General features: G+C 57.1%; 49 protein-coding genes and 1 pseudogene. 20 read left to right on the forward strand and 30 right to left on the reverse strand.

Annotation, left to right across the window (positions count from 1 at the left end; translation table 11 throughout):
• Nucleotides 1-59: 59 nt before the first annotated feature.
• Both H6F75_RS06305 and H6F75_RS06310 read right to left on the reverse strand, forming a co-directional pair.
• A complete protein-coding gene (locus H6F75_RS06305) occupies nucleotides 60-614 on the reverse strand; it encodes a pentapeptide repeat-containing protein (protein ID WP_190750309.1) in 555 nt (184 codons plus the stop codon).
• Nucleotides 615-703: 89 nt separating this feature from the next.
• Nucleotides 704-1447: a hypothetical protein gene (locus H6F75_RS06310; RefSeq protein WP_190750311.1), complete on the reverse strand. Its 744-nt coding sequence runs from the start codon at nucleotides 1445-1447 to the stop codon at nucleotides 704-706.
• Nucleotides 1448-1725: 278 nt separating this feature from the next.
• On the opposite strand from H6F75_RS06310, the gene H6F75_RS06315 reads away from it, so the two are divergent.
• Entirely contained in the window at nucleotides 1726-2463 is a 738-nt protein-coding gene (locus H6F75_RS06315; RefSeq protein ID WP_190750313.1) for a PHP domain-containing protein, read from the forward strand.
• Nucleotides 2464-2660: 197 nt separating this feature from the next.
• Here the strand turns inward: H6F75_RS06315 and H6F75_RS06320 are convergent, their stop codons facing one another.
• The 3 genes from H6F75_RS06320 to H6F75_RS06330 form a co-directional block, all read right to left on the reverse strand.
• Entirely contained in the window at nucleotides 2661-3272 is a 612-nt protein-coding gene (locus H6F75_RS06320) for a PAP/fibrillin family protein (protein WP_190750315.1), read from the reverse strand.
• Nucleotides 3273-3338: 66 nt separating this feature from the next.
• Complete coding sequence (locus H6F75_RS06325; protein ID WP_190750317.1) at nucleotides 3339-4712, reverse strand: heterodisulfide reductase-related iron-sulfur binding cluster; 1374 nt, start codon at nucleotides 4710-4712, stop codon at nucleotides 3339-3341.
• A gap of 264 nt (nucleotides 4713-4976) precedes the next feature.
• Nucleotides 4977-5522 (reverse strand): NAD(P)H-dependent oxidoreductase, encoded by a 546-nt coding sequence (locus H6F75_RS06330; protein WP_190750319.1) that lies wholly within the window; start codon nucleotides 5520-5522, stop codon nucleotides 4977-4979.
• 285 nt (nucleotides 5523-5807) lie between these two features.
• Here H6F75_RS06330 and H6F75_RS06335 point away from each other — a divergent pair, with 285 nt between their 5' ends.
• Both H6F75_RS06335 and H6F75_RS06340 read left to right on the forward strand, forming a co-directional pair.
• Complete coding sequence (locus H6F75_RS06335; protein ID WP_190750418.1) at nucleotides 5808-6758, forward strand: succinylglutamate desuccinylase/aspartoacylase family protein; 951 nt, start codon at nucleotides 5808-5810, stop codon at nucleotides 6756-6758.
• A 36-nt stretch (nucleotides 6759-6794) separates the two neighbouring features.
• Nucleotides 6795-8510: an ATP-dependent DNA ligase gene (locus H6F75_RS06340; protein ID WP_190750321.1), complete on the forward strand. Its 1716-nt coding sequence runs from the start codon at nucleotides 6795-6797 to the stop codon at nucleotides 8508-8510.
• A 40-nt stretch (nucleotides 8511-8550) separates the two neighbouring features.
• Here the strand turns inward: H6F75_RS06340 and H6F75_RS06345 are convergent, their stop codons facing one another.
• A complete protein-coding gene (locus H6F75_RS06345; protein ID WP_190750323.1) occupies nucleotides 8551-8814 on the reverse strand; it encodes a UPF0175 family protein in 264 nt (87 codons plus the stop codon).
• A 134-nt stretch (nucleotides 8815-8948) separates the two neighbouring features.
• The gene (locus tag H6F75_RS06350; protein ID WP_190750325.1) at nucleotides 8949-9689 is read right to left on the reverse strand and encodes a hypothetical protein; all 741 of its coding nucleotides are present in this window, start codon (nucleotides 9687-9689) and stop codon (nucleotides 8949-8951) included.
• 565 nt (nucleotides 9690-10254) lie between these two features.
• Here H6F75_RS06350 and H6F75_RS06355 point away from each other — a divergent pair.
• Nucleotides 10255-10533: a hypothetical protein gene (locus H6F75_RS06355; RefSeq protein WP_242019740.1), complete on the forward strand. Its 279-nt coding sequence runs from the start codon at nucleotides 10255-10257 to the stop codon at nucleotides 10531-10533.
• Between the two features lie 440 nt (nucleotides 10534-10973).
• On the opposite strand, the gene H6F75_RS06360 is transcribed toward H6F75_RS06355, so the two are convergent.
• The 4 genes from H6F75_RS06360 to H6F75_RS06375 form a co-directional block, all read right to left on the reverse strand.
• Nucleotides 10974-13193 carry an AAA family ATPase gene (locus H6F75_RS06360; protein ID WP_190750327.1) on the reverse strand — a complete coding sequence of 740 codons (2220 nt, stop codon included), beginning with the start codon at nucleotides 13191-13193 and terminating at the stop codon, nucleotides 10974-10976.
• A gap of 356 nt (nucleotides 13194-13549) precedes the next feature.
• The gene (locus H6F75_RS06365; RefSeq protein ID WP_190750329.1) at nucleotides 13550-14134 is read right to left on the reverse strand and encodes a hypothetical protein; all 585 of its coding nucleotides are present in this window, start codon (nucleotides 14132-14134) and stop codon (nucleotides 13550-13552) included.
• Nucleotides 14135-14358: 224 nt separating this feature from the next.
• Entirely contained in the window at nucleotides 14359-15321 is a 963-nt protein-coding gene (locus H6F75_RS06370; RefSeq protein WP_199303775.1) for an RpoD/SigA family RNA polymerase sigma factor, read from the reverse strand.
• A 93-nt stretch (nucleotides 15322-15414) separates the two neighbouring features.
• A complete protein-coding gene (locus H6F75_RS06375) occupies nucleotides 15415-16275 on the reverse strand; it encodes a hypothetical protein (RefSeq protein ID WP_190750330.1) in 861 nt (286 codons plus the stop codon).
• Nucleotides 16276-16435: 160 nt separating this feature from the next.
• On the opposite strand from H6F75_RS06375, the gene H6F75_RS06380 reads away from it, so the two are divergent.
• A complete protein-coding gene (locus tag H6F75_RS06380) occupies nucleotides 16436-18304 on the forward strand; it encodes a metallophosphoesterase (protein ID WP_190750332.1) in 1869 nt (622 codons plus the stop codon).
• Nucleotides 18305-18369: 65 nt separating this feature from the next.
• On the opposite strand, the gene H6F75_RS06385 is transcribed toward H6F75_RS06380, so the two are convergent.
• From H6F75_RS06385 to H6F75_RS06410, 6 genes are all read right to left on the reverse strand, one after another.
• Nucleotides 18370-19707 carry a folylpolyglutamate synthase/dihydrofolate synthase family protein gene (locus tag H6F75_RS06385; RefSeq protein ID WP_190750422.1) on the reverse strand — a complete coding sequence of 446 codons (1338 nt, stop codon included), beginning with the start codon at nucleotides 19705-19707 and terminating at the stop codon, nucleotides 18370-18372.
• 274 nt (nucleotides 19708-19981) lie between these two features.
• Nucleotides 19982-20320: a P-II family nitrogen regulator gene (locus H6F75_RS06390; protein WP_073609484.1), complete on the reverse strand. Its 339-nt coding sequence runs from the start codon at nucleotides 20318-20320 to the stop codon at nucleotides 19982-19984.
• A gap of 153 nt (nucleotides 20321-20473) precedes the next feature.
• Entirely contained in the window at nucleotides 20474-21145 is a 672-nt protein-coding gene (locus H6F75_RS06395; protein ID WP_190750334.1) for a hypothetical protein, read from the reverse strand.
• 372 nt (nucleotides 21146-21517) lie between these two features.
• Nucleotides 21518-22303 carry an isochorismatase family cysteine hydrolase gene (locus H6F75_RS06400; protein ID WP_190750336.1) on the reverse strand — a complete coding sequence of 262 codons (786 nt, stop codon included), beginning with the start codon at nucleotides 22301-22303 and terminating at the stop codon, nucleotides 21518-21520.
• A gap of 27 nt (nucleotides 22304-22330) precedes the next feature.
• On the reverse strand, nucleotides 22331-23425 hold the full coding sequence (gene mraY, locus H6F75_RS06405; RefSeq protein WP_190750338.1) for a phospho-N-acetylmuramoyl-pentapeptide-transferase: 1095 nt from the start codon (nucleotides 23423-23425) through the stop codon (nucleotides 22331-22333).
• A gap of 277 nt (nucleotides 23426-23702) precedes the next feature.
• Complete coding sequence (locus tag H6F75_RS06410) at nucleotides 23703-23954, reverse strand: DUF3134 domain-containing protein (RefSeq protein ID WP_073609481.1); 252 nt, start codon at nucleotides 23952-23954, stop codon at nucleotides 23703-23705.
• 123 nt (nucleotides 23955-24077) lie between these two features.
• On the opposite strand from H6F75_RS06410, the gene H6F75_RS06415 reads away from it, so the two are divergent.
• Nucleotides 24078-24671 carry a PAP/fibrillin family protein gene (locus tag H6F75_RS06415; protein ID WP_190750340.1) on the forward strand — a complete coding sequence of 198 codons (594 nt, stop codon included), beginning with the start codon at nucleotides 24078-24080 and terminating at the stop codon, nucleotides 24669-24671.
• A gap of 6 nt (nucleotides 24672-24677) precedes the next feature.
• Here H6F75_RS06415 and H6F75_RS06420 read toward each other — a convergent pair whose 3' ends face one another.
• The 3 genes from H6F75_RS06420 to H6F75_RS06430 form a co-directional block, all read right to left on the reverse strand.
• Nucleotides 24678-25367, reverse strand: coding sequence for an ATP-dependent Zn protease (locus tag H6F75_RS06420; protein WP_190750342.1), 690 nt, complete (start codon nucleotides 25365-25367; stop codon nucleotides 24678-24680).
• An 80-nt stretch (nucleotides 25368-25447) separates the two neighbouring features.
• Complete coding sequence (locus H6F75_RS06425; protein ID WP_190750344.1) at nucleotides 25448-28744, reverse strand: DUF748 domain-containing protein; 3297 nt, start codon at nucleotides 28742-28744, stop codon at nucleotides 25448-25450.
• Between the two features lie 38 nt (nucleotides 28745-28782).
• The gene (locus H6F75_RS06430; RefSeq protein ID WP_242019742.1) at nucleotides 28783-29577 is read right to left on the reverse strand and encodes a M15 family metallopeptidase; all 795 of its coding nucleotides are present in this window, start codon (nucleotides 29575-29577) and stop codon (nucleotides 28783-28785) included.
• 154 nt (nucleotides 29578-29731) lie between these two features.
• On the opposite strand from H6F75_RS06430, the gene H6F75_RS06435 reads away from it, so the two are divergent.
• The 3 genes from H6F75_RS06435 (at nucleotide 29732) to H6F75_RS06445 (ending at nucleotide 31920) form a co-directional block, all read left to right on the forward strand.
• Entirely contained in the window at nucleotides 29732-30703 is a 972-nt protein-coding gene (locus H6F75_RS06435) for an AEC family transporter (protein ID WP_190750424.1), read from the forward strand.
• A 6-nt stretch (nucleotides 30704-30709) separates the two neighbouring features.
• On the forward strand, nucleotides 30710-31258 hold the full coding sequence (locus tag H6F75_RS06440) for a peptidoglycan-binding domain-containing protein (protein WP_190750348.1): 549 nt from the start codon (nucleotides 30710-30712) through the stop codon (nucleotides 31256-31258).
• A gap of 263 nt (nucleotides 31259-31521) precedes the next feature.
• Nucleotides 31522-31920, forward strand: coding sequence for a CBS domain-containing protein (locus H6F75_RS06445; protein WP_190750353.1), 399 nt, complete (start codon nucleotides 31522-31524; stop codon nucleotides 31918-31920).
• A gap of 144 nt (nucleotides 31921-32064) precedes the next feature.
• On the opposite strand, the gene malQ is transcribed toward H6F75_RS06445, so the two are convergent.
• Nucleotides 32065-33576: a 4-alpha-glucanotransferase gene (gene malQ / locus H6F75_RS06450; RefSeq protein ID WP_190750355.1), complete on the reverse strand. Its 1512-nt coding sequence runs from the start codon at nucleotides 33574-33576 to the stop codon at nucleotides 32065-32067.
• Between the two features lie 106 nt (nucleotides 33577-33682).
• Between malQ and H6F75_RS06455 the strand changes: the two genes are divergently transcribed.
• The 5 genes from H6F75_RS06455 (at nucleotide 33683) to H6F75_RS06475 (ending at nucleotide 36447) form a co-directional block, all read left to right on the forward strand.
• On the forward strand, nucleotides 33683-34126 hold the full coding sequence (locus H6F75_RS06455; protein WP_190750357.1) for an NUDIX hydrolase: 444 nt from the start codon (nucleotides 33683-33685) through the stop codon (nucleotides 34124-34126).
• A gap of 126 nt (nucleotides 34127-34252) precedes the next feature.
• A complete protein-coding gene (locus H6F75_RS06460) occupies nucleotides 34253-34642 on the forward strand; it encodes a RidA family protein (RefSeq protein ID WP_190750359.1) in 390 nt (129 codons plus the stop codon).
• Between the two features lie 75 nt (nucleotides 34643-34717).
• Complete coding sequence (gshB, locus tag H6F75_RS06465) at nucleotides 34718-35680, forward strand: glutathione synthase (protein ID WP_190750361.1); 963 nt, start codon at nucleotides 34718-34720, stop codon at nucleotides 35678-35680.
• Between the two features lie 9 nt (nucleotides 35681-35689).
• On the forward strand, nucleotides 35690-36046 hold the full coding sequence (locus H6F75_RS06470; RefSeq protein WP_190750363.1) for a DUF6883 domain-containing protein: 357 nt from the start codon (nucleotides 35690-35692) through the stop codon (nucleotides 36044-36046).
• Nucleotides 36043-36447, forward strand: coding sequence for a DUF2281 domain-containing protein (locus H6F75_RS06475; protein WP_190750365.1), 405 nt, complete (start codon nucleotides 36043-36045; stop codon nucleotides 36445-36447). Before H6F75_RS06470 ends, H6F75_RS06475 begins: the two co-directional genes overlap by 4 nt.
• A 17-nt stretch (nucleotides 36448-36464) precedes the next feature.
• On the opposite strand, the gene msrA is transcribed toward H6F75_RS06475, so the two are convergent.
• From msrA to H6F75_RS06495, 4 genes are all read right to left on the reverse strand, one after another.
• Nucleotides 36465-36920, reverse strand: coding sequence for a peptide-methionine (S)-S-oxide reductase MsrA (gene msrA / locus H6F75_RS06480; RefSeq protein WP_190750367.1), 456 nt, complete (start codon nucleotides 36918-36920; stop codon nucleotides 36465-36467).
• Nucleotides 36921-37143: 223 nt separating this feature from the next.
• Complete coding sequence (locus tag H6F75_RS06485) at nucleotides 37144-37863, reverse strand: hypothetical protein (RefSeq protein WP_190750368.1); 720 nt, start codon at nucleotides 37861-37863, stop codon at nucleotides 37144-37146.
• An 8-nt stretch (nucleotides 37864-37871) separates the two neighbouring features.
• The gene (locus H6F75_RS06490; protein ID WP_190750370.1) at nucleotides 37872-38549 is read right to left on the reverse strand and encodes a hypothetical protein; all 678 of its coding nucleotides are present in this window, start codon (nucleotides 38547-38549) and stop codon (nucleotides 37872-37874) included.
• 92 nt (nucleotides 38550-38641) lie between these two features.
• Entirely contained in the window at nucleotides 38642-38860 is a 219-nt protein-coding gene (locus tag H6F75_RS06495) for a helix-turn-helix transcriptional regulator (protein ID WP_190750372.1), read from the reverse strand.
• 213 nt (nucleotides 38861-39073) lie between these two features.
• Here H6F75_RS06495 and H6F75_RS06500 point away from each other — a divergent pair, with 213 nt between their 5' ends.
• A complete protein-coding gene (locus tag H6F75_RS06500; RefSeq protein ID WP_190750374.1) occupies nucleotides 39074-39322 on the forward strand; it encodes a hypothetical protein in 249 nt (82 codons plus the stop codon).
• Between the two features lie 13 nt (nucleotides 39323-39335).
• On the opposite strand, the gene H6F75_RS06505 is transcribed toward H6F75_RS06500, so the two are convergent.
• Nucleotides 39336-40052, reverse strand: coding sequence for an SDR family oxidoreductase (locus tag H6F75_RS06505; RefSeq protein WP_190750376.1), 717 nt, complete (start codon nucleotides 40050-40052; stop codon nucleotides 39336-39338).
• A 211-nt stretch (nucleotides 40053-40263) separates the two neighbouring features.
• Between H6F75_RS06505 and ilvC the strand changes: the two genes are divergently transcribed.
• Nucleotides 40264-41259, forward strand: coding sequence for a ketol-acid reductoisomerase (gene ilvC, locus H6F75_RS06510; RefSeq protein ID WP_190694940.1), 996 nt, complete (start codon nucleotides 40264-40266; stop codon nucleotides 41257-41259).
• Nucleotides 41260-41376: 117 nt separating this feature from the next.
• Here ilvC and H6F75_RS06515 read toward each other — a convergent pair whose 3' ends face one another.
• The gene (locus H6F75_RS06515) at nucleotides 41377-41664 is read right to left on the reverse strand and encodes a DUF427 domain-containing protein (protein ID WP_190631525.1); all 288 of its coding nucleotides are present in this window, start codon (nucleotides 41662-41664) and stop codon (nucleotides 41377-41379) included.
• 144 nt (nucleotides 41665-41808) lie between these two features.
• On the opposite strand from H6F75_RS06515, the gene H6F75_RS06520 reads away from it, so the two are divergent.
• From H6F75_RS06520 to H6F75_RS06530, 3 genes are all read left to right on the forward strand, one after another.
• Nucleotides 41809-43278 (forward strand): aminotransferase class I/II-fold pyridoxal phosphate-dependent enzyme, encoded by a 1470-nt coding sequence (locus H6F75_RS06520; protein ID WP_190750378.1) that lies wholly within the window; start codon nucleotides 41809-41811, stop codon nucleotides 43276-43278.
• Between the two features lie 86 nt (nucleotides 43279-43364).
• The gene (locus tag H6F75_RS06525; RefSeq protein ID WP_190750380.1) at nucleotides 43365-43607 is read left to right on the forward strand and encodes a hypothetical protein; all 243 of its coding nucleotides are present in this window, start codon (nucleotides 43365-43367) and stop codon (nucleotides 43605-43607) included.
• A gap of 134 nt (nucleotides 43608-43741) precedes the next feature.
• Nucleotides 43742-45649: a leucine-rich repeat domain-containing protein gene (locus tag H6F75_RS06530; RefSeq protein ID WP_190750382.1), complete on the forward strand. Its 1908-nt coding sequence runs from the start codon at nucleotides 43742-43744 to the stop codon at nucleotides 45647-45649.
• Between the two features lie 87 nt (nucleotides 45650-45736).
• Here H6F75_RS06530 and H6F75_RS06535 read toward each other — a convergent pair whose 3' ends face one another.
• From H6F75_RS06535 to H6F75_RS06545, 3 genes are all read right to left on the reverse strand, one after another.
• Entirely contained in the window at nucleotides 45737-46915 is a 1179-nt protein-coding gene (locus tag H6F75_RS06535) for a beta-ketoacyl-ACP synthase (RefSeq protein ID WP_277874238.1), read from the reverse strand.
• Nucleotides 46908-47651, reverse strand: a complete 744-nt coding sequence (locus H6F75_RS06540; RefSeq protein WP_190750386.1) for a peptidylprolyl isomerase — start codon at nucleotides 47649-47651, stop codon at nucleotides 46908-46910. The genes H6F75_RS06535 and H6F75_RS06540 overlap by 8 nt, the downstream gene beginning before the upstream one ends.
• Before the next feature lie 94 nt (nucleotides 47652-47745).
• Complete coding sequence (locus H6F75_RS06545) at nucleotides 47746-48312, reverse strand: photosystem I assembly protein Ycf4 (RefSeq protein ID WP_190750388.1); 567 nt, start codon at nucleotides 48310-48312, stop codon at nucleotides 47746-47748.
• A 506-nt stretch (nucleotides 48313-48818) separates the two neighbouring features.
• Between H6F75_RS06545 and H6F75_RS06550 the strand changes: the two are divergent.
• A pseudogene (locus tag H6F75_RS06550) lies at nucleotides 48819-48931 on the forward strand (photosystem II D2 protein (photosystem q(a) protein)); the annotation flags it as partial.

The raw sequence follows: 48931 nt of genomic DNA on the forward strand, positions 1-48931 counted from the left end.
AACCCTGTACCTTCGGCCTTAAACCCTATACCCCACCTACCCTTGCCTAAAGCCACCATTTAACAGTCGCGGTTCTCGATCGCGCCATCGGGCATGGTGGTATTGCAAAACCGCACCATGCTGCGGTTGACACCGCGTAGATTAGCGCCCTTGAGGTTGGCTCCTTTCATATTGGCGGACCCCAAGGTGACGCTGAGCATGACTGCACCACTCAGATTGGCATCGGTGAGGTTGGCGTCGGTGAGGTTGGCCTGGGTCATCTCCACGTTGGAGAGGTCAGCCCCAGAGAGATTTGCATCGGGCAAGTTAGCGCCGTTCATTTGAGCCCCGGCTAGGTTAGCACCGCTGAGGTTGGCCCCTTCCATATCGCTGAGCATGAGGTTAGCTTTCCCCAGGTCAGCTCCGGCCAAATTGGCCCTAGTGAGCACCGCAATTTTGAGGTTGGCCCCAGTTAGATCGGCGTTGCTGAGCTCGGCCTCATTGAGAATGCACACCTGGCACTTTTTGGTTTCGAGCAGCTTTTGCACATCGTCGGGAATGGCGGCTTCGGCGGGGGCAAAGCTCAGGCTCCAGAGCATGAGGGCAAGGGCCAGCATGGCCAGTAGGCGTTTCATAGTCAGCAACAATCCTGTAAGGCGGGTCTTGGTTATTCTCCCATTCAATGGGATACATAGGGGGCAACCGGAGCGGCTAAGCGACCTGGCTAAAAAGCCGATCGCCCCAACCAAAACAGCTCGGGCTGAGGGTTGTGGCGACAGGGGGGCCAGTAGCGCAGCGCCTCTGCATCGAGCTGGGGCGACGGCATCGGCAGATCTTGGGCCAGGCACAGATGGGCGATCGCCCGACCAAACTCGGCCCCGTGCCCTGGAATTCTCGCTATAGCGTGGGCTAGCTCATGGGCCACCAGCCCCGGCCAGTCAGCGGGCACAATGCGGCCCGCATCAACCATCAGCGTAATGGGGGCAGAGCGATCGCCCATCAGGGCCGGTCTTTGACCAACACGAAGCGTCCCGTTTGGAAAATTGCTCTCTATTGGGCTCGGCCCATCACAGCAAAACCCATCTACCCCGGCCTGGGGCGCGATCGGGGCCGCAAAGATTTGCATGTCGGGGGATGAGACCGTCTCAAAACACTCCAGCAGGTCGCGCAAAATGACGTTGAGCTGCTGGTTTACCCGGTGAATGTGCTGACCAATCCAGCTTAGGGCTTCCCCCGGGGGGTCGGCTACGTGGGCCAGAGCAATCCAGCGGGGTTCGACCGACAGGTCGCGCAGCAGGCCTAAATACTGTGTAGCCCGCACCACGGGGTCAGCGCCGCTAGCAGGGGCCTGCTGCCAATAGGCAGCCTGGTAAACCTGCTGATCAAAGCTAGAGGCATCGTTGGAACCTGGCTGGAACGGAGGCTCGTTCCGATTCGGTTCCCGTTCGTGCTGCAAATCGCTGACCATGGGTGAATAACTGAAAACCGGAGCAATAGGCAAAATTTTCCCACAGGATCTCTGCGATCGGTAAGCGACGAACACTTTAAAACCGCTATTTTCGTTAGTCTAAATAGGAACTCAAGGCAATAGTTTGGGCATTGCCACCCCTCTGGCATACCAAATCTAGACCAAAAATCTATCCGAATAACAGTATCCAAAGCACAAAAATTTCCTCCGTCAACGGGGCAAAGTTATATATTTAATAAAGAACCTTTGGTAAAACGCAGCACTCCTCCCCACGATTCATGGTTGCCACTCCTAGTCTCAGCACCTTTAGCCAGCGCCCCCGCAACGGGGACGCGGAAACGCTGAGAAAAATTTTCGCCGCTGTAGATGCAACCAGCTGCCCCTATACCTACAACTTTCACATGCACACCGCTTGCTCCGACGGCAAGCTCACCCCCGCTGGCCTCATGGAGCAGGTGGTCGATATTGGCCTCAGCGCCTTTGCTATCACTGACCACCACACCGTTAAGGGTTACCAGCAGGCCAAAGCCTGGCTGGAAGATTGGCAGTGGCGCCACCCTACTTCCCTCCGCAGCCGCCAGCGCGGCAAGGGTGGGGCTGTGCCGCGGCTATTTACCGGTGTAGAAATCACCGCTATTCTGGTTGAAACCGAGGTGCACATTTTGGGCTATGGCTTTGCGCCCGGCCACGATGCGATCGAGCCCTACCTGCGGGGTTACGCGCCCCGAGGCGAGGCCAAGCTCGCGGTTGCTGTCATCGCAGCAATTCAAGCGGCAGGGGGCATTGCCGTGCTGGCTCACCCCGCCCGCTACCGCACCTCCGCTAAAACTCTGGTGCCCATCGCGGCGGCCCTCGGCATTGACGGGGTCGAAACCTACTACGCCTATGCCAACCCTGAACACTGGGCTCCCTGCCCCCGCCACACGCCCACCATTGAGCAATTGGCCCAAGACCACGGCCTGCTGACGACCTGCGGCACTGACACCCATGGGCCAAATCTGCTGCGGCGACTGTAGGTAGCTAGGGGCAACTACGCTGTGCTCAAATATGCAATCGAGCGTAACATTGAGCGGCAAGCAGCCCGTTACGTCCTGGTGCAGCAAACTACCTAAAAGGCCTGCCCGCACCACGATCGGGGAACAGGTAGTCGATCGCAGCGCGGCGAAAGCTGAGCAGGTCATAGCCTGAGGAATGCGCCCTGGGCGATCGCCAACTACCGCCGAAACACGAACAAGTTGCCTGTAGCACCGCGCCCAAACCGTAGATCTTCATCCAGATAGGACGTGATCCACAGCGCCTCTTGGCGAAGGAATTCGAGCACCGGCACGGTAATTTGGGGCAGGTGCAGTCCAGCAATCCCCAACAGACGAGTGGCCTGCACCGTGAAGGCCCCAAAGCTAACGCGGGCGCTTTCGCCTTCTTCGTAGGGCTTCCAAATGCCCTGGGCCGTGGCGGTGAGTTCGCCAAAGAAGGGTAGGGACAGCACAGCGCCATTTTCGGTGGCAATGCCAGCCCCGCTGCCCTCGGAGTCGGTCAGCCGTTGCCACACGCGCTGAATGCTTACCGGCAAAGGAAACTGCCGCCCTATCCGCCGCGTGACTACCGTGCCCCGCGAGGCATAGACCAGGGCCCAGGAGCCCAGCAGCATGGGCCAGTGCTCAGGCCGTAGGGGCTGGTCAATGGGGTTCAGGGCTTCCAGTTCGCAGATGATTTGGTCGATGGCAGGATGCTCTACAGGCAAAATAGCATCTTCGATTTCTAAAGCGTCAATGCTCTGGAGCAGCTGAGTTTTAAGCTGATGGCGGCGAGTCTGAAGAGGAGTCATTGCAGCAGGAAAATGAGGGGAGTGGGGAGCCTATGTAGGCTGAGAATCTTAGGATACCCGGCAAAGTCAAACAGACTTCTCCAACGGCAGCGGCAGATTGCGAATTGAAAAATCGAGCAGCTCCATGGGGTGAAAGAGCGGCACCGATCGCGCCTGCCCAGCCATGTGCTGCTGAATTTGCAGCGAGCAGCCGGGGTTTGGGGAGGCGACCAGGGCCGCGCCGGTATTCAGCAGATTTTTTACCTTCATCTGGCCTAGCTCTGCCGCCACGTCAGGGTGCAGCATGTTGTAGACTCCGGCGCTGCCGCAGCAGAGGGCGGCATCAATGGGTTCTCGCAGGGTGACGCCGGGAATTTGTTTGAGTAGTTGGCGGGGCTGAAGACTGATTTTTTGGCCGTGGAGCAGGTGGCAGGCGTCTTGATAGACGATGGGCAGAGCGCCTGAGGTGATGGGGTGCAGTGGCGTTGTCAGCCCCACCTGGGCGAGAAATTCTTGCACATCGCGGACTTTGGCCACAAAGGCTTTGGCGCGATCGCGATACTCCGGGTCATCCTGCAAGATATGGTGGTACTCCTTCAGGGTATGGCCGCAGCCAGCCGCGTTGATCACCACGTAATCGACCTCGGCCGCCTCGAAGCAGTCGATCATGCGGCGGGCCAGGGTTTGGGCCTGAGCCGCTTGCCCCTGGTGGGCGGGTAGCGCCGCGCAGCACCCCTGCTCGTGGGGAATCACCACCTCGCAACCGTTGGCGCTGAGCACCCGCGCCGTCGCCGCATTCACATCTGAGAAAAATACGCGCTGCACACAGCCCAGCACCATGCCCACCCGGTAGCGCTGTTCGCCCACTGCCGGAATCAGTTCGGGCAGGTCATCTTGAAAGCTCTCGGCGGTGATTGGGGGCAGCAGCGATTCCATGGCCGCCAGGCTGGGGGATAGTTTGGCTAGCAGCCCGGTTTTCTGCACCAGCTGAGAAATCCCCAGCTTTTGGTAAAGGTACAGGGGACCGGCCATTGCCCGCAGCCGGGTGGGATAGGGGAACAGGCTGAAGATCAGCGATCGCACCAATCGTTCTGGCAGCGATCGCTCATGGTTGCGCTCCACCTGGGGTCGCACCGCTGCAATTAGCTGGTCGTACTGCACTCCGGAAGGGCAGGCGGTGGTGCAGGCCAGGCAGCCCAGGCAGGAGTCAAAATGCTTTGCCGAAGTAGCCGACAGGGGCGCTTCGCCCGTGTTGATGGCGTCCATCAAATAAATGCGGCCCCGAGGTGAGTCCATTTCGGTGCCGAGCACGCGGTAGCTGGGGCAGGTGGTGAGGCAAAACCCGCAGTGCACACAGGCATCAATCAGCTTGGGGTCGGGGGGATGTTGGGCATCAAACCCGTCAGCAACACTGGCAGCGGTGGGCCAAGCGGCGGGCGCTGAAGACTCTGAGGTCGTCATGGAAACGTGGGTAAGGGCTGCTTTCAGCCTAGCGCGATTGCCCACCGAATAACCTTAGGGCAGCGAAGATCCCGCAATGATGAGCGTAGGGATAGGCTTAGGAGATCGGGTGGGAGATCTCTCAAATTTCTTCTGGGAAAATTGCCTTAAAAAGCTCTCTTAGAAAGGGGTAGGCCTTTGAAGATCCACTGGGTTTCTGCTAAAGGAATTGCCTTAAAAAGCCCCCTTAGAGCGGGGGCAGGCATGGTAACTAGAAGACTAGGTTTAATCCACCCCGCGCAGCTTGCGGGTGTTGTCGTAAAGACTTTGGGCGAGACCATCGAGGCGTTGAGAAAGCCTTTCATCTACGATCTTGCCCTGATCGTCGAAGGCTTGCCAAGCCTGGCCGATCGCCACCTGTTCGGGCACCACCCAGGTGTGCACCCAGCGCAGAATGGTGCGCAGATCGTTGAGGGCGTTATTGTTGGACTGACCACCGAGAATGCTGACTGCCCCAGCTACTTTGCCGTCGAGCTGGTCAAAGCTCATTAGGTCTAGGGCGTTCTTCAGCACGCCGCTGACGCTGCCGTGGTACTCGGGGGTAACCAGCACAAAGCCGTCAGCTTCAAGAAACGCCTGGCGCAAACGCTCTACGTCAGGGTGATCAGGATAATCTTTGCCGCCGTGACAGAGGGGCAGGTTCATCTCGCGTAGGTCGAGTTGCTCAACGTCAGCTCCGAGGGCGCCAAGGCGATCGCATACCAGCCCCAGCGCCAGCTGACTATAGGAATTGGGCCGCAAACTACCAGCGATACCGACAAACTTCACCACTGCATACCTCCTGCTCGCTTAAGCATAATCGTAATGACTTCAGGTTAATAAGGATTGTCACGATTTGTCAACTAGCCCACGCTCTCTCGATCAGCTTTGCTAAGGCTCTTCTCAATAAAACGTCCTCCAACAAAACGGCCATGCCCCACGGTTAATCGGCTATAGTGACGGCAAATTACCCCGCCGGTTGCCTTGGGCAAACCCTCACCAAATTCCCTCGAATGCGTTCGAGCCGTTGGCCCGCCGCTGGCGACCCCGGCTGCCGTTCCCTTGAGCCCGCTCACCATTGGGGGCGAAATAATTCCATTGGGTAAGCGGGTGCGGCTCGACCTGCCAGTGGCTCGCCTGACTACCGGCACCATGATGTCGCTGCCGGTGACGGTGATCAGCGGCAAAAAGCCGGGGCCGCGCCTCTGGCTCAGTGCCGCCATTCACGGCGACGAGCTCAACGGGGTCGACGTCATTCGCCGGATTGCTAAGTCGCTTAGGCCCAATCGCCTAGCTGGATCAGTGATTGCGGTGCCGGTGGTGAACATTTTTGGCCTGCTAGAACAGTCCCGCTACCTGCCCGATCGCCGCGATCTCAACCGCTCGTTTCCCGGCTCTAGCCGAGGGTCGATGGCCAGCCGGCTAGCGGCCCTGTTTATGCGGGAGGTGGTCAGTCAGTGCACCCATGGCATTGACCTGCACACGGCTGCAATTCACCGAGTTAACCTGCCCCAGGTGCGGGCCGACCTCAACGATCCGGCCACCTACGATTTTGCCAAAGCCTTTGGGGCTCCAGTTATCATCCACGCCTCCCACCGCGATGGCTCCTTGCGCCAAGCCGCCGCTAAACGCCACATTCCCACGCTGCTCTACGAAGCGGGCGAGGCGCTGCGATTCGACGAATCGGCAATTCAAACCGGGGTTAATGGCATTTACCGGGTGATGGCCTACCTAGGCATGTATACGCCGCCAGCCATGGACCAGCCATCGACGTTAGAAGTGCGAGAGACTCGCTGGGTCCGTGCCTCTCGCGGCGGCATCTGGCACCGATCGGTTTCCCTGGGCGATGAAGTCAAGCAGCGCCAGCCCCTGGGCTTTATCAGCGATACCTTTGGCGACAAGCCGGTGCAGGTGCGTAGCCCCATGGCAGGTATTGTGATTGGCCACAGCCAAAACCCGTTGGTCAACCAGGGCGATGCTCTGGTTCACGTCGCCAGCGTCAAGGCAGCGATCGAGCAAGAACAGTAGGATGAGCACAGCGACGCCCGCCCATCCCGCTAGACCATGCAGCGATTTACCCAGCTTTTTTCGGATATAGATGCGACCACCTCGACCAATGAGAAGGTGCGATCGCTGCAAGCCTACTTTCAAGAGGCCGAACCCGCCGACAAAGTCTGGGCGCTCTACCTGCTGCTGGGCAAAACCCGCCGCCGCCTGGTGACCTCGCGGACGCTGCGGGACGTATTCTTGCAGATTTCCGATATTCCCGAGTGGTTGTTTAAGGACTGCTACGCCCAGGTGGGCGACTCAGCGGAGGTGATTGCGCTGCTGCTGCGGGATGTGGATCTGCCCGGCCAGTCCTTGGCGGCTGGGGTTTCTAAAGCAGAGGGCAGCCAAACTAGCAATGTTTCCGCTAGGGGCGCCCAGCCCTCCCAGGTTGATGCCGATCGCCAACCCCAGGCCGGTCGACCCCCCTCTGTTTCGCTGCACCAGTGGATGGAGGACATTATTCCCATGTATAAAGCCATGGAGACCGACGATGAACGGCGCGATTTGATCGTCTCCTGGTGGGCGGCGCTAGACAATACCGGGATCTTTGTACTCAACAAGATTCTCACTGGAGCCTTTCGGGTCGGTGCATCGGCAAAGCTGGTGATCAAGGGCCTCGCTGCTGCCACGGGTGTTTCTGAAGCCGTGCTGGCCCACCGGCTAATGGGCGACTTTAGCCCCACGGTCGAGTTCTACACCAGCCTGACCAGTGAAGCAGCCACGCAAAATGCTCCCAGCCAGCCCTACCCGTTCTTTTTGGCCACCTCTCTGGACGAAGAAAAATTTCAGGGCGAGGACTGCTCCCGCTGGCGGGCGGAGTGGAAGTGGGATGGCATTCGCGCCCAGGTGATTAAGCGGGCCGACCAGGTATTTGTCTGGTCGCGGGGCGAAGACCTGGTCACAGACCAGTTTCCGGAAGTGGAGGCGATGATGGCCACCTTCCCCAACGGCATTGTGATGGATGGGGAAATTCTCTGTTGGCAAGACGGCATGCCGCTGTCGTTTAACCACCTGCAAAAGCGCCTAGGCCGCAAGAAAGTCAGCAAAAAGGTAATGGAAGATAGCCCTGTCCACTTCATCGCCTACGACCTGCTGGAGTACGGCGGCATCGATATTCGGGAGAAAAGCTGGAGCGATCGCACCCAGTCGCTCTCCACTCTGCTGGCTGTGCACACCGCCCCCAACCTGCATCAGTCTGTGCCCCTTGAGTTTCAGTCCTTTACCGAACTGGCGACCCTGCGCCAAAACTCGCGCCAGCAGGGGGCCGAGGGGCTGGTGGTGAAGGCAATCGACAGCCCCTACCTGGTGGGCCGCAAGCGCGGCTACTGGTGGAAGTATAAGGTTGAGCCGATGAGCCTGGATGCGGTGCTGATCTACGCCCAGGCGGGCAGTGGCAAGCGGGCCAACCTCTTCACCGACTATACCTTTGCCCTCTGGCAGGGCGATACGCTGGTGCCCTTCGCCAAAGCCTACAGCGGGCTGGATAATGCCGAGATTGACGCGCTGGATAAATGGATTCGTCGCCACACGACGGAGCGGTTTGGACCGGTGCGATCGGTGGAGCCGATTCACGTATTCGAGATTGGCTTTGAGGGCATTGCCGCATCGACCCGCCACAAGTCGGGTATTTCGGTGCGTTTTCCCCGCATTCTGCGCTGGCGAAAGGATAAACCTGCCGCCGAAGCCGATACCCTAGAGTCGGCTAGGGAGTTGTTAGCGACCTTTGGATGAGCAACCTCGGGCCGAATCGGTGACGTGTCGCAAACAACCATCAGGATTTGGCCAGGGCGCGATCGACAGCCTCTAAATCTTGCTCTATGTCGGCTTCTGCATAGTGCAAGTAGGCTTTGTGCTCTTTAAGGAAGGCATCAGTAGTTAACTTGGACGGCAGTTGAAGCATGCGTTGAACTTCGGCTGCACTGATGAGCTTTGAACGGTACGCCTCAACGGCTACGGCTTCTAAAGCTTTTTGCGATAGGCTACCCACGTGTGCTTGCAGGCGCTGCTCAATGTCACTAGGGAGGGTGATATTCATAGCTCAGCTCCGTTGGCCGTGGAGGATACGGGAGTCATTATTTAGCATAACTTTCAGATCAGCACCCTATCGGGTAAACAAAGAGGTGTATCTCTATCCTTCGCTGATCAGTAATGTCAGACTAATGAGCTAATTCAACCCCTTTTAGGGCCTAAAATTCGATAGCGTTGCGTGATAATGTTAACCAACTTCTCTGCTTCCGCACCGTTGATTATGCCCATGCCAAATTCGTAACGCTTTGTGTTGTACTCAAACAGAATGCCGCTACAAAACCCACGAGAAAATCGAAACGGTTCTAACGGATCTTTAGACGTTCTCAGATCGTCAAACCGAAGTTTGTGAAGCTTCGTCAAATCAATTTTCATTAAACGATCAAAAAAGGTTTCACTAACCATTGAGGTAATAGAATAATTGTCAAGTGAAGCAATGAATGTTTTGTCATCCATGCGCTCGGCATCACTTCCAGGTAATTGAACCTCCTTAAGGTTTCTAACCCGTAGATTGTGAATCTTTTCTAGGTCAAACTTCCGTTCACGAGAAAAACCTAAGATTTTGTATTGTAAGATCATGCGGATGCTGTTAACGTGGATAATCCTTCTTCCAGTTAAATTCCAAAAGATTAACCCGGCCATTAAAATATCAGCTGCGATAAAAACTATTAGAAAAATTATAAATAACCAAAAGGGTTTGCTTGGATCGCCAAGTACATCCGGGATTGCAAACAACATTGCCAGAGTAACTATTCCAGATAGAAGAAGAGTAAGTGCACACAATATAACCATGCCCCATTCTTTGCGCACGGAAATGACAATATGCAGTCCTCTATCACTATCGGTAATAACTGTGCCGCTATTTGGCAATTGAATTGCTTCCACAATGACTAAATCGATTGAAAGTATAGGTTAAAAATGAGGTTGTTTTGTACTCTGACGGTTCCCTTAAATAGAATAAGTGAACTTATAGCAGCTAACTCGTTATCAGAGAGAGATTTTTTTATCTAATATGTCGCACAAGCATATTCGATAGAAAATTGTCAGTCTAATAACTCTACAGGGGTAATCAGATGGAAATACGTCAGCCTAATACTCTACAGGGTATGTTATGTAGAAAAATTCAGTATAACTGCCCTCTTTAAGCAACAGAGGTCTCTCAAACTACCTTTATGCCTTTGTTGGACCCTACGGTTGACGGGGAGCGATCGCACCACTATCATCATCCATTAAGCCGTTCAGCAGAGCGGTTACTACACAGAACTCGAAAACTTTGGCGCTGTCTGCCGGTGGTGGAACACCGACAAACAGCTAACCCCGCAAATCTCTTGCGCAGATTGCCGGGCTAAGGTCGATCGTACCCTAGCTCTCCCAGTTTGCACCTCAGCTGCGGTTAGCTAGGGTTTTCGCGTTCTGTCTTCCTCAAACCCATAGAAGGAACACAGAACCGATGTTTGAATATCTCGAACCCGACGCCTCTGGCGCGTCGTATCTTCCGCCTGCCCAGCCCGCCCAGCCCCATCCTCGCCCAGAGCGCGTGCGTCACCTGCTCTACGGCAGCCGATTAGGCATAGACCGCACCATCAAAATCCTTCACGCCTACGGCTACGCCAACCCCAACGACTGGAGCGACCCCATCCCTGTGCCGTCCAATAGCATTGAGCCAGGGCACCCAGGTGAACCCCAAACGTGGATGGCTATTCTCACCAAAACCGTGCTGATCGAGTAAATTTCTTAGTCGTAGGTATCGGGTTCCTGGTGCTGCTGCCCAGACTAGGCTACAGGCAAAGGAACCCGGTACCCTATCGCCCCTAGTCGTAATCAGTGCCCTGCGATCGCCAATGTGGCAGAGCTGTTTAGCATGTTGCACTCGCTGATCGTTAAAGTGGCACAGCTGTTTAACGTGTTGCGCCCGCTGATCGTTAAACACAGCCCGATGATCGTTAAAGTGGCATAGCTGATCGTTAAAGTGGCACAGCTGTTTAACGTATTGCGCCTGCTGATCGTCAAACACGGCCCGCTGATCGTCAAAGTGGCACAGCTGTTTAGCAATCTCACCCCGCATTTGACTCTTGGGTAGGCTACAGCAGTCCTTTTAGACGTTGCCCAAGATGAAATTGGCGATCGCCTTAAGCAAGCGGTAGTCGCACTAACTCAGGCTTAACATTATTAGGAAGTTGCCCTGGCCACCAGGTAGACCAGGGGCGATCGCCACTGCACCGTCTGCCCCTGCAACTGCCGTTGACAAGTCTGTTGAACTGTCGCTACATCTTTGTCAGACAGGTGCTCGGCCAGCTGATCGCGGTAGCTAGGTGGGGTGCCACCCACCGCAAACCAGCACTGCAACAGTGCTGACGACACATAGATGCTGCTGTGCAAAACATCCTCTGTGAGCTGAACAGTAAAGCCCGCTTTGAGAAAGAGGGTTTGTAGGGTATCGGCTTGCCAGTTGAAGCGGGGGTCGGTGGCGGAGTGGGCGATCGCATCTTCCGCTTGGTGCCAGCGCTTGACCAGGGCCTTGCTCAATCCCGCGACATCTATCAAGGCCGAGATGCGCTGGCTGTGGCGGGGGATGGTTTCGGCCAGTACCACCACGCCACTGGGAGATAGCAGGTGCTGCACAATCTCGATAAATCGGTCTCGATTCACCACCTGCCCAAAGGCATTGCGCCCCACAATGCGCTCAAAGCGAACGCCTGGCGTGTGGGCAGCGAGGTAAGCGGCCAGAGCTTCGTAGTCAGCATGCACAAACACGGGACGAATTAGTTCGGGTAGCTGGGCCGCTTGTTCTTCGAGCGCTGCCTGATCTTGGGCGGTGTGCACGCGGGCGTAAACGCCGCCCTCGGGCACCTGGCGCAGAGCCTCCCAGGTAAGCAGCCCCGTGCGGGCGTTGAGGTCGAGAATGCGGTGGTGGCGCTGAGGTGAGGCCAGGGCAAAGATGCGATCGCGCACTGCCCCCAGCTGCTCGCCCGCCTGACTGAGGGTGCGCTGTAACCAGCGATCGCGGGCTGGGTCGTCGGGGCTATAGGTGAGCGCTTCGGGCAGCGCACCACCGCCGTCAACCATTGCCGCTAGCTGGGCCTCGCGCCGCTGGGCCACCTGGGTCTGAATCGAAGCCTCGTAGCCCTGAGCCGACGGCTGGTAAAACACCTGCCCCTGCAAGCCGCTGGGCAAATACTGCTGCTCGACCCAGTGGTCGCGGTAGGCGTGGGGGTACAGGTAACCTTTGCCGTGGCCAAAGCCTTTGCTGTCGCGATTGCCGTCTCGCATAGGGTTGGGCACCTCGCGCTCACGCTCCTGCTCGATGGCGGATAGGGCGTCGAAAAAGCCCATGGTGCTGTTGGACTTGGGAGCGGTGGCCAAATACAGCGTTGCCTGAGCTAGAGGATAGCGGCCCTCGGGCATGCCCACTCGGTCAAAGGCGGCGGCGCAGCTGGTCACAACCGTCACGGCGTGGGGATCGCCCAGGCCGACGTCTTCGCTGGCCAAGATCACCAGGCGGCGAAAGATAAACCGGGGGTCTTCGCCGGCGTAGACCATGCGGGCCAGCCAGTAGAGCGCCGCATCGGGGTCAGAGCCGCGCACGCTCTTAATGAAGGCGCTGATAGTGTCGAAGTGGGCGTCGCCCTCTTTGTCATAAAGCACCGCCCGCTGCTGAATCGATTCTTCCGCCACATCCAGGGTGATTTGGATTTGGCCCTGCCCGTCTGGGGGCGTGGTTTCGACCGCTAGCTCCAAGGCGTTCAGCAGGGCGCGGGCATCGCCGTTGGCCACGTTTACCAGATGATCCAGCGCAGCGGGTTCAAGCTGAATGAGGCGATCGCCGTAGCCCCGCTCCTTGTCCGCCAGCGCCTGCTCCACCACCCGATACAGATCCGCTGACTCTAGCGGTTTAAGCTGAAAAATGCGCGATCGGCTGACCAGCGCCTTGTTGACCTCAAAGTAGGGGTTCTCCGTCGTCGCCCCAATCAAAATCACCGTACCGTTCTCTACCCAGGGCAGCAGCGCATCCTGCTGGGCCTTATTGAAGCGGTGCACTTCATCGATAAACAAAATTGTGCGCCTGCCGTACTGGCCGCGCAGGTCTTGGGCCGAGGCGATCGCCTCACGAATATCCTTTACCCCCGCCAGCACAGCATTTAGCGCAATGAAGTGGGCGCTAGTCGTGTTGGCAATGATCTGGGCTAAGGTAGTTTTGCCCGTGCCCGGCGGCCCAAAAAAAATCAGCGACGACAGCTGGTCGGCTTGAATCGCCCGACGCAGCAGTCGCCCCGGCCCCACCACGGCATCCTGGCCAATGAATTCGTCTAGCGTTCTAGGCCGCAGCCGTGCCGCCAGGGGGGCATCCCGGCCAATCTGCTCCTGGCGGCTGTGGTCAAAAAGATCCATCGGACTCGGGCGAAGTAGGGCTAATAAACACCAAAGCTACTGGCATTATCATCCCAGCCTTTCTATGGTATAGCCCTAAACCCTAGCTCTTCCGCAGCAATTCGATGAATATGAATTGCTATCAATTTGTTGGAGAAGCGATCGCAAAATTCTACAAAGCCTGGATATTGCTTCTAAGCGTTCGAAAAGCTCTGTTCTTATCGCAAAGCTTAAAATCCCCCTGTTTCCTTTTACGAGGTAAACAGGGGGATCGGCATAGGACTGGGGCTTCAGAAAATCGCTCCTTGAATGCTTTCTAACCCAGCCAGCCTGGTCTAGTTTTAAAGCTGCAAATAGATCCGTTAACGGCTACAGCCTTAACCGCGAGCCCGTTCTAGCAAAATCATCATGATTAGGCTGAGCAGTACCTGAGTTTCCTCTTGAGACGACAGCTGATCGATGGGCTTAACGATGAATTTGCGAGACAAAAACGAGGGCTGCTTTTCGAGACGCATGACTACGGTGCCATCGCTGCGTTTTACCAGGTATTTAGGATTGAGCACATAGCCACTCAAGGCCCCTAAAATTGGCACTTCTTGAAACAGCGAGTCAAGTATTTTAACCCAGGGATTTTCTTCCTGAATGTGCAGGTTACTGCTGGCATTGTCAAAAACATCGTAGTGGGCTTTCCACAGCGATCGCATGCCTTTCCGCTTAACGCCCCCGATTACCGCCCCGTTGCTATCGGTAAAATTGTAGCGAGCCGAAAAATCAATAATTCGATCGGCTTTAATGTCATAAAGCCTTCTAGTTTGGGCTTCGTCAGCAAAGACGCCAATCGCTTCTTTTAACTTAAATAACTTTTGCTTAACAAAGAATACAACTTTGCCGTTAGCATCTGTAACGGTGATCTTAGGCGCAATCGTCCAAACCTTAAAAGTAATCTCTAAGGGATATTGCATACCCTATAACAGCTCCGGCTTCTATAAAATGTGCTCTTTAGTAATCCCCCGTTTAGGACGCAAATATCAGCCGCGAAAGAGCAGTGGCATAAAGTTAGTATTTCTTAAGTATTTAATCCAAATAAGTTGGCGGCTGTCTGAGATGTGAGAGGGCCAGTGCGATCGCAAAGATGGGCAAGAGGCTTTACCCCTTGCCCATCCAGAGCCGATTGCCTGGCTCGCTTTTAACCAGCTAGATATGCCTTTAAGTCGTGGCGAGCATAGCGCAGTTTTTTAATTGCATCGCGCTCAATCTGGCGCACGCGTTCGCGACTAACGTTGAGCTGTTGGCCCACCTTTGAGAGCGACAGCCCTTCTCCAGTGCCAAGGCCAAAGCGCAACACCAGTACCTCTCGCTGCTGCGGCGTCAGGCGATCGAGAATGCGAAATATATCCTGCTTGAGGCTATTTTGAGCCGCGTATTCTTCGGGCGATCGCCCCTGCTCATCCTCCAGCATGTCGGCCAGCTCAGTGTCGCCTTTGTCGCCCACCAAAGCGTTTAGCGACATGGGCTGCTGCGACTGCGATAGGAACTGACGCACCTGCACTAGGGGCATGTCGAGGTAGTTGGCCACTTCTTCAAGGTTAGCGGTGCGCCCCAGTTCCTGAGCTAGATGGCGTTGGGCGCGCTTGATCTTGGTCAGCTTCTCAAAAATGTGAATGGGCAGGCGGATGGCGCGGCTTTTCTCTGCGATCGCCCGAGTTACCGCCTGGCGAATCCACCAATAAGCGTAGGTTGAGAACCGAAAGCCCTTGGTGGGGTCAAACTTTTCGACTCCACGCTGAAGGCCCATGGTGCCCTCCTGCACCAGATCCATCAGGTCCAGGTTGCGTTTGGTGTACTTTTTAGCGATCGAAACCACTAGGCGCAGATTGGCTTCCACCATGCGGCGACGAGCTGCCTCCCCGGCAGCAATCTGCTGGTGCAAGTCGTCAAGCGATATCTGAGCCGCCGCCGCCCACTCATCTTCTGAAGGCTCGCGGCCCAAGGTATTCGTCAGTTGAGTCGATATATCAGTGAGATGATTCAACTGCTGCACGTGCTTACCCAGCGAAATCTCTTCGTCGCGGGTCAGGCGGGGGATGCGGCCAATTTCTTTCAGGTACGCCTGAACAGAATTGCTAGATGTGGAAATAGCTTGAGCCATGGGGAAATCAGTAGTGGCAATCGACTTACCTGCCACTATGACAAGGGTTGCTATTCCATGCCTCTACCCAAGGGGAGGAAGGCTAAGAATACCTTAAGAGCTACAGTTAGCGCCGTCGTACTGCACCTGCACCGGCAGCCAGTGGGCTCGGGGGTTGGGTAAACTGCCAGCTTGAGGGTCAAAGCTGCGCTGTAGGGCCAATTCTAGTGCTTTCTCATCCAGTACTGTATAACCTGTGCTGTCGAGCAAGACTGGCTCCTTTACCAGTTGACCTGCTGCATTCACAATCACCCCAACCAGCCCTTCAGCGGGGGCTGGCGTCAGGCAGCTGGCCAGAGGATAGGTAACCTGCAAAGGGGCGAGTTTGCTCCCTAGGACGGGCACCTCGCTGTCGCCTAAACCTTGCCCTTCTGTCTCTAGCCACCCCGGCACGACAGCGGTGTGAAAGGCCACCTCATCAGCAACTAGCGATTTAGCCTGCTGATTAAACTGATACTGCCCTAGATCGCGCAGGCGCTCGTCAAGGGTTGCGGGCGGTAGCTCTGGGGGCACCGGCTCCAGGTCAACAACATCCGCAGGTGGGGCAGTCGGTTTAGCCTCTACCGGCTCAACTCGGCTTGGCGAAGGGACCGGAGGTGGAGCAGCGGGTGGAGCGGAGCGGACAACAGGCGGTGCTTTGGGAGCTGGGGCTTGGGGCGACTGAGGGGCTGGGGCGGCCGCAACAGTTTCGGCAGGCTTAACGGCTGTCGGTAGCCGCAGCACCCCCACGGTCGTAGTCGGAGCGGGGATTTCGATCAGGCTCTCCGGCAAACTCTCTGGGGCCTCTGGGCTAGACTCGGGCATCGGCCAAGCCAGCAGCACACCGTGCAGCCCGATGGAGAGCAGCGCCAGCAACCCACCCCCCGACCACCGGAGAGAGCGCTGACCCACCCTGAGTTTGAAAGGAAATGTCATACCCATGCCCGTTGTTTTGCGCCGGTAAATATTAGCGTTTGACGTTCTCAAGGTGGCACATGTTTTAGATAGTGTTATCAGCGGGCAGACAGTTTTTATATTGTCGTTATTTGCCGCTACGCTAGGGCTGTCGAGGCTCTACCCACAAAGGCTGGAAACAATGCGGCGAAAAGACTTGACCCTACTCACGACGGGCCTGCTGCTGGCGATAACAGCCATCCTTTTAATCGCCCTGGAGCCCCGTCAGTTATCTGCTGCTCCGTCCCCCGAGGCCAGTGCTGTGACCACCCAACTTTTGACCGATCCATTTTTGCAGTACCCTACCCCTGGTGCGGTGCAAGTGGTGTGGTTTACCGAGTTTGAGGGACAGGACCACCAGGTGCGGTGGGGTTCCCCCGATCAATCACCCGAAGCTAATCTACCCAATCGAGCCCCGGCCACTACCACGCGGTTGGCCCGAACCCGAGAAGACAGTCAGTCCCGGATTGAGCACCCCAACTTTTTGGATCTACAGCAGACCGTGGCGCGCCCGATTTGGCGGCATGAGGCCGCAGTTACGGGGCTGCCTCCAGGGCAGCGGGTGCCCTATCGAGTAGCCAGCACCGGACCCGATGGCACCGTGGCCGAAAGTCGCACGTTCACCCTTGCTGGAGCCCCCGTAGCCGGTCAGCCTACTAAGATCTTGCTCACCTCCGACCACCAAAACATGCCTATGGTCTCTGCCAACCTGCAAAAGGTGTCAGAGACCTTGGGTCAAGTAGATGCGGTATTTTTTGCGGGCGATCTGGTCAACGTTCCCGATCGCGCCTCAGAGTGGTTTGACGACAGCCGGGGCGTTGGCTTTTTTCCCTGTTTGCAGGGCAACACTCGCTACAACCTAGAGCGCAACGGCCGTACCGTGACCTACCAGGGCGGCGAAATCATTCAGCACGCGCCGCTGTTTCCGATTTTGGGCAACCACGAGGTAATGGGTCGCTTTACCCCAGCGGCGCCCCTGGGAGAGCAGTTCAACCAGGCCATACCGCGATCGGCCGCAGTGGAGCTGTACGAGGCCAATACCGAGCTGTTTAACCCCGCTGGCGACTCCGCCCTGCGCGACCAGTGGATTGTTGACAATTCCTTTAACAGCGATACCTACGAAGCTCTGTTTAGCCTGCCGGTCACCCCGGTGCCCAACCGCGATCGCTCCGAAACCACCAGCCGCTACTATGCCACCACCTTTGGTGACGTTCGCCTGGTATCGCTCTACGTTACTCAGATTTGGCGACCTTACAACCTTGATGCTACCGTACGGGGCCGCTACCAGGAGCGCGAAGCCGACCTGGGCACGCCGCAGAACTGGGGTCACGGCCAGCACATTTTTGAACCCATTGAGCAGGGCAGCTTGCAGTATCAGTGGCTGGAGCAGGAATTGGCCAGCGAGGCTTTTCGTCAGGCCAAATACAAGGTGGTGATGCTGCACCATCCACCCCACACCCTGGGCGACAACATCGTGCCGGCCTTCACCAACCCCGTGCGCCGCTACGATCGCGACAGTGCTGGCCGCCTCACCGCTGTTCGTTACGAGTACCCCCGTGCCGACGACTACATCGCCCGCGACCTGGTGCCCCTGCTCGAACAGGCCGGGGTAGACCTGGTCTTCTACGGTCACTCACACCTGTGGAACCGCTTTGTGTCGCCCCAGGGCACCCACTACCTCGAAACCTCGAACGTGGGCAATTCCTACGGCGCGTTTTGGCAAGATCAATCTCGCCCCGTTCCCCCCGAGACGATAGAGGGCTCGGCGGTGACCTATTCTCCAGACGATTACGTAGCCCAAGGCGACCCGAATAGTTTAGAGCCCGTAGTGCCCACGATCGCCCCCCTGCGGGACGACAGCGGCCAGCCGTTGCCCTATCTAGCTAGCAACGACATCACCGCCTTTAGCGTGTTTGACACGGGCACGGGCACCATCAGCAGCTACTACTTCGACACGCGGGAGCCGGACTCGGCGGTGGTGAAGTTTGATGAGTTTATCGTGGGCCGATGAGCGGACGAGGGAGCAGTCTGGAGTAGGGCTATTGGGTTGTTTGACCTTTCACTTGCCGCACTGTCTCATCGTCCCTGCCCTTCTCCATCCTCGTAGCGCTCGGTGGCGAGAAAGTGGCCGATTAGGTATAGCGAACCGCACAGCACCTTGAGCTGAGCTGAGGCCTGACCGATCGCGAGTAGGCCATCCCTGAGGGAATTGTGGACTTCGCACTGGGCCAGGTCAGGGCACACCGATCGCGCGATCGCCCCCAGTTCCTCCGGCGCTGCCGTCTCGTGCCCTGGCACAGGCACCAGATGCAGGGCATCCCCTGGCCGCAGCAGGGCCGCAAAAATATCGCGGTGGTCTTTGGTCGAGAGCATTCCCATCAGCCACGCTGTTCCCGCTGGTTTTCTAATCTGGCTAGCCCACCAGCTATCCACATACTGGCGCAGCACCTCAGCCGCCGCCGGGTTGTGGGCTCCGTCGATCAGCAGCGGGTAGCTCTCAGCGGCCTGCCCCCAGGTCACCCACTGCAAACGTCCCGGCCAGCGAGCCTGGCCCATGCCTTGGGCGATCGCATCGTCGGTAATGCTCCAGCCCTGCGCGCGCAGGTTGAGCAGGGTGGCGATCGCGATCGCCGAATTAGTGAGCTGGTGCTCTCCCAAAAGCGCCAGGGGATAGGTAATGGCTTCATTACCGCTACCGTAGCGAGCCTGCCCCTCCCCCAAAGCAACAGCGGGCTCAGGCCACACCGCCGGACAGCCTAATTCGGCCAAACGAGCCTGCACCACCGCCGCTACTTCAGCAGGCAGCGGACCAATTACAGCGGGACGACCGGGCTTTAGCACCCCCGCCTTTTCACGGGCAATATCGGCCAGGGTGGGGCCGAGGCGCTGCCAGTGCTCACGGCTGAGGGAGATAATTACGCTCACTAGGGGCACGTCCACCACATTGGTGGCATCGAGTCGCCCCCCTAGGCCTACCTCCATCACCGCTAGATCTACCCCGGCCTCGGCGAAGTGCAGCCAAGCAGCGGCAGTAAACACCTCAAACTGGGTCGGCGAGGGTTGGGACGGGTCAATCGCCGCCACCACTTGATTCAGCCGAGCAACCAAATCCTGAGTTGCAATGGGTTCCCCATTGACCACAATGCGCTCTCGCCAGCTCACCAGGTGCGGTGAAGTGTAGCGCCCTACCCGATACCCTGCTGCCCCCAACACTGCCGCCAGGTAAGCACACACCGACCCCTTACCGTTGGTGCCCGCCACATGCACCAGCGGCACTCGCTGCTGAGGATTACCCAACGCTCCCAGCAATCGTTGAATGCGTTCTAGCCCCAGCTCAACCCCAAATCGCCCAAAGGGGGCCAGGATGCTCTCAATCTGTTGCTCTTGTTCTATCTGAGGCTGATACACGGGCAGTTCTCTCCGCCAGCGAGGAACGGGTAGCTAGGTCAATAAGCATCTTATCGAAGGGCGATCGCCCTTATCCCAAACTATTCTCTCTATTGACCGTCGAGGGCTAATCCCAACCGATGCCCATCCAACGACAAAATACGCAATGCTGTTATCCACCGAGCGTCGTTGAGCATCATCAGGGCAATCGGCCCCAAAGTAGGTCACTAGTGGTGAACGGGCATGAAAAAGGCGCAGCCTGGGCTGCGCCTGAGTTAAGACATTAGCGCCTGGGCCAGGGCTACACAGCCTCGGTATTTTTCTCCCCGGTGCGAATGCGGATGATTTCATCGACGGGGCTGACGAAGATTTTGCCGTCGCCAATCTCGCCAGTGCGGGCGGCGGAAATAATCTTGTCAACTACAGTGTCGACTTGGGCCTCTTCGACCACAATTTCAATCTTGAGCTTCTGGAGGAATTCAACGGTGTACTCCGAGCCTCGGTAGCGCTCGGTCTGTCCTTTTTGGCGACCAAAGCCGCGCACCTCCGAAACGGTCATACCCACAATGCCGGCATTAACCAGAGCAATCTTGACCTCGTCAAGCTTAAAGGGGCGGATAATAGCTTCTATTTTTTTCATAGATCAAACCAGGGTGCTTCAGCGGATATCTCTTAGCTTCGGTCTATGTGTATCGGGCCTGACCCCTACAATACTGTATTGTCAGCTACAAAAAGTCAGGTGAGCAGAGTCAAAGCGGCTGGAAAAGCAAGCTATAGACGGTAATTCAGCGTTCTAACGAGAATTGCTCAGCAGCGGCTTCATAATCAGGAAACCGGCCCCAAAAGCACTGATCACGATTAGCAGAATAGTTGCAGCCAACCACAGACCGCTCAAGTCTGACGACTTCTGGTTCAGCTGACTAGGACGGCTAGCATCGATCCGCTCTTCGGTGTAAAGCCGCTGAGGCGCTGCCTGGGGCCGTTTGGGCGGCATTTTGGGCGCTTTCTTTGCCTTGGGCTTCACCATTTGAGTTAGCTGGCTGGCTAGGGTCGATACCCCTTCTCCCATAGACTCTGATAGCCGTTCTGGCAGAGAAGCCGAAGGCTCTTCAGCTATGGGGTAAGTTGCAGCCATTACTGGGGCCTCAATGCCCAAGGAGGTCGTGACAGGGCGGATAATGCTCTCTGGCTCGATCGCCTGAGGTTGGCTGACCTCGATCGCCTGCTTGAGGCGAGCTGCCGAGTCCGCAAAGCGAATCATTTCCTGGCGCAGCACCTGGTTTTGCTGGTTGAGCTGCTGATTTTGCTGGGTCAGCGAATCGACCATGCCCTGGGTAGCGCGCAGTTCTGTGGCTAGCTCGCGGTACACCGAGATCGGCACCGAAGGAGCCTGACGGCTGCCCTGGGGTGCTTCTGGGGCGACGGCTCCAGGGTAAGCAGATTCGGGAGAATAGGGTACGTTCATGATGACGGTAGAAGGGGCGTTTAAGAACGAAAAAGAAGCCTGAAAATTGGTCTGCCCAAGGGTAGTTCACATTAGAGCAACTGCACCAGTTTTAGTCAAGAAAAGTTTTGGCGCCTACAAATTTGGCATTGCTGAAGGGTGGCATGAATTCGATTAAGGGCAAACAGCCGTTTGCCCCTACGAGGAACGTTGAATTTTCAATTCGCATCTGTATCCAGCAATTCCTCAAATTCCGTTGTGGACAGTGGATTTTAGCAACTGTCTCACCCTAGAAGTAGATTCGACTGTCAAAGGGTGCGGGGTTTTGGGTCTAATGTGGACTTCGACTTAAAAAACCAATTCGAAACCGATATCCAGGTATAGCCTCCTCAGCTAGAGCGCTACAGAAGGCTCTAGGGCTGCTGCTAGGGCAGCGCTATCGGCCACAAAGCCGAAGCACTGGTTGACGTTATAGACAGTGGCCTGGGCGCAGTAGTCGGGGGAGGTGGTGGCGCTACAGTCGCTCAGCAAAACGCAGTCATAACCGAGGAAATTGGCGTCTTGCAGGGTAGCCATAACGCACTGATCTATATTCACCCCAGCGAAGAGTAGGGTGGTTTTGCCCAGGTTGCGCAAAATGCTGTCCAGGGGCGTATCCCAAAAGCCGCTCATGCGGTACTTATCAACCCAAATGTCTTGAGGTTGAGATTCTAGCTCATCGACCACGGCCGCCGCCCAGCTGCCTTTGGTGAGCACAGGGGCACCGTTGGCCGGAAGGGGGTCGCCGAGGCCCACACCGGCACCGCTGGGGTTATAGACATGGTGCAGGCCGGCACTGAGGTTGAGGCGATCGCGGCGGTTGCCCCAGTTGACCCACACCACCGGCACTTGAGCCGATCGCAATTGAGGCAGCAGAGATTGCAAAGGCTGAATCGCCCGGCGGGCCGGGTTTACGTCGACCCCAATGCTGGCTAGCCAGCCATTGGGGTGGCAAAAGTCGTTTTGCATGTCAATGACCAAGCAGACCGTTTTGGCGAGGTCAAACCGCACCTGCTTAGTCTGAGTGACAAGGGTGGCCAGTCGAGGCTGTAGCGCTTGACGGCTGATATCAGCCACCTGCTCGTTGACCCACCAGGCATTGGGTGAGTGGCCTAAAGGGCGCAGGTTTGAGACATCCATGACCAACCTCCCAGGAGCGCGATTTGGTTATCTCACCTGGAGGGCCAGCACCGCTAGCCCAGCCGTTACCGCGTAGGCCACAGCTACAACTTGAATCTCAGACCAGCCCGACAGCTCAAAGTGGTGGTGAAGCGGAGCCATCTTAAAGAAACGCTTGCCGACGCCGTCGGGGCCTTTGGTGGCTTTGAAGTAGCCCACCTGAATGATCACCGACAGGGTTTCGGCAAAGAACAGCAGGGTCAGCACCAGCAGGGCAAACAGGTTGCCGCTGAGAATGCCCACGGCTCCTAAAGCCGCACCCAGAGCTAGAGAACCCGTATCGCCCATGAAGACGCGGGCGGGGTTGTGGTTGTGGAGCAAAAAGCCCAGGCAGGCACCGGCCATAGCAGCGCAAAATACCATCAGGTCGAGGTGGGTGGGGGCAACAATGGCAGCAAGACCCATGAAGGCGATCGCCCCCGTGCCGCCCATTAGCCCGTCGAGGCCGTCGGTGAGGTTGGTGGCGTTGCTTTCGGCCACTAGCACAAACCCAGCTAGGGGCCAAAACAAGAAGCTGAGGGGTAAGCCCAGACCCAGGGGCAGTGCCACGGTGGTAATGCTGGCGGGCTGACTGGTGAGTACCCACAGGCAAAATAGCACCGCGATCGCAATCTGTAGGATTAGCTTGGTGCGAGGCGAGATGCCTTTGTTGGAGCGCCGCTGAATGACCTGCCAGTCGTCAACCCAGCCAATGGCTCCGTAGGCCAAGGTCAGCAGCGATACGGCCACCGCATCGCGGGCAAAGCCGGTCGCCACTAGGGCAACAATGACCGCTACCGGCACAAAAAAAGCGCCACCCATAGTTGGAGTGCCCGCTTTTTTGAGATGGCCCTGGGGACCTTCTTCACGAATAAATTGACCGGTTTTGAGCGCCCGCAGCAGGGGAACCGCCGAAAAGCCGAGCAGGCTGCTGCCCAGAGCGGCCACAATAAAGGGAACGGTGATTGAGGCACCCAGGCTGACGGCATTGCCTAAGGTTCCATCTAGCCCGACGGCAGCGGCGCTGAGCCCTAGACCCAGCAGCCAAAACAGCGTTTGGCCATTCAGGGATAGCCGCCCCGAGGCTAAAAACTTCGCATCCACAAACAATTCCTCACTTGCTTCACACCGCACACCATCAGGAGTCTACTGGATGATCTTCCAATTGACTACATTTAGCGCCCGGAAATAGTCAGGAAGCTTAAATGAATAGTCTCATTTGGGAACGAAGTTTTACAACACTTAACGGCGTATTGATGCGACCTCCAGTTCTGCGGCCTCAGCCGACAGGGGCCAGCGTGTTCTCGCTAAAACCCCTTCGAGTTTCGCTACGCCCAGCGGCCAGATTCCCCTAATTGCAGCGTTTTTAGACGGGCTACGCTTAGTCGTCGTCATCGTCGAGGGCGAGATCGGTATCGTCATCATCCTCAAAGGCGTCGTCGTTGCCCATCAGATCGGAAATTTCCTCGTTTTCAGCCTCGTCGGGGATCGTCTCAACGACATCGCGGCTGCGCAGGCGACCGATACTCTCCAGCCAGTGCAGAATGGATGAGTCGCCGTTGGAGGGCAAAATTGGGGCCTTGGCGTTGCGGGGCACCTGGCGCAAAGACGGGTTGTAATACTTGTTAGACATAGCGGTGGTCTTGTACCAATAACGAGGCAATACACAGACATTCCATCGTAGCAGAGACCCCAAGGGGGCACTGCCCGAAATTTTGCCTTATCATGCCCGTGGTACTGCTGTGGAGACTGGGCCATGTTGGGCAAAGCTGAGCTATTGGAGGCCGTGGCCCCTGTCAATCGAGGCATTGCTAGCAGCCCCAGCGATCGCACCGCGATTGAAGCAGCCGCCGCCACCCTGGAGGGCCGCAACCCCACCCCTAACCCGCTCCAGGCCACCGATCGCCTCAACGGTGACTGGCGACTGCTCTACACCACCAGCCGCGAACTGCTGAATATCGATCGCCTGCCCCTGGCCTCCCTTGGCCCTATTTACCAGTGCATCCGCCTGGCCGAAAACCGGATTTATAACATTGCCGAGGTGGACGGCCCTCCCCTCCTGTCAGGGCTGGTGGCAGTGGCAGCGACCCTAGAGGCTGTGTCTACCCAGCGGGTGAATGTGGGCTTTGAGCGAGGTGTAATTGGGCTACGGCAGGCGCTGGGGTATGAATCGCCGTCCCAGTTTGTTGGGGCGATGCAAACTACCCCAACATTCTCACTCTTTCAAGGCATTGACTTTAGGATTAACCGCGATCGCCAAGCGGGCTGGCTCGAAGTCACCTACCTCGACGATGACCTGCGAATTGGGCGCGGCAACCAAGGCAGTCTGTTTGTGCTGCAAAAAGTGTAGGCAGAGCTAGGCCGCAGCTTCTACCGAGGCGCGGTTCGCTTCCACAATGGCGTAGCAATCGGCCACCGGGGCGCGATCGCCCATGGCTGTCACCAGCGCGTCGAAGGCATCGCGGTGCTTCTCGAGCAGGGTTTTAGCTTGGAGGGTGGCCCAGCGCTGTTTGAGGGGAGCTTCGGCGGGCGAGCGCCCTAGCATCGTCCAAAACTGGCCCAGGGAGGCAGTATCGTCGCCGCCCCCTTGGGCATCGCCGTAGACCATCTGCTCGGCGGCTATGCCCGCCATCCACACCTGACAGTAGCGGTCAATGGTTTGGGGCGTGAGCCGCGCTAGGGCCGCTGGGTCGCTGGGGCCAAACACCACGCCTCCCTGGCCTGGAATCCCCTGCTTCCAAGCCTCCCAGGTATTGAGGGTGTAGGCTTCAACCGGAATGTCGAGCAGCACCGCCGCCAAAAAATGGCCAGCCTCGTGGTGCAGCACTCGCTGGCGGTGTTCAGGGGAAGCCCAGGCTACTGTATCCATCAAAATGTCGCCGATGCGGCCGCTCAAGCCCAGCTGATCGACAGCGAATACTCCCAGCCCCACGGCGGCGAACACCGCCACTACAGCGGGCGACAGGTTGATTAGCGGCCCCAATAGGCTGGCCATGGTCACCCCAAAGATGACGACAGCAATGGTGTTGAGGGTGGTGTCGCGCATGCGGTCTTCCAGCGGTTGGATAGCTTAAGCGGCGATCGCTCTGCTCTATGGTAGCGAGGATGGGGAGGCGGGGCTAGGGCTCAAAAAATGCCAGCTTCCAGTCGTTTGGCCGTTTGCAGGCTGTTTTGTAGGCGATCGCGCCCCGCCTCGGAGTGCTCAATGGGCACGCTCTCCAGCAGGGCCGGGAAGAACAGCGCCGTCCAGCCCTCCGGCAGCGGGCAGCGAGTGCGGCCTCGCCGCAGGACCACGCGCTGGGCTTCAGCATCCCAGACAAAGGCGGTGGCAGATCCCAGGGCGATCGCCGCCACATAGGGTTCAGTTGGGCAACTGGCTGCATCAGCCCCATTTAGCGCTGGAGCCCGGTAGCCGGGTCGGGCTACGGGCTGAAAATCCACCCGATGGTCGTGGGCCTGGATGCCTAGCCGGGTCGCTTCCACCTGGATGCCCTCGACCCCCACCACGAACAACAGATCGCGGCGAAACTGGGCACTGGGGAATCCTACGCTTTGGAGTGCCGGGGGCAAGTCAGGTCGGTCTACCCCGGCGGCCAGCAGCGCTCCGGTGAGCAAAATGCGCTGCAATCCGGCCCCATCCCACTCTGTGATCAGGCCGCTGGCCAGAGCCTCGTGATACAGTCGGGCCATCGCTCGAATGCGGGGAGCATCGGCCATATCGACGGCGATCAGCTCCTGCACGTTGAGGGTTTCTTGGCCGTAGGCCCGCAGGGCTGCCTCAGTGCCACCATAGACCGAAATGTCGGGGGCTTCCCTGAGATACATGGCCAGGCTGCGACGAAAGGCACGATAGCGTGGGTCAGCCGGATCAGCAGGGGCAAAGGCCTGGTCGAGCAGGCGCGCCAGGTGGGCCTGAAATCCCACCGCCTGCTTGAGCGTAGCGCTGACGCCAATATCTTGATCGGTGGTGACCAGGGTCGCGTAGAACGTCTCATGCAGGGTGGCCCCCTGCTGGGCCAGCTGTTGGTAAGTACTGATGTCGGCGGCGATCGCCCCCAGCTGAGCCGTCAACAGCGGCTCTTTTTGGGCCAAAATTTGCCAAAAGCGGGGGCTAAAGGCGTGGTCTTTGAGCAGAGCAAACACAATGCGATCGCCCCCAGATCCCTGGTCCGCCCCAGCGAGCAGCTCTAGCAGCAGCAGGCGGCTGTTTTGGTAGGCTGCTTCCAGGCTGTAGCCCGCCTTTTCTTGTCGAGACACCATCACTGAAAGCGTATTGCCGCCGGTGAGATGGGCCGCCCCACCGGGAAACAAATGCTTGCCCATGCCCACCTGCGCCCAGTCGCGATCGCTAAACCGCAGCAGGGCAAAGCTCAGGGTGGCTCTATTCTCGGTCGCCAAGCCCTGTATTCTGCTGGTGATAGTGGTGCGCAGGGCATGTTTATCTAGCTCGTTTTGTTCAATCGAGGCGGCTAGCGATCGCAGCGACTCGGGATAAAGCCCCTCGCCCTCAAACCGCATCATGCCCAGAGCCAGGGCGATCGCCCCCTCTTCGGCCCCAAAGGTGACGTTGGGAATTTTCGACATCAGCTCTGGACTGCTCGACAGCTGCCGACTCTCCAGGGATGTGGAGGCATTGAGCTGCCTGAGCAGGGCCAAGCGGGTTAGTTGCCCTGTGCGTCCTGGCTCAGCTAGCAGCGGGCGGGTGAGCAACTGCTGCATCGAGAGTAGCTGTTCACCTGCCCAAAATGAACCTACGATGCCCGCCCCGGCGGTAATCGGTCGAGCGTCGGGGTGGCGCAGCAGCGGGTCGTGCAGAGTGCGCAGGGAGTGATCGAGCATCCACAGCGATTCGCCGGGGTCGAGCCCCGCCGCCCGGCTCGACTCGACGTAGACCGGCATAAAATACTCTAGAAAAAAGCGGTCGGTATTGAACCGATCGCCCTGACGATAGGTCAGTAGTCTGCCCTTGGCCAGATCGGCGGCGATCGCGGTGACGTAGGGGTTGGTCTGCAAAAACCAAAAAAACTTGCGATCGAGGGCCGGGCGTAGACCACTATCCAGCCCCTCACTAGCTCGCTGGTAGGCCGCCTCCGACAGGGGCGGTACTACGGTGCCATCGCTGAGCGTGAACCAGGCTCCGTTGCCCTTAAAACTGTAGGTTGCTTTCTCAATCGGCCCAATCCAGTCGCGCGTGGGCAGCTCCTGAGACCGCATTCCCAGGGCCACCGCCACCATGCCTAGATCCAGCGGCAAATGGCCCGGCGGCAGCAGGGTGGGGTCGGGCTGCACCTCCAAGACAGGCTCTTGAAACGACCCGGTGAGGCTGGCCTGCCATTGCCAGGGCTGGGGATCGAGGGGCAGGCGATCGCCCACCACCGCTCGCAAATCCTCAGCAGCTACCGGCGGCACCTGGGCGCTCAAGTCGTAGCCCGTCTTCAGGTCGAGACTACCGGCCGCCGTCAGCGCCATAGCGCCTAGGTTGAGATGGGTATCAGACAGGGTGACCCGCTGCCCCTGAAATTTCAGCTGGCTTTGCAAGTTGCGAATTGGTGCCGATCGCTGGCCCAAACCCCCTTGCCCATCCCGCACAGCGATCGTGCCTTGCAGGTCAAGGGCCGCTAGGGGGGGCACAACCGCATTGGGTAGGGGCGTGGTCAGCCTCAGATCGCTGCTAAGCAATCCAGCCTGAATGTTCACCGCTGGCGGCAGCACCAGACTGAGGCTAGATAGAGGCAGGTCTTGGGTTTGCAGACTGGCCTGGAGCGATCGCCGCCCCAGATCGACCATGCCGCTGGTCCGCCAGTGACCTTGATCGAGTAGCCCCTCCAGCGCAAAGGAAACCTGACGGGATGCCGGCCCACTAGGTAGCTGGACTGCGGCCTGCACACTGTGGACTGTGACGGCAGGTCTAGGGTCAGCGACATCAGCGCTGGGAGCATAGAGGGTGAATTTGCCATCTTTCACCCAGAGCCCATCTAAGGTTGCCTGCTGCTCGGCGACGCTCGCCGCCCCGCTCCCCCCAGGAAGGTTAAGCTCCGCTCCCGGTTCTGGCACCATCACCGATAGCTCGGGCCGCACCAGGGTGACCGCCACCTGTAGCTTGCCGCGGTGCAGCAACTCTGGCCAGTTCAACACAACGACAACGGCATCAATTTTCCCCGCTAGCCCGTTGGCTTCAGTTCTAGGAATAACGGTTTTGCCTAGCACAACCCCCCACTGCGCCACTCCCCGTACCCCCCCCAGCTGAATGGGTTGATGGAGAGCAGCTGAAATCGCTTGTTCTGCTTGGGAGTGCAGGGCTTTAAGCAGCAGTCCGCCACCCAAGACGACGCCGGCCAACGTCCAGGGCAGCCATGCCCTGGCCACCGGTTTAAACCACGCTGTCAGCCTGGGGTGAGAAAATTTTTGACGGACAAGAGCCATGTAGCCAACGCCAGGCAGAACTGCGCAGAACCCTTCACCTATTTGCTGTAGAAGGTCTCCAGGCTGGTGCGATCGCCCACAAACCGCCAGTGCCAGGGCTCAAAGGCCACTCCCTGAAAATTGTCGGGAGGAAAGGACAGCTCGTAGCCGTAGCGCACAGCGTTGGTTTCCATCCACTGGTAGGCCCGGGTATCGACAAAGTCTGTGTTGAGGTTGGTGCCCGCCCGATTGCCGTCGCCGATGTCGATGGCGTAGCCCGTGTGGTGCTCGCTATAGCCCGGCGGCGCACTGACCTCAGCGCGGGTTTGGGCATCTTGGCCGCGATCGGCCTTGAGGTTAAAGAAAATTTTCTCCTGCTCCGCCTGGGAACGAAAGCCCGACAGCGGCACCAGTCTCACCCCTTCGCGACTGGCGGCCTGGGCCATGGCCTCGTACTGGCTGGCCGCAGCGGAGCGCAGGCGAATATCGGCGTTGGCATTTAGCGTGACCAGCTCCTCGTCAGGGGCCTCATCGTAGGCGCGGTGATTGAGCAGTGTGCGGCTGGAGGGGGCCAGCTGCACGGCAACGTCGCGATCGCTGGTAGCCGGCTCGGCGCCCTCGGGTTCAACGGCGGAGCGGTTGACCATGGTTTCAAAGGGCTGAGCAAACTCGACGGCAGAAAACCCGTTGGTCTGGTACCAGGCCACCAGCCCGCCCGCCGCTAAGGCCAGTATGGCCAGACCTAGAAAGCGTCGCAGGGAACGCGTGCGCCGCAGCCAGGCGGGCTGCTCTGCACCCGTTGAATGGAGGGGAACATCACGGGCCGCTTGGGGAATATCGTCGATAGGAGGCATGGGCATTCGCTTCCGGCAAAGCTCTACCCATTATGGCCCTTGGCGGCAATGCGGTTACAACTTCTCGTCTGGGGCAACACCAAAATCTGGCCTCGCCTGTCACAATCTCAGTGCAGAGTATGGGAGGGCTGTTTTGCCACCACTTGAGGTATTGATGCACCTCTATGGGCCGATCGGGGCAGGAATCTGCGCCGGCATCGCCTTAGGAACCGTGCTCTATCGCGTTGCCCCCCACCGAGACTTGCCTCAGGGACTGTATCAGCAGGTGCCCCTGCGCCTGGGGCGGTTTCTGTTTTGGCTGGGCATTCCCCTCAGCATTGTGGGGTTTATGCGCCGCGCCGATCTGTCGGGCAACCTCTATCTAGCTCCGGTGGTGGCCTGGGCTGCCATTTTGCTGGGGCTGCTGTGCAGCCGCCTGTGGATTCGCGCTGACCAGAAGCCCTGGGCGCGGCCTACCCAGGGCAGCTTTTCCCTGGCGGCCATGCTGGGCAACACCGGCTACATTGGCTATCCTGTGGTGCTGCTGCTGCCCCAACTAGGGGTAGGTGTATTTGGCTGGGCGCTGTTCTACGATGCCCTGGGCACCCTGTTGGGCTCCTACGGGCTAGGAGCGATTTTGGCCTCAGAGATGGGGGGTCAGCGGCTTAACCCGGCTCAGTCCTGGCAGCGGCAATGGTCAACCCGGCTACGGGCCATCGTGCAAAATCCAATTATTTTGGCCTTTTGTTTGGGCTTGGGGCTAAAGGCGATCGCCCTGCCCGCCTGGCTCGACCTGGGCCTCTATCGGTTTGCCTGGGCTATTGTGGTGCTGTCGCTCATGCTGATGGGTCTGCGCATTCAGCAGCTCAGCTCGTGGCAGCCCCTGCATCGGGCCACCATCGCCGTGGCGATTAAGATGCTGGTGCTGCCCCTGGCAGTGGGGTTGGGCCTCACCGCCTTAGGCATAGACGGCCCGCCTCGACTGGTGATGATTTTGCAAGCGGGTATGCCCTGCGCCTTTTCTAACCTAGTGCTAGCTGAGGCCTACGACCTCGATCGCGATCTGTCGGTCACCTGCGTGGGGCTCAGTTCGGCCAGTTTGCTGTTTACCCTGCCCCTCTGGCTATGGGCATTTTCTGGGGAGTGACGACCAATGAGCACCCGAGGAACCGTAACTCTGCACCGCAGCCGCCGGCTGCTGCTAGCCGGTCTGCTAGCCCTAGGAGGACTCGCCCCCCTCGCCCCAGGTCTAGCGCAACCGGTTTCGCCTGTCCGGCAGAGCGACACGACTGCTCTGCTGCGCCCCGAAGACAGAGGCCCGTTGGTCAATCAGCTCCAGACGGAGCTGGCGGATTTAGGGCTGTTTGCCGGAGTGGTGGATGGCCACTACGGTGCCGATACCGCCGAGGCGGTGCGATCGCTCCAAGCGCAGCAAGGCCTAGTGGTCGATGGCATCGTCGGCCCGCAAACCTGGCGCGCCCTAAAGACAGCACGACGAGCGGCTACCCTACCGCCGCCGCTCCTCACCGCCAATCTATTCACCTTTACCCCTCTGGTGGTGGCTCAACCGTCCCCACCGCCCCCGGCCATTTGGCTTGCTTTGATGCCCCTAGTGCCCATCGCTGGCGGCGCGCTAACCTGCCTACACCGACGGCGGGGACGGCGGCAGCGGGTGACGCTGCCGTTTAAGCCAAAACTTTAAGAATCTGTAACCGCCAAACCTCGGCAATCTAAAGAAAAGCTACAAATACAACCCGTGATCCCGGCTTCAGAGGTCACCATAGTAAAAGATTGCTGCAAACCGAATCGCAGCGCTGAGGGATCTTCCCCAGCAGCCAGATTTTTGATCTTTCAGGCCGGAACTTATCAGCCGGTTTATGGGTTCAGACAGGGGCCTGCCCGTGGCGAGCAGGTCTCTGTGATGCGCGGTTGTAGCCCTCACCCTATTGTTTCCTGGAGAGTCCTATGCTGACCGTGGCCGACATCATGACCCCTAACGTCACCACTATCGCCAGCGGTGCCACCGTCGCCGATGCTATTAACCTAATGCAGCAACGACAGATTCGAGCGCTCTTAGTTGAGCATCGCAGCCAAGACATGCCCTTTGGCATGGTGACCGAGCGCGATATTGTCTATACCGTGGTGGCCCGAGGCCACAACCCTGAAAAGGTGCTGGTCCAAGACATTATGCGGCAGCCCTGCATTTCTTTGGCCCCTGACCTCACCCTTCAAGAAGCTTCCCAGGTGTTGTCGGACACCAGCGTGCAACGCGCCCCCGTGGTTCAAGATGGGCGTTTGCTAGGGGTGATCTCGGTGACGGATATTTTTATGCGGGGCATGTCGGTGCCAGCGTTGAGGCGGTAGGGGAATGGGGAAGATAAGGAGGATAGGGAAGATGAGGGGATGGGGAAGATAAGGAAGAGATTGGTTGAATAGGCCCTTGGCTCTTCTCACTCTCCTTACCGTCCTCATCTCCTCACGCCCCACTCTCCTCACCCGTGCCTAGCGCTAATCCGTCGAGGCAGTGGCCCGATTAGATAGTTCGGTGAGCGATCGCAGGCGATCGCTCACCTCATCTGTGAGAACCTTGGCCTCGTAGCGCCAGCCCCAGTTGCCATCAGACAGGCCGGGGGTGTTCATACGGCAGTCGCTACCGTAGCCCAGCACATCTTGCAGGGGAATAATTGCCTGGTTCGAGACCGACAGCAGCGCCAGGCGAATCAGCGACCAGTGAATGCCCTCGGGGCTGATGCAGCCGAGGTACTGCTGGAGGCGATCGCGTTCGTGGTCGGGCATTTTTTCAAACCAACCAACCGTGGTGTCGTTGTCGTGGGTGCCGGTGTAGACCACGCTGTTCTCGACATAGTTGAAGGGCAGGTAGGGGTTATCGCTGCCGCCGCCAAAGGCGAAGTGCAGAATTTTCATGCCCGGAAACTCAAACTCGTCCCGCAGGGCCTCGACCTCTGGGGTAATCATCCCCAAATCCTCAGCCATGACGGGTAGTTTGCCAAAGGTTTGGCGCACGGCTTCAAACAGCTCCGTACCTAGGGCCTCGACCCATTCGCCATTTATGGCAGTGGTTTCGCCGGCGGGCACGCTCCAGAAAGCCTGCAACCCCCGGAAGTGGTCAACCCGAATAATATCGACGTAGCCCAGCAGCGCGTTGATGCGTTGAATCCACCAGTTAAAGCCGGTTTTTTTCAGCGCCTCCCAGTTGTAGGTGGGGTTGCCCCAGAGCTGGCCAGTCTCGCTGAAATAGTCGGGCGGCACCCCAGCCATCTGGGCCGGAGCCAGGGTTTCTTCGTCGAGCATGAAGTTTTCGGGATAGGCCCACACGTCGACGCTGTCGTGGGCCACGTAGATGGGAATGTCGCCAATGATTTGAATCTGGCGATCGCGGGCATACTGCCGCAATGCCTGCCACTGGCGATGAAACTCAAACTGCAAAAACTTGTGGGAAAAAATATCGTCGGCTAATTTTTCCCGCCAGGCCGCCATCGCCTCGGGTTCGCGCCGGGCAATGTCGCTGGGCCATTCTGTCCAGCTCGCGCCGCCGTGGGCGTTTTTAACCGCCATAAAAAAGGCAAACTCGTCTACCCAGAAGTGGCACTCTTCGCTGAACTGAGCCAGGGCAGCTCGGTCTTCATCGGAAGCCACCTCATTAAATCGGCTGGCCGCCCGTTTCAACAGCTCCGTCTTGATCGGAATCACCCGGTCAAAGTCGATCTGGTGGGGAGAAAAGTGGTCTAATTCGTGCAGTTCGTCGGGGTGGAGTAGGGATCGGTTGCACAGCTCTTCGAGGCTGATCAGCATAGGGTTGCCCGCCATCGCCGAGTAGCAGAGATAGGGCGAGTTGCCGTGACCGGTCGGCCCCAGCGGCAGCACCTGCCAGAGATGTTGGCGAGTCGACGCCAAAAAATCTACAAATCGATAGGCTTCAGGCCCAAGGTCGCCAATGCCAAATCGACCGGGCAGCGACGTAGGATGCAGCAAAATGCCGCTGGCTCTGGGAAAGGGCATAGTTAGCTCGGCTTAAATTTCAGTTGGACTCTAACATGGCCTACCAAGACGAGTCGGCTGTCCTAAGAGTTATTTTTGTTTCAGGAAATTTCCTACAAAGTCCCCTATGACCACCTATCGCAACCCTACCCCCACAGTTGACATCATTATCGAGCTGCTGCACCATCCCCACCGCCCCATCGTGCTAATTGAGCGCCACCACGAGCCTCTGGGTTGGGCGCTGCCCGGCGGCTTTGTCGACTATGGCGAAAGCGTTGAAACCGCCGCCCGCCGCGAAGCCCAGGAAGAAACCGGCCTCACCATCACCCTGATCGAACAGCTCGCTGTCTACTCCGACCCCGATCGCGACCCCCGCCAGCACACCCTTAGCGTTGTGTTTCTGGCTACCGCCACTGCCGACCCCGTTGCTGGTGACGACGCCAAAACCGCTGCGATCGTCACCCCCTGGGAGGTGCCGCAAAATCTTTGCTTTGATCACGATCGCATTTTGCGAGATTATTGGCAGTACCGCTTTTACGGCCAGCGACCCCGCTTTGGCAGCGACCGATAGAAGTAGGGAGTGGATGGGTGGATGGGTGGATGGGTGGGGAGTACAGATACAGCCCTAACCCCCTACCCATCCACCCCCTACCCATCCACCCTCCTACCCATCCACCCTCCTAACCCCCTACTCCCCATGCAGCGCACCATCATCAACACCCCCGCCGCCCCTGCCCCCGTTGGTCCCTACAACCAGGCTGTGGCCGTGAGTGGGCAAATGCTCTTTGTCTCGGGCCAAATTGCTCTCGACCCGGCTACGGGGCAACTGGTGGGCGAGGGGGATGTGGTCGCTCAGACCGAGCAGGTAATCGCAAATTTGAAAGCGATTTTGACCGCCGCTGGAGCCAGCTTTGACAACGTGGTGAAAACTTCGGTGTTTCTCAAAGACATGGGCGACTTTGGGGCCGTCAATGAGATTTACGCTAAATATTTCGGCGGTGACCATGCCCCGGCGCGAGCCTGTGTTGAGGTGGCGCGCCTGCCCAAGGATGTCGATGTCGAGATTGATTGCATTGCGGTTCTGTAGCCCTACTCAGCGCTGCCTCGTACTTAATCAGTGCGTGGGATGCTAGAACTCTACTTGGAGTATTGAGCATCCCCCGTGAAAGTTGCCTTCATTATCGACCCCATCCACCGTCTCGATCCCGGCCACGACACCAGCGTTGCCCTCATGGAGGCGGCGCAGCAGCGCGGCCATGAGGTGTGGATTACAGCGGCTAATGCCCTCAGCGTAGTGGCGGGCAAAGCTCTGGCGCTCATGCAGCCGGTGAAGCTCACCCCCGTAGACTTGGTGGATGGGCTCTGGGCAGCGGCTAACCCCTGGTTTGAGGTGGGCGCAGCGGTACAGCTGCCGCTGGAAGAGATGGATGCGGTGTTTATGCGCACCGACCCGCCCGTTACCGTGCCCTACCTCTACGCCACCTACATTCTCGACTACATCGATCCGGCCAAAACCCGCGTGATTAATTCGCCTAAGGGTCTGCGGGCCGCCAATGAAAAGATGTATGCCCTGCAATTTACTGAAGCGATTCCTGAAACCATTGTTAGCCAGAGCAAGGCGGTGATTCGCGAGACCGTGGAGCGGTGGGGTTCGGCAGTGCTCAAACCCTTGGGGGGCAAGGCTGGGGAGGGAATTTTGTTTTTGCAGGCGGGCGATCGCAACCTCAACTCTATGGTTGAAATCAGCACCCAGCAGGGCAAAGAGCCGGTGATGGTGCAGACCTACCTGCCCGCTGCCAAAGACGGCGACAAGCGAATCATTTTGCTCAACGGCGAACCCATCGGCGCGGTGAACCGCATCCCCACGGGCAGTGAGTTTCGCGGCAACATGGCGGTGGGGGGTCGGGTGGCTCAGGTAGACATCACCGATCGCGAACTCGACATCTGCCGCCAGCTCGCCCCTACCCTAATTCGCGACGGCCTCTACTTTGTGGGCATTGATGTGATCGGCGGCTACCTCACCGAGGTCAATGTCACCAGCCCCACCGGCATTCGCGAAATCGATCGCCTTAATAACGTGCGCCTGGGCGACCAGGTGATCGCCTGGGTCGAGCAGGGGTGGTAGACGACGGGCATGGCCAGTTCAGATACATCACCCGAAGGCTTTGAATTTCCTTTAGAAAAAGCCGAATATCTGTTTAGTGCTGGGGCTAAGCCTGGCCTGGGTGGCGACAAACAGAGATTTTGGACTGTTGTGATGGGCTTTCGTTCACCAGCGGCAATTCGTGCAGCCATACTGTCGGTTGTCACCTTGGAGACGCTGGTTTACCAAAGCCAAAATGAATATGGCAAAATTTATCGAGCGTACCTATCACTCAATGGCCCTTCTGGTCTGGCCAGACGAGTGCGCACTGTTTGGATTGTCGAGTTTGATAGGACAGTAGCTCGATTTGTAACGGCGGTGCCCGATCGAGGCGGAGGCTTGCCATGAGTCAGTTCCAAATTTTTGATAGTGTCAAGACCGTAGACTTGGTGCCTCTGACTGAGGGTGGAGTTGCCCCAGAAGGTACAACGGGCGCAATTGTCGAAGTTTTTAATGAGGGTGAAGCGTTTTTAATTGAGCTATTTGGCCAATGGGTCAAGTACAACAATGAAGGTGATTTTGTTCCGTCTACTCAAGATGACCCCAATGCTTTTATGGAAACGCTTGGGGTTGAGAGGGTCTATCCTCACCAAATAACGTTGTTAGCGGCAGCGCGGGATGTAATGGGCGATCGCAGCTCTCTGCGGGTCCTGGCCGATGAGCTATCGGACGACCTGGTGGCTGAGGTGCTAGATTTTGCGGAGTTTTTGCAACAGCGACGACAACGGCAACTGCCGGCTGACGCTTAGGCTAACCGCCCCTTTGGCTAACCAAAGTACCGCTGGTGTTCTTCTGAGGCGAGCCAGTAGGCGCCAGCGGGTTCGATTTGGGTGACGATGGGCTTGGGGTAGTGGCCTGAGTCTTGCAGTTTGATTTTGGCCTGGCGGGCGGCTTTGCTCTGCTCGGGGGTGTGGTAAAAAATCACGGAGCGGTATTGCTCACCGCGATCGCTCCCCTGGCGGTTGAGGCTGGTGGGGTCGTGGATGCGCCAAAAGGTGTTGAGCAGAGCGTCGTAGGAAATCTCGGCGGGGTTGAACTGCACCTGACAGACTTCGGCGTGGCCGGTAATGCGCGAGAGCACGTCGAGGTAGCAGGGGTTCTCGAAGTGGCCGCCCATGTAGCCGACGGAGGTATCGATTACGCCGTCGAGTTTGCGAAAGGCGGCTTCTACCCCCCAGAAGCATCCGGCTCCAAAGGTAGCGAGTTCGCTAGTTTGAGTCATAACTTCGGTATAACGCATCCATCTGATTAACCGAATGCATCATGCAATTAATTTTATTTGGCGATCGCGACAACTTCCTGGCTGAGGCGATCGCCCATCTCATCTTCAGCAACACTTAGGTTGCAGTTTCAAGTTCAAGTTGGGTGACGCGCTAGCAGAACTCAATACTTCTGTGCTTGTGTTGAGTAGCTCTCTCACCAACCTGAGCAAATCTGCAAATGCATCAAAAACTCTTTAAGCTTAAACCTGCTTTTACACAGTTGAACCAAGCATCCGCATCTTTATGTATACATCGGCTAACTACTTCTGGGAAAAATGTTAAGAGGCTAGATCTACTAAATCGTGACAGGGATTCCCAGTCTTTAGAAATCAGATAAGTTGCATTTCCATATACAGGCTTCTCCAAAAGGACGACTTTAGTCTTATGAAATCGGAAGCAAATAAAGCCCTTGAAAGTATTTGCTCCCAGATAGACTTCACAAGGATTCAACTCGACGATCTTCTCTAGCCGAGAAAAATCGATTTCATCCAACTTAGACAACTGGCTATAGTATTTAACAAGATCCCCATAAATTTTTTCAAATGTACATCCTTCGAGCAGTTCCCAGTTCAGCTTAGATACGATGATACCGTCAAATAAATATCCCAGGCCAACAGATTGGGTTCTGGCAAGCTTTTTTCTTCTTTTTTCAATTATTTTAAGCCTTACCCTATAGGATTCTATCGAAATCTTATAATTTTCATGCAAGCTCTTGGGAATATCCAAAATCCTAAGCCATCCATATTCTCCATAATAGTTTTCTTTATTTTTGTCATACAGAGTAAGATATTTTATTCTTTCTTTCTCCACTTCTTCTTTTAGGTCTTCAACCTCTATTTCTACTCTTAAAACATCCCTTTCTTCGGATTCAATGCTTGTCAATATATTTGATAATTGTTTCAATATTGAGATCAAGGATTCAAAGATGTTTTCAAGTGTCGTCTTACACCGATTTTTTTGAACTGAAATTCACTTTTTTCAAAGAAAATTGTTGTACCCTGCGTAATGAAAAAGCACCCGTAACGCTCTCTCGACTTCAGCCTGTCAACAAGTCTTACTAATTCCGGCAGGTTGAATAGGCGTATATTATTATTGCATAGATGTTCATTTTTAAATGATAGTCCACATAGTTTTTCATACAAAATTTCAAGTTCTGAATACCAATCGTAATCAGACTCCTCCGCCTTTTTTTCTTGTCCTTCAAGGGCCTCCTCTAGTAAATTAATTTCTTGCTCCACTTCCTGTAAGAGATCCTCAACCCTTTTCTCGGATTCAATAAGCTTTATTAGCCAGGTATATCTAAGCTCATTGGCCTTAGGGGAAAGGCTAGCTAAAAGTTTTTCACTGGCATACACGTTTCTCTTGAAGTCACTAAATTCATGAGAATCTAAAAAGTCCGGATAATCCGGTAGGGACTCATAGAGTTTGAGTACATCCATGTTGATATTGTACTTTGCCAAATCCTCCATTCGTTTTAGAAGAGCTTGTTTTTCACTCTCAGATATATATATCAATCCCGCGATTGCATGATCTATTCTTCCTCTGATGGATACAAACTCAGGATGCGCTTTAATTATTGATTCAGTCATAACAATGATTTCAGAATCTTTATTTTTCAGCAGCAGTAGCCTTCCTTTATTGCCGGATACACCCAATAATTCTATTTTTAGCTTAATGAAAACTACTTGGTTGTAGCGATCGCTAACTCATCCAACGTACAGCTAAGAATCTCCAATAGCTTCTGAACCTGAGAAACCGTCATTTTGGGCGGATTGTCGCTGGTTTCCCATACATAGACCGTTTTTTCGGTAATTCCTAGGGCATTTGCCACTTCGCGGCGGGTCAAACCTGCACGAGTACGCAAATCCATCAGCGTGGCTTGCTGACTTTGGCCAGACATACTATACTGCTCAGTAATTACCGTTCGGTATAGAAAGAACGGTATAGTTTTCTAATCGCGTTGAAGTTTTCTTCAAGGCGACTCGATTTCACAGTGTCGCATTCTGCGATGGGTTTCGCACCCTTCGTGCAGTTTCTTGCGGCGAAAGCACCTAAGGTTTTGCAAAACCTTAGGTGCTGGATCCCTTCCACATACACTTATTAGCCGATCGCCATGTCAGAATTCATCCCCAACAGCGAAATCTATAGCCAGCCGCCCTCCAGCAACCCACCCAGCGCAGAACCAGCCGACCCGCGCGAACCCGTGCGCGTCATGCTCATCGGCACCGCCACCAACATGGAACTCGTCATCGCCCATCTCCACAACATCGGCTTCGCCGAGCCCCGCGCCTGGAGCAAACCCCAGCTCGACCCCACCACCGGCCAACCCATGCGCATCCTCACCAAATGGATTCGCCGCTAGCGCTCTGGGCAATCTACCAATCCAGCGGTTTACCATCGCGAAAGAACCCGCCCGTAGGGCCATCGTCGGGCAGAGTCGCTGCCCACACAATGCTGGCTGCGCCCTCGGCCACCGGGCGACCACCACTGCCGCCCATCTCAGTAGCGACCCAGCCAGGGCATACCGCATTCACCAAAATGCCAGTGCCCTGTAGATCAGCGCCCAGCAGTCGGGTAAACGCATTCAGGGCCGCTTTGGAGGTGCTGTAGGCCGGGGTGCCTGCTCCCATGCTGCTCAACGCCCCCGCCCCGCTAGAAACATTGACGATGCGACCCCGCGAGCTGCGCCTGAGCAAAGGCAAAAACGCCTGGGCCATGCGCCAGGGACCGATGGTGTTTGTATCCCAAGCCTCCTGCACCACCGCCAGGTCAGCATTGCTGGCCTGCTGCCACGTGTCGTAAAGAATGCCTGCATTGTTAACCAGCACATCGAGGCGGCCAAACCGCTGCTCTACGAACTCGGCTAGGCGGGCAATGCTGGCTGGGTCGGTCACATCCAAGGGCTGGGGCAAAACCTCCAAACCAGCCTCAATCAACGGCGCGGCGGCAGCTTCTCCCTTAGCCGGGTCGCGGCTGCCCAAAATCACCGTCATTCCCGCCTGGGCGAGCTGGCGGGTAACTTCTAGGCCAATGCCCCGGTTAGCCCCAGTAACCAGGGCAACAAGGGTTGAGGGAGAGGTTGCTTCAACCATCAACGGTGCTCGTAAGGAGGACAGTGACCACGATTTTGGTGCATGCCTTTATTCTACCGATCGGGCAGGTTGCCGCCGTTGCTTTGAGGTGGCTGAGCGCGCGATCGCCGAAGGCCAGATCATAATCAGAGGGATTTTGGCTAGCCCCCTTAGTTTGATAGAATCAAGAGCTTGCACAGAAAACACCGCAGCCGCTTTCAAGGAGAATCCCATGGCCCGCATGTATTACGACAGTGACGCCAACTTAGATTTGCTCAACGGCAAGACCGTGGCCATCATCGGCTACGGCTCCCAGGGCCATGCTCACGCCCTCAACCTCAAAGACAGCGGCGTCAACGTCATTGTGGGTCTCTACGAAGGCAGCCGCTCCACCGCCAAGGCCGAGGCCGAAGGTCTGACCGTCAAGCCCGTCGCCGATGCCGTTAAGCTCGCCGACTGGATCATGATTTTGCTGCCCGACGAAGTGCAGCGCACTATCTATAAAGAAGCGATCGCCCCCAATCTTGAGGCGGGCAACGTGCTGCTGTTTGCCCACGGCTTTAACATCAACTTTGGCCAGATCGTGCCCCCCGCCGATGTGGATGTGGTGATGGTAGCCCCCAAAGGCCCCGGCCACCTGGTACGCCGCACCTATCAAGAGGGCCAAGGGGTACCCTGCCTGTTTGCCGTGTATCAAGATGCCACGGGTCAGGCTCGCGATCGCGCCATGGCCTACGCTAAGGGCATCGGCGGCACCCGCGCTGGCGTGCTCGAAACCACCTTCCGCGAAGAGACCGAGACCGACCTGTTTGGTGAGCAAGTGGTGCTCTGCGGCGGCCTTAGCGAGCTGATCAAAGCCGGGTTTGAAACCCTGGTGAATGCGGGCTACCAGCCCGAGCTGGCCTACTTTGAATGCCTCCACGAAGTGAAGCTAATTGTCGACCTCGTTGTGGAAGGCGGCCTGGCCAAAATGCGCGACAGCATCTCCAACACCGCTGAGTACGGCGACTACACCCGTGGCCCCCGCATCATCACCGACGAAACCCGCGCCGAAATGCGCAAGGTGCTGAAGGAAATTCAGACCGGCCAGTTCGCCCGCGAGTTTGTGCTTGAGAGCCAGTCAGGCAACGCTGGGTTCACCGCCATGCGTCGCCGCGAAGCCGAGCACCCGATCGAAGAGGTGGGTAAGGATCTGCGGGCGATGTTTAGCTGGCTGAAGAAAGCGTAGAAAAGAGTGGGCAGGTAGTTGAGTAGGTGGGTAGGCGGGTAGTTGAGCCTGAAATAAGCAGACTTTAGCTGTGTCTTTCTCGCCTACACACCCACTCACTTACTCACCTACATCCACCTAGGCTTCTACCTTCACCTTATTGCTATAGAACGCCACGTAGCCCTTGATGTTGCTCGCGGCGGGCTTGGGTTCGGCGTAGTACCAGGCGGCTCCAGAATTCACATTGTTGTCAACAACGATGTCGTAGTAGCTGGCGGTGCCTTTCCAAGGACAGCCGGTGGTTTTGCTGATGGGCTTGAAGTAGTCCATATTTAGCGAGTCGGGGGGAAAGTATTGGTTGCCTTCGACAACTTCGCAGGCGTCGCTTTCAGCTAATACAACGCCATTCCAGGTAACTTTGGCCATGGGATACTCTCCAAATTTTCCTCTAAAACTATAACGAATCCCTTGGGGGTGGCGGAGGAGGAGATCCCCCTGCCACCAGAATAGGAAGTATTCAACAGGACCGAGAAACGCTACACGACTCGGCTCATCGTTCTTTTCGCAGCCATGCTCGATCAATCGCAGACTCCTATTCTCTCGGCGCTGCAGGCGAGCAGTCAGCGACCCCACGCGGCGTTTTACGCGCCGGGGCACAAGCGGGGGCAGGGAGCATCTTCTCGACTGCGGGAATTGCTCGGTACAGCGCTGGCGGCGGACCTGCCGGAACTGCCGGAGCTGGACAATTTGTTTGCTCCAGAAGGCGTGATTCTCGAAGCCCAGGAGCTGGCGGCCGAGGCTTTTAGAGCAGAGCAGACTTACTTTCTTGCCAATGGTTCGACCTGCGGCATTGAGGCGGCCATTCTTGCCGCCTGTGGCTCTGGCGACAAGATTATCGTGCCACGCAACGCGCATCGCTCGGTGATTGCGGGGCTGGTGCTGTCGGGGGCGATGCCGGTTTTTGTGACTCCGGAATACAGTTCAGACTTGGGCTTGGTGCTGGGAGTGAAGGCCGAGGCGATCGCCGCTACCCTCAACCACCATCCCGATACCCGCGCGGTGCTGCTGGTGTCGCCCACCTACCACGGCATTTGCTCGGATGTAGGGGCGATCGCATCCCTCGCCCACCATCACAACATTCCCCTACTCATCGACGAAGCTCACGGGCCGCACTTTGCCTTTCACCCTGACCTACCCACCCCGGCATTGGCGCTGGGCGCTGACCTGGTGGTGCAGTCCACCCACAAGGTGCTGGGGGCACTGAGCCAGGCAGCGATGCTGCATACCAGGGGCGATCGCATCGATCGCGATCGCCTGCAAGCGGCCCTACAGCTCACCCAATCTACCAGCCCCAATTCTCTGCTGCTGGCTTCCTTGGATGCGGCTCGTCACCAGATGGCGACGGAGGGCAAAGCACTTCTATCAAACACGCTTACTCTGGCGCAGCACATGCGACTGGAATTAGGCACGATTCCTGGTTTGCGGGTGATCGACAAACCGGCAGTAACAGCATTCTCTAGCGCTAGCGAGTTGGACCTAACTCGGCTGACAGTAGATGTATCGGGCTTAGGATTAACGGGTTTAGAGGCCGACGAAATTCTGCACGAAGAGCTGGGTGTCACCGTCGAACTGCCGGAGTTGCGGCACCTAACCTTGATTATTAGCCTCGGCAATACGCAAGAGGATGGGCAGCGGTGTATTGCCGGTTTTCGAGCGCTGGCCCAGAGCTGTGCTGATCAGCCTTCCACTGTCGCTGCCTGTGCTCAGTCGAACGTTCTAGAGAGTTCGGAGGCCTCGTTTACCCTGCCGCAGGTGTCGCCTCGCGAGGCGTTTTTTGCCCCTACAGAAATCGTCGGAGCTGAGACTGCCGTTGGCCGCATCAGTGCCGATACAATTTCGGCCTATCCCCCAGGAATTCCTACCATTGTGGCGGGGGAAGTGATCGATGAGGGAGCGATCGCCCATCTCATCGCCATCAAACAACAGGGTGGCTACGTGACCGGCGGCAATGCGCCAGAAGCGTTCCGGGTTCTGGCCTAAAAGCACCAACAACCATCGCTCTCGACCGCTAGGTTAGGATGATTTGGGTTTTTGTTCGCTCTATTCCTTAACCGTTTCTTGCCCCCATGGATGCTGTGTTTAGTTCCGTTGATCCTCAACTGGTGCTGCTGATTGCGGCGATCGCGGTCGTCGTTTTAGCTGCTCAGCTGTTTCTCAGAATTTTGAGCGTAGGACTTGTTCCCCTCATTGGTCTGATCGCGATCGTTGTGGCGCTGCAATATCTGTTTGGCATTAGCCCTAGGCAGCTGTGGGTTGAGGTCAGCAATCTGCCCCAGATGGCGATAGAGTTCTTCAACAGCCTGGCTTAAAGTCCAAAATTCACTTAAGGCTAGATTGGGGCAGCTGGCGATCGCTGATTGTGTCTTTTTAGACAACTAAAGCCCGATCTCAGCCCTTAAGGCTAGATTGGGACAGTTTAGATCGCCTCTTTTAAGCTGTGCCGATGCGTTTATTGCCGCTGTTGACCCCGGTTTTTTGGGTGGGGATAGTGCTGCCCGCCCTAGCCCAAGCCGAAACCGTTCACACCAGCTTTGCTGCCTGGTGCAACGACTACGACAACCTTGCTCCAGAGGCGCAGCACACGGTTGAGGCCATGCTTGCCTACACAATCACCGACAACTGTGCTGAAGCTGATCAACAGCTGGCTAGCAGCACGACGCTCAGCCTGGAGTATGCCGATATCAGCGATCTGCGTCCGCTGACGTCACTCACCCATCTGGAACAGCTCTATCTCTACAACAACCAGATCACAGATATTCAACCCCTAGCCGGGATGACGCAGCTCACTGACCTAGGCCTCAGCGACAATCAAATTTCAGATATTAGCGCCCTGCGATCGCACCCCTCCCTGCAAGTTATCAACCTGGGCGGCAATCAAATCAGCGACATCAGTGAGCTGGCTGACTTGACCCAGCTCATTCAGCTCGATCTCTACGCCAATCAAATTTCAGACCTGGCTCCCCTGGCGCAACTCACCCAGCTCACCCGCCTCAATTTACGAGATAACCAAACCATCCAGGATTTGCGCCCCTTGCAGGGGCTCAGCCAGCTCTCGACCCTGATTCTCAGCAACAACCAAATTGACGATCTCACCCCGCTCCAGTCCCTCACCAATCTCTACGAGCTAGATCTGAGCCGCAACCAAATCGGCAATCTCAGGCCGCTACAGGCCCTATCCCTGAGCGAGCTACATCTCAACTACAACCAAATTCAGGACGTGCAGCCTCTAGCTACCCTGAGCGATCTACAAATCCTGACGCTTGATCACAACAACCTTGCTGATCTGACACCCCTGAGTGCGCTAGAAAATCTATTCTTACTTAGCCTGAGCGGCAATCAAATCAGCGAGCTGGCTCCGCTGGCCAACCTTCAGAATCTGCTGGATTTGGAGCTTGATGCCAACCAGATTACCGATATCTCGGCGGTGCGATCGCTCACCCGTCTCACCCGCCTTTCCCTAGAAAACCGCATCTGGGTCGACGATTACCGCCAGCCCCAGGGCGACAACTACGTCACCGACCTCACCCCCTTGCAACCGCTGACCGATCTGTCTGAGCTTTATCTAGACGGCAACGGGGTCAGCGATCTCAGCCCTTTGGCCAACAAACCCTACCTGTTTCAGCTTGGGCTGGGCCGCAACCCCATCAGCGATCTGGCCCCCCTGGCCAATCTACCCGTGGTCGATCTCGACATCGAGGCTACATTGGTTAGCGATCTTGGCCCTCTCACCACGCTTACGGATCTCACCCGTCTCCATGCTGGCTTTACGGACTTGAGCGATCTGCGTCGCCTGCCGGTTCTGCCCCAGCTCAGCACCTTGACCCTCCAGGGCAATCAAATTCAAGATCTCAGCCCTCTAGCCCAGTTTCCCAATCTCTTTGAGTTAGATCTCAGCTTTAACCAAATTGAAGACCTCAGTCCCCTAGCTACGCTATCGCAGCTAAGCTTCCTTTCCCTAAACAACAACCGAATCCGAGATCTCACGCCTTTGGCCAGTTTGGGCAACCTTCTTACCCTAGGGCTCTCCAGCAACACCATTGAGGATGTTAGCCCCCTAGCGTCCCTCATCTCCCTCGAAACGTTGACCCTTAGTTTTAACCCTCTCCAAGACATTGGCCCCCTCTCTGAGCTAACCAGTCTAGACACGCTAATGCTGGTCCACACCGAGGTCCAAGATGTCAGCCCGCTCGCTTCACTGCTGAATCTAAAAGTGCTGCATCTAAACGAAACCCCCGTCACCGACCTGAGCCCGCTAGGCGCTCTACCGAATCTGATGCGCCTTACCCTCGGTGGTGTCTCGGTAACGGAGGCAGACTGCCCCGTGGTTCCCCAAAGCGCCTGTGAATTTTAGGCAGAAGCAGCCCATCGAACACGTCCTATCTCAGGGCTAAACGGTGTAGGGGCAAATGGTTATTGGCCCGACGCAAAATTCCCACTCTTAAGTAAAGCTGTCAAGTACAGCACTGGTGCGATCGAGCCCCAGCGCGAGCACGCCGTTCTGCCCCCCAAAGCCAAAGCTAAAGCACAGAGCCACCTCCAAATCAGCCGGAATGGGGCGGGTCACGAGTTTGGGATAGATGCTCTCGCCCTGAACCCCCGTATTGGGCGGCAGCACTTGATGACGCAGTGCCAGCAGGCAAAGCGCCGCCCCGATCGCTCCAGATGCCCCCAGGGTATGTCCTGTCGCCCCCTTAGTCGAACTGGCCAAGGGTAAAGCAGGAAATCCCTGGGTTAGAAGACTAACTTCGTGCTCATCATTCAGCCAAGTGCCGGTGCCATGGGCGTGCACATAGCCCACCTGAACAGGCTCTACCCCGCTGTGCTGTAAACAATTTCTTAAGGCTAGGCGGCTGCCCACCAGTTCAGGGTCGGGAGCAGTGCGGTGGTAAGCATCGGCACTAAATCCTGCCCCTAAAATGCAGCCGTAGGGTTGGGGGCCACCTCGCGCCCGCCATGCTGCCTCCGACTCCAGCACCAGCACCGCCGCCCCTTCTCCCAGCACCAATCCTTCTCGATGGGAGGCAAAAGGATAGCAGCCGGTGGTGGCGAGGGCTCCCAATTGCTCAAAACCAGTCAAGGTGAGGGGCGTTATGGGCGCTTCGGCAGCACCGACAATGACGCGATCGCACTGCCCCCGCAGCACCAGCTCATAGCCCTGAAAAATCGCCGTCAGCCCGGTAGCACAGGCTGTCATCGGGGCCAGCACCGGGCCTTGAGATTGGAGATGGCGGGCAACGGCGATCGCCCCCATGTGCGGTAGCGCTGCCAGCCAGGGATTGTCTACCCAAGACTCAGAGCGGGCCATCCGTTCCCAACGGCCCTGAAAGCTGCGGCTGGAACCAACCACTACGCCGCAGTCGACTAGGGGAATCGTGAGTTGAGCATCGGCGATCGCCTCCGCCACCGCCAACCCCAGCAAGTTCTCAAGGTCAGTGGGCGTATCGCCGACCATAGCCAAAGGCCGAGGCGGCAGTTCTGGAAACGGCTGTCTGACCCGAATGCCTGATTTTCCAGCCAGAAGATCTTCCCAAGTAGCCGTCGCTGTAGGTCCTAGGGCTGTGACCAGCCCCATGCCGGTTACAACAACGGCCTGATTCCTAGTATCTTGCCTACTCAGTCTTCAGATTCTCCAGCCCAGCCGTGACCCGTGCCGACTCAATGCGATCGCCCTGCTGAATGGCATCCACCACCTCCATACCGCTGGTGACGTAGCCAAACACCGCGTAGCTACCGTCTAAAAAGGGCAACTCCGCCAGGGTGATGTAAAACTGCGCCGAGGCCGAGTCTACCGCCTGCGATCGCGCCATGGCCACAGCACCCCGAGTGTGGGGCAGTTCTGGTGCCTCGCTGATGCCGGCTTCTTCAAGGGTTTGGCTATAGATTGGCTCTGCTGCGCCAGCGGGCTTAATTTCTAAGGGAACGTAGCGGGGAGCTTGGGTGTCGGGGTCGACAAAGCTACCCGTACCCAACTGCTGAGCCGGCACGCTAGGGTCTTTGCTCTGGGGGTCACCGCCTTGAGCAACGAAGGGCTGCGGATCACGCACTACCCGGTGAAACACTAGGCCATCGTATACACCACGGTTCACCAAATCCACAAAGTTGCCGGCGGTGACTGGGGCATTAGCACCGTCTAGCTCCATCACAATGGGGCTACCGTTCACCACCATCTCCACAGTTGCCGTCCCCTCCAGCCTGGGCAACCCGGTCGGGGCAACCGCCACTGACTCGGTCAGGCCGGGGTCTGTAGGGGTCTCACTGGTCGAGTCCAAGCTTGGGGAACTGGCGCAAGCACCCAGCCATAGGGTCAGCAGGGCCGCCAGGGCTAGGGTAAACGGGCGTGTCGAGAGAGCCATCAATACATCGATTCCTAATAGTTCAACCGACCCCCCATGGTATCGCACGGGCTCCAAGCCGGGGCCTGCCGCTCAGCATAGACCTTTAAACGGTCTACAGTCCCTCCAGCGGCACCTGCAAAAACCGCGCCAGTTCTGCCCCCTGATTTTCCAAGTCAGATAGGGGGATCGGTTGACCTACCCGAGTTAGCGGAATATCAGGACGACCCTTGATGCGCAGGTAGAGGCTGCGCTTGGGGTTGAGCCCTTCTTTAATCGCGACCCGCACGGCCGTCACATCTTCTAAGGGGTGCTCAATTTCAATCCGGCGGTTTTTGCCCCAAAATCCCTTGCGGACAATTTGTAGGCGATTGCTAGCCTTGTCGAAGCTGTTGAAACCACCGCCCACGTCCAAACTGATGACGACCCAAAGAAACGTGGCTAGACCCAGGGCCGCTACCCCATAAAAGCCCATGGCAATGCCCTGGGGAATAAATACCAGCTGAGTCGGGTCAGCGAAGGGCAGCAGGTTTTGTTTCAGGTAGCTGGAAGCTCCAGCCAGGGCAAACCCCAGCCCGCCTAGGGTAAGCACCACGGCCCAAAAAATATTGCTCAGACGACGGGCCCCCAGCACGGTGCGCTGAAGGGTTTGAGATTGAGTAGACGACAGGGAGGTAGTCATAGATCTTAACAAGCGATAGTGATAGATGAAGAGCGACAAAACCTTAGCAACAGTCTAGACGGGGCGGCTTTAACGCTACGGTTTTCTTCAAATTAGACTGAGCAGACTGGGTATATCACCCGCTATTACTCTATATAAACACTGAATCAGCCCAGTCTAAACCCCATTGGGTCTACACCGGTCGCCCCCTGCGACTAACATTGGCTTGAGGCAGCTAGGCCTCTGGCACCGCCAGCCTGAGAAATTACGTGTCAGATTGTAAAAAAATAGAACTCTCTCTATCATAAATAGAAACCCGGTCTCTAGAGGCTTGTCTTCTGAGGCTGCTGGTGCGACTCAAGCAGAGGTATCGGTGATTGGAGCAGGAATATTATTCTCCCTGGCTCTAATATCTGGAATACTTAGTAGTTACTAACCCCTGCTTTGAGGTAATGCTCTGCCAGGCTATTCTGGATCCATCAGAGCTGCGACCTTATGGATTGGATGTCATATAAAGAGGATTTGACATGACCATAGCAATGGGACGCGCGCAAGCGGAGCGAGGATGGTTCGACGTCCTCGACGACTGGCTAAAGCGCGATCGCTTTGTGTTTATCGGGTGGTCGGGCATCCTGCTGTT

It is taken from the genome of Nodosilinea sp. FACHB-131 (assembly GCF_014695395.1).
Taxonomy (GTDB): domain Bacteria; phylum Cyanobacteriota; class Cyanobacteriia; order Phormidesmidales; family Phormidesmidaceae; genus Nodosilinea.

Coding starts and splice junctions, on each gene's coding strand:
- H6F75_RS06400 (WP_190750336.1), bottom strand. CDS start 22,303: ATGGATGTCTCAAACCTGCGCCCTTTAGGCCACTCACCCAATGCCTGG.
- H6F75_RS06305 (WP_190750309.1), bottom strand. CDS start 614: ATGAAACGCCTACTGGCCATGCTGGCCCTTGCCCTCATGCTCTGGAGC.
- H6F75_RS06460 (WP_190750359.1), top strand. CDS start 34,253: ATGCAGCGCACCATCATCAACACCCCCGCCGCCCCTGCCCCCGTTGGT.
- H6F75_RS06410 (WP_073609481.1), bottom strand. CDS start 23,954: ATGTCTAACAAGTATTACAACCCGTCTTTGCGCCAGGTGCCCCGCAAC.
- H6F75_RS06315 (WP_190750313.1), top strand. CDS start 1,726: ATGGTTGCCACTCCTAGTCTCAGCACCTTTAGCCAGCGCCCCCGCAAC.
- H6F75_RS06515 (WP_190631525.1), bottom strand. CDS start 41,664: ATGGCCAAAGTTACCTGGAATGGCGTTGTATTAGCTGAAAGCGACGCC.
- H6F75_RS06445 (WP_190750353.1), top strand. CDS start 31,522: ATGCTGACCGTGGCCGACATCATGACCCCTAACGTCACCACTATCGCC.
- H6F75_RS06380 (WP_190750332.1), top strand. CDS start 16,436: ATGCGGCGAAAAGACTTGACCCTACTCACGACGGGCCTGCTGCTGGCG.
- H6F75_RS06365 (WP_190750329.1), bottom strand. CDS start 14,134: ATGCAATATCCCTTAGAGATTACTTTTAAGGTTTGGACGATTGCGCCT.
- ilvC (WP_190694940.1), top strand. CDS start 40,264: ATGGCCCGCATGTATTACGACAGTGACGCCAACTTAGATTTGCTCAAC.
- H6F75_RS06520 (WP_190750378.1), top strand. CDS start 41,809: ATGCTCGATCAATCGCAGACTCCTATTCTCTCGGCGCTGCAGGCGAGC.
- H6F75_RS06440 (WP_190750348.1), top strand. CDS start 30,710: ATGAGCACCCGAGGAACCGTAACTCTGCACCGCAGCCGCCGGCTGCTG.
- H6F75_RS06500 (WP_190750374.1), top strand. CDS start 39,074: ATGTCAGAATTCATCCCCAACAGCGAAATCTATAGCCAGCCGCCCTCC.
- H6F75_RS06430 (WP_242019742.1), bottom strand. CDS start 29,577: ATGCCTCCTATCGACGATATTCCCCAAGCGGCCCGTGATGTTCCCCTC.
- H6F75_RS06540 (WP_190750386.1), bottom strand. CDS start 47,651: ATGGCTCTCTCGACACGCCCGTTTACCCTAGCCCTGGCGGCCCTGCTG.
- H6F75_RS06545 (WP_190750388.1), bottom strand. CDS start 48,312: ATGACTACCTCCCTGTCGTCTACTCAATCTCAAACCCTTCAGCGCACC.
- H6F75_RS06395 (WP_190750334.1), bottom strand. CDS start 21,145: ATGAACGTACCCTATTCTCCCGAATCTGCTTACCCTGGAGCCGTCGCC.
- H6F75_RS06435 (WP_190750424.1), top strand. CDS start 29,732: ATGCACCTCTATGGGCCGATCGGGGCAGGAATCTGCGCCGGCATCGCC.
- H6F75_RS06475 (WP_190750365.1), top strand. CDS start 36,043: ATGAGTCAGTTCCAAATTTTTGATAGTGTCAAGACCGTAGACTTGGTG.
- H6F75_RS06340 (WP_190750321.1), top strand. CDS start 6,795: ATGCAGCGATTTACCCAGCTTTTTTCGGATATAGATGCGACCACCTCG.
- H6F75_RS06420 (WP_190750342.1), bottom strand. CDS start 25,367: ATGCGCGACACCACCCTCAACACCATTGCTGTCGTCATCTTTGGGGTG.
- H6F75_RS06360 (WP_190750327.1), bottom strand. CDS start 13,193: ATGGATCTTTTTGACCACAGCCGCCAGGAGCAGATTGGCCGGGATGCC.
- H6F75_RS06425 (WP_190750344.1), bottom strand. CDS start 28,744: ATGGCTCTTGTCCGTCAAAAATTTTCTCACCCCAGGCTGACAGCGTGG.
- H6F75_RS06325 (WP_190750317.1), bottom strand. CDS start 4,712: ATGACGACCTCAGAGTCTTCAGCGCCCGCCGCTTGGCCCACCGCTGCC.
- H6F75_RS06345 (WP_190750323.1), bottom strand. CDS start 8,814: ATGAATATCACCCTCCCTAGTGACATTGAGCAGCGCCTGCAAGCACAC.
- H6F75_RS06470 (WP_190750363.1), top strand. CDS start 35,690: ATGGCCAGTTCAGATACATCACCCGAAGGCTTTGAATTTCCTTTAGAA.
- H6F75_RS06530 (WP_190750382.1), top strand. CDS start 43,742: ATGCGTTTATTGCCGCTGTTGACCCCGGTTTTTTGGGTGGGGATAGTG.
- H6F75_RS06320 (WP_190750315.1), bottom strand. CDS start 3,272: ATGACTCCTCTTCAGACTCGCCGCCATCAGCTTAAAACTCAGCTGCTC.
- H6F75_RS06490 (WP_190750370.1), bottom strand. CDS start 38,549: ATGACTGAATCAATAATTAAAGCGCATCCTGAGTTTGTATCCATCAGA.
- H6F75_RS06355 (WP_242019740.1), top strand. CDS start 10,255: ATGTTTGAATATCTCGAACCCGACGCCTCTGGCGCGTCGTATCTTCCG.
- H6F75_RS06525 (WP_190750380.1), top strand. CDS start 43,365: ATGGATGCTGTGTTTAGTTCCGTTGATCCTCAACTGGTGCTGCTGATT.
- H6F75_RS06375 (WP_190750330.1), bottom strand. CDS start 16,275: ATGACATTTCCTTTCAAACTCAGGGTGGGTCAGCGCTCTCTCCGGTGG.
- H6F75_RS06455 (WP_190750357.1), top strand. CDS start 33,683: ATGACCACCTATCGCAACCCTACCCCCACAGTTGACATCATTATCGAG.
- malQ (WP_190750355.1), bottom strand. CDS start 33,576: ATGCCCTTTCCCAGAGCCAGCGGCATTTTGCTGCATCCTACGTCGCTG.
- H6F75_RS06390 (WP_073609484.1), bottom strand. CDS start 20,320: ATGAAAAAAATAGAAGCTATTATCCGCCCCTTTAAGCTTGACGAGGTC.
- H6F75_RS06415 (WP_190750340.1), top strand. CDS start 24,078: ATGTTGGGCAAAGCTGAGCTATTGGAGGCCGTGGCCCCTGTCAATCGA.
- H6F75_RS06310 (WP_190750311.1), bottom strand. CDS start 1,447: ATGGTCAGCGATTTGCAGCACGAACGGGAACCGAATCGGAACGAGCCT.
- H6F75_RS06495 (WP_190750372.1), bottom strand. CDS start 38,860: ATGTCTGGCCAAAGTCAGCAAGCCACGCTGATGGATTTGCGTACTCGT.
- msrA (WP_190750367.1), bottom strand. CDS start 36,920: ATGACTCAAACTAGCGAACTCGCTACCTTTGGAGCCGGATGCTTCTGG.
- H6F75_RS06370 (WP_199303775.1), bottom strand. CDS start 15,321: ATGGCTCAAGCTATTTCCACATCTAGCAATTCTGTTCAGGCGTACCTG.
- H6F75_RS06505 (WP_190750376.1), bottom strand. CDS start 40,052: ATGGTTGAAGCAACCTCTCCCTCAACCCTTGTTGCCCTGGTTACTGGG.